This window comes from Nakamurella endophytica, from assembly GCF_014646215.1.
GTDB classification, from domain to species: Bacteria; Actinomycetota; Actinomycetes; order Mycobacteriales; family Nakamurellaceae; genus Nakamurella; species Nakamurella endophytica.
This window is the reverse complement of sequence record NZ_BMNA01000001.1, coordinates 563960-621630: the sequence shown is the minus strand read 5'-3', so window position 1 is coordinate 621630 and position 57671 is coordinate 563960. Positions and strand designations below refer to the sequence as shown.

The window sequence follows — 57671 nt, the reverse complement described above, 5'->3', positions numbered from 1 at the left end:
GGGACGCCGGGGCGTTGCCCGCCGGGGTGCTGCCCGCCGTCGCGGTGGTCCCCCGGGCCAGCAGCACCCAGGTGCGGGTGGCGGCGAACTGCACGTCCGTGTTGCCGGCGGTCCCGGTCGGGACGAACCCGCTCTGCACCTCGACCCGGACGACCTGGTCCGCGGGGGTCGGCGGGGTCACCGTGTACGCCAGCCGGCCGTCGGAGAACAGCTCGGACCGGGCCTCGGTGACCGTGCCGTCCGGCGCCCGGAACTGCACGTAGGCGGTCCACGGGGTGTTGCCGATCTGCGGGTCGACACTGATCGTGACGCTGTCGCCGGCCCGCAGGTCCAGCCGGGCGATGTCGTCGGGGTCCGGGTCGGGGCACGACACGGTCAGTGCGGACGTGTCGACCGCGCACCACAGCGTCGGGCCGATGTCGACCGCGACCCGGTTGCCGTAGAACGTGACGTCGGGTCGCGGTGCGGTGCAGCCGGCCAGGACGGCGCCGGCGGTCAGGACGGCCAGCGGCCCGGCGAGACGCCGCCACCGGCGGGCGGTGGCGGCGGGGGGAGCGGTCCTCACCGTCCCGATCCTGCCTTCCGCGGCCGGTTGCGCGACCGGCGGTCGCCGCCGCGGGTGGCCGGGCCGGCCGCCGGACCGGGGTCGGGCCGGTCACCGAACGGGTCCGCAGGCCCACCGAGCCCCGACGGGAGATCGTCCCCCCAGGCGGTGCCGTGCTCGCCGGTCGCGGGCGCCGCGGTCCCGGTGGGCAGCGGCCGGGTGGCCGGTGTCCGGCCCGTCCCGGTGCCGCCGCGGGACCGCCGGCGCAGCCGGGGACGGGGCAGCGCCAGCCGCGGCAGCATGCTGCGCCCGGACCGGACCAGTAGGCACTGCGCCGTGCCGACGGCGAGCAGCACGGTGACCACGCCGAAGCCGATCGAGTACACCGCGGACACGTGGCCGAACCAGACGCCGCCCACCAGCAGCCCGACGACGCCGCCGAACACCCAGCTCAGCTGCAGGATCGACTCGCTGCGGCCGAAGGCCGACGCCCGGCTGACCTCCGGGAGCTCGTGCTGGATCACCGAGTCCAGGCAGACCTTGGCGAGCGAGGACGCGGTCGACCCGACGAAGCCGACCACGGCGGCGGTGGCCAGCCCGGGCACGACGGCGGCGACCAGGGTGGCCAGCCCGGTCCCGGACAGGCAGATCAGGGCGAGCACCTCGGGCGCGGACAGGTTGAGCCGAGCGCCGAGGGCGTTGCCGACGAAGCCGCCGACACCGGCCGCGCCGCCGACGACGCCGAGCAGCAGCAGCTGGAAGAAGGCGCTGTTCTGCTGGTGGTCCGTCGGGTACTGGTTCTTCACCACGAACGCGATGAACAGCGCCAGGAAGCCGGTCTCGACGCGCACCATGCAGTTGGCCCACAGGGTGGCGCGGACGATCCGCGGGAACCCGCGGCCGCTGCTGCGCGGGGCGATGACGCCGCGCAGCGGCACCTCGCCCTCCGTCGATTCCACCCACGACGGGATGCGCAGGCACAGCACGCCGCCCGCCACCGCGCACAGCGCGCAGAACACCAGCGCGCCCGGGGACCCGGTGAGCTTGAGGATGCCCGCGGCGACCAGCCCGGCGGCGCCGCCGGCGACCAGCCCGAAGACGGTGAGCCGCGAGTTGGTCTTCACCAGGGTGATCTGCTCGGGCAGCACCCGGGGGGTGAGCGCGGCCTTCAGCACGCTGAACGCCTTGGACAGCACCAGGTTGCCCAGCGCCGCCGGGTAGATCACCCACGGGTTGAACGGCGTGAAGTTGAAGGCCATCAGCACCGCCAGCAGCGCCCGGCCGAAGCTGGACACCGCGAGCGCCAGCCGCCGGCCGCTCTGCATGCGGTCCAGCAGCGGCCCGATCAGCGGCGCCACCACGGCGAACGGCGCGACGGTGATCAGGAGGTAGGTCAGCACCTTGCCGGTCGAGCCGGTGTCGGCGAAGAAGATGGTGTTGGCCAGCGCGACGGTCAGGGCCGCGTCGACCGCGTAGTTGCCCATGACGGCGTAGGTCAGCGCGGTGAGCCCGGACTTGTCGGCGCCGTCCGCGGTGGCGGCGCGGTGGAACAGCTCGACGCCGCGCTGGGTCAACTCCCGGCTGCGGTAGGCGGCGACGCGGGTCACCGTCAGCTTTCGCGGCCCCTTGGCGCCGGGCCGCCGGCCCGGCCCGCTGCGCGGCGTGCCGCGGCCGCCGGTCGGCCCGGCGTCGTCCCCGTCCAGCGGTGCCCGGTACGGCGGCAGGTGCGCGCCTCGCGGCTGCGGCCGGCGGCGCGGGGTCGTGCGGTCGGCGGGGTCGTCGCGGCGCTCCCGCGGCAGCGCCGTGGTGGCGGCGTCCGCGCCGGCCGTCCAGTCCGACCGCGCGTCGACACGGCTCCCGGCGGGGCCGCTGGAGGTCGCCGGCCCGCCGGTCGCTATCGAGCCCGACCGGCCGGCGGCCGTGTACGGCAGCGCCCAGGGCGGCGGTGGCGGCACCGCCGGCCGACGCAGTGCGGTGGTGGCCCGGTCACCGTCGGGATCCGCGGCGGCCCAGCCCGGTGCGGCGGATCCGGCCGGTCCGCCGGAGGCGGGAGGAGGTACAGCGCCGGAGGCGGGAGGAGGTACAGCGCCGGAGGCGGGGGGAGGTACAGCGCCGGAGGCTGGGGGACGTACGGCGCCGGAGGCGGGGGCAGATCTGCCGCCGGAGGCGGCGGGACCGGAGTCGTGCGGTGCCGCGCCGTACCCGTCCCCGGAGGCCGCGCCGTACCGGCCGGGCTCCGTGCCGTGTCCGCGGGGTTCTGCGCCATATCCGCGGGGCTCCGCGCCATATCCGCGGAGGGCCGCGCCGTACCCGCCGCGAGGAGCTGCGCCGTACCCACCGGACATCGGGCGGTCGGAGCCGGTGCCGTCGTTGCCCCGCCTGCCGCGATGGTCGTCCGGGACCCGGTCCGGGCCGGCGGGCACGTCGCCGGGGCCGTCGTCGGGCACACCGCCGCGCGGGTCGTCCGGCCGGTGGGGACCGGCGGCGCCCGGGTTGCGACCGACCCCGCTCACGACGGTCATCCTGCCCCACCCGGCCCCCGTCGGTGGGCGTGTCCGCGGCGCGCCCGGGTGTCGGGCTCCCGGCGACTCCGGCAGGCCGCGCAGCGTCACGACCCGTCGTGACGGGCACGCCGCATGCGGCATCATGGCCGGGTGAGCGAGCCCGTGGCACCGTCCGTCAGCGACGCCCCGGAGGCCGCGACGTCCACCCTGTCCGGCGGCCCGGCCGTCGACGTCGCCGCGGAGGAGCCGGCCGCCTCGGCGGTGCCGGAGCTGGACGCGGCGGCGCTGGACCTGGCGCGGGCGGCCGCGGTCGGGGAGTCCGGCCATGCCGACCGGGTCGGGGAGCACCTGGAGACGGTCGGCGTCGACGGGGTCGCGGCGGAGGTGCGGTTCGCCGCGGCGGAACCGGGCTACGCCGGCTGGACCTGGTCCGTCGTGCTCGCGGTGACCGCCGGGGAGCCGCCCACCGTCAGCGAGGTGGTGCTGCTGCCGGGTGCCGGTGCGCTGCTGCCGCCGGCCTGGATCCCGTGGCACGACCGGATCCGCGCCGGCGACGTCGGCGCCGGGGACCTGCTCCCGACGGCACCCGACGACCCGCGGCTGGCCCCGGCCTACCTGGAGTCCGACGATCCCGCGGTCGAGGACGTCGCGCACGAGCTGGGCATCGGCCGGGTGCGGGTGCTCAGCCGGGAGGGCCGGACCGAGGCCGCGCAGCGGTGGCACGACGGCCCGTTCGGCCCCCGCGACGAGATCGCGCTGCAGGCGCCGGCCCACTGCCGCAGCTGCGCGTTCTACCTGCCGCTCGCCGGGTCGCTGGGTGTGCTGCTGGGCGCCTGCGGCAACGAGTACTCGCCGGCGGACGGCCGCGTCGTCGACTCCGGGTACGGCTGCGGGGCGCATTCCGAGGTCGTCGTCGAGCTGCCCGCCCACCCCACCGTCGCCGACTCGGTGCTGGACGAGCTGCGCCTCGAGGTGCACCACCGGCCGGCGCCGGACGCGGCGCACCAGGACGAGACGGCGGACGCGGCCGGGGACAGCACCGGCGATGCCGCCGGGCTCGAGGTCGCCGCGGACACCGCGACCCTGGTCGCGCAGGCGGAGGCCGCGCCGCCGGCCGGGGACCGTGCGGTGGCCGCGCCGCCGGTCGGGGAGTGGGAGGCTCCTGCCGCGGTGGTCGACGCGGAAGCGACCGACCCGGTCGCCGAGCCGGATCCCGGCGATACGGATCCCGTCGATCCGGCGCCCGCCGGGTCAGCTGCCACGGATGCGGCTCCGGCGGAGTCGGGCGGCACGGAGCTGGCGGACGCGCAGCCGGCGGACGCGGAGCCGGCGCTGCCGGGCGAGTCGGCGTCGGCTGCCGAGGACCGGGTCGACGTCGACGCCGCGGTGCCCTCCGTGCAGGAGACGCTGGCCGCGGTGCCGACCCGCGAGGACGAGGTCCTCGTGGAGAGCCTGGTGTCCGGTGCCGATCCTGCGCCGGCGGACGTGACGCTGCCGACGACCCTGCCGACGACCTTGCCGACGACCCTGCCGCCGACGGACCCGGCCGCGGACGCCGGCGCACCCGACCACGCACCCGACGAAGCCACGGTGGGTCCTACCGCGGCACAGAGCGCCGACGCGGATCCGAACGCCGGCGCGGATCCGGCGGGTCCGGGCGCCTCACCGGCCGACGCGGATCCCGCCGCCCCGCCGGCCGACGCGGATCGGTGACCGGGCCGGCGGACCGGTTCGGCCTCGCGGAGCTGCGGCGCGTCGTCCTCGACGCCTGGCAGGCGTCCCCGCGCCGCTTCCGCGAGGACGCCAACGCCGAGGAGGCGCTCTACCTCGGGGGCTACGCCGACCGCGTGCTGGTGGAACTGGTCGCCAACGCCGTCGACGCCGCCGCCGAGGCCGGTGTCCCGGCTCGCGTCCGCATCGAGCTGCGGCGCGGCCCCGCCGGCGTGCAGCTGCGGGTCGCGAACACCGGCGCGGCCCTGACCGCGGACGGTGTGGCGGCGCTGGCGTCGCTGCGGGCGTCCGCCAAGCGGGACAGCGTGGCGTCGGTGGGCCGGTTCGGTGTCGGTTTCACCGCCGTCGTCGGCGTCTCCGGGTCGGTCGAGGTGCTGTCCGCCGGCGGCGGCGTGCGGTTCGACGAGGACGCCGCCCGCGCCGCCTTGCACGGCCGGCACCCCGACCTGGACCGGGAGGTCCGGGCGCGGGACGGCCGGGTGCCGGTGCTGCGCCTGCCGTTCCCGTCGGCCGCTGCGCCCGGCGACCCGGTGCCGGCCGGGTACACCACGGAGGTCCGGCTGGTCCTGCGCCCGGACGCCGTGGCGGCCGTCGAGGCCGAGCTCGCCGCCGTCGACGAGGGCCTGTTCTGGGCGTTGCCGGGTCTCACCGAGGTCGTCGTCGTGCGGCCGGACGCGGCCGGACACCGGTGGGCGCTGGGCCCCGCCGACGAGCCCGCCGACGGCCCTGCCGCCGGTCGCTGGCCCGCGGCGGGGGCGGCCCAGGTCGACATCGTGGACGGGATCCCGGACGGAGCCGCGGGCAGGCCGGCCGGCGCGCCGTCCCGCCGGCGCCAGTTCCGCACGGTCACCGCGGTGGGCGAGCTGGACCCGGGCCTGCTGTCCGGGCGGCCCACCGAGGAGCGCGGCCGCACCGGCTGGCGCATCACCTGGGTGCTGCCGGTGCCGCCGCTGCCGCCCGGGTCCCCGGGGGCGAGCACCGGGACGATCGGCGCCCCGACGCCCACCGACGAACCGTTGACCTTCCCGGCCCGGCTGTACGGGTCGTTCCCGGTGGACGAGTCCCGCCGTCACCTGGCGCCGGGCGCGGTGCTGGACGTGCTGGTCGAGCGGGCCGCCGACGCCTACGTCGACCTGGTCCTGGCCGAACCGGCCGCCCGCCGGCCGGGGCTGGTGCCGGCGTCCGGCTTCCCGCGCGGCCCGGTCGATGCCGGGCTGCGGTCGGCGGTGCTGGACCGGCTGCGGCGCACCCCGTTCCTGCTCACCGCCGCCGGCACGCCGGTCGCGCCGGTGGACGCCGTGGTACTGGACGGCCTGGACCGGTCGCCGCGGGGCGGTGCGGACGCGAGCGGCCTGCTGGTCGCCGCCGTCCCCGGACTGCTGGCGCCGCCGGCCCGCGGTGATCTGTCGGCGCTGCGTGCGGTGGGGGTCCGCACCGTGCCGCTGGCCGAGGCGACGTCGGCGCTGGCGGCGCTGGACCGGCCGGCCGCCTTCTGGGCGCAGCTGTACGCCGCCCTCGGCGACGCGGACGCCGAGGACCTGGGCGACCTCCCGGTCCCGCTGCTCGGCGGTGGCCGCCGCTTCGGCGCCCGCGGCTGCCTGCTGCCCGGGGACCTCCCGGCGGAGCTGCTGCAGCGTGCCCACCGCGTCGCGCCGTCGTTGCCCGTGGTGGACCCGGCCGCGGCGCACCCGTTGCTGCAGCGGCTGGGCGCCGCGCCGGTCGACGCCGCCGGGCTGGCCGCGTCCCCGGCGCTCGTCGCCGCGTACCGGACCTTCCGGGACGAGCTCGAGGACGCGGACCCCGATCCCGACGAGGTCGAGCTCCTCGGCCGGCTTGCCCTCGACCTGGCCCGCGCCGGGGCCCCGGCCAGCCTGGGCGCGCTGGCGTCCGTCGTGCTCACCGCGGACGGCGAGCCGTGGCCCGCGGACGAGTTGTGCCTGCCCGGTTCCCGGTGGGCCGCGCTGCTGGAGCCGGACGACCGGCCACCGCCGCTGGACCCGCAGTGGCTGGCCGAACCCCCGGAGGTGCTGGCGGCGGTCGGCGTCCGGGACGGGGTGCGGGTGCGGACCGTGACCGAGCCGGACGACACCGTGCCGGACCTGGACCGGTGGTGGTCCGAGGTGGCCGGAGTGGGTCCGGTGCCGGCGGACGTGCCGGTGGTGGCCGACCTGGACCTGGTCGCGGACGACGCCTGGCCGGCCCTGCTGGAGCTGCTGGCCGGGGACCGGGCGGCGCGGGAGGCCCTGCTGCACCCACCGGCGCCCAGCTACACCGGGTGGTACCTGGCCCGGCACGCGGTGGTGGCCGGCGCACCGCTGCGGCACTGGCGCACGGCGGCGGCTGCGGAGCTGGCCGGGCTCTACGACGTGCTGCCGCTGGAGATCGATCCGCGGGTCGCCGCGGCCGCGGGCGTGCTCACCGGGCCTGCCGACGCCGCCCGGGACCCGGAGGAACTCCTGCGCCGGTACGCCGACCCGGACCGCCGGGTGCCCGCTGCCGTGGTCCCGGCGCTGACCGCGGAGGTGGCCCGGCTGCTCGCCGCCGACGCCGATCTGGAGCTCCCGGACCGGGCGCGGACGGTGACCGGAGAGGCCGTCGACGTCGACGACTGCCTGGTGCTCGACGCGCCCTGGTTGGCCGGGCTGCTGCCGGCCGGTGTGCTGGTGCCGAGCGGGGCGGACCCCGACGCCGTCGCCGCGGCACTGGACCTCGAGCCGGCGTCGCTGGCCGTGCCGGTCACGGTCCGGACCGCGGGCGCCGGGCCAACCGTCGGGGACACCCCCGGCGACGGACCGCAACCGGCAGACCCGGCCGCCATCGCAGCGGCCGGTGCCGCGGACCCCGCCGGCGGCGGAGCTGCGGCCGGTGCCGCGGACCCAGCCGGCGCCGCTGCTGCGGCCGCGGCCGCACTCGGCGTGCCCCCCGCGCTCGCCGCCCGGCTGCACGTGCACCCGGCGCTGGCCGTCGAGCCTGCCGGCGACGACGCGCTCGACCGCTGGCCGGAGCCGGACGGCCGGGCCGTCCCGGTGCGGTGGTGGGTCGCCGGCGGCGACGCCCTGGTCGACGGGTCACCGGCCGGGATCGGCCGCGCCGTGGCCTGGCTGGCCGGCCGCTGGCCGGACCGGGACGTCGCCGTCGCGGCCGCGACCGGCGATGGGACGGCACTGGCCGAGCGGGCCGTCGCCGGCTGACCTGCCGGACCGGGCTCGGCCGGGGGACCCGTCCGGATCGGGCCGACGGACCTCGGCCCGTCGGCGGCCCGTCCGGCCTAGAACTCCTCGTCCAGCGCCATCTGGTTGGCCGACCGCCGGCCACGCCGGGCGGCCCAGCGCTGCCAGGCGTAGATCGACAGGCCGATCAGGCCGAGCACCCAGCCGGCCAGGAACGTCCACAGCCAGAGCATCGCGTGGTGGCGGCGCAGCGGCTCGACGAAGAAGAGCAGCACCACGAACCCGACGAACCAGACCGCCGTGCCCGGAACCACGATGTGCCCCAGGTTCGACCGGGCCGGCGGCAGCGGCGGCAGCGCCCCGTCCGTCCCGGGACCGGTGGCGGCAGGTGGCGGCGCGCTGGACACCACGGCAGCCTAACGGCGCGCGGGGACGGCCCGCCGGCCCGGTTGTTGCTCGCGGTCACCCCGCTAACCTGGGCGGATGCCCGACATCGCGCCACTGGCGAACGAACTCCGCCTGTCGATCCACCGGCTGACGCGCCGCCTGCGGCAACAGCATCCCGAGCAGGAGATCACCCTCACCCAGCTGTCCGCGCTGGCCATCGTCTGGCGCGAGGGTCCGATGACCGCCGGCGACCTCGCCGCCCGCGAGCAGGTCCGCCCGCCGTCGATCACCCGCGTCGTGGACGGGCTGCAGGCCCTTGGCTTGGTGCAGCGCAAGGAGAACCCCGCGGACGGCCGCCAGGTGATGGTCGAGATCACCCCGGAGGGCGCTGCGAAGATGGAGGAGAACGTGCGCGCCCGGGAGGCCTGGCTGGCGCAGCAGCTGCTCACCCTGAGCGCCGAGGATCGCGAGATCCTCGGCCGCGCGGCCGTGCTGATGGACCAGTTGGCGGCGCGCTGACCGGCGTCGCGCCGCCCCGGCGCGCCGTGGTGGCCGACCCGGGCGACCCCCGGCTCGACGACTTCCGCGACCTGAGCCGGGCGGACCGGCGTCCGGACCGCCCCGGCGGGCGCGGGCTGGTGATCGCCGAGGGCACCGTCGTGGTGCGGCGGCTGCTCGACTCGGCCTACCCCGTGCGCGCCGTGCTGGGGGTCGGCCGCCGGCTGGACGAGCTGGCCGACGTCCTGGCCGGCCGGGACGTGCCGGTGTGGGAGGTCGATGCCGATCTGATGGCCCGCGTGGTCGGCTTCCACCTCAACCGCGGGGTGCTGGCCGCTGCCGACCGGGTCCCGTTCCCGGCGGTCGCGGAGCTGGCCGCGGGCGCGCGGTCGCTGGCGGTGCTCGAGGGCGTCGGCGACCACGAGAACCTGGGCGCCCTGTTCCGGAACGCCGCGGCCCTCGGGGCCGACGCGGTGGTACTGGGGCCCGGCTGCTCGGACCCGCTCTACCGGCGCAGCGTCCGGGTCTCGATGGGGTGGGTGCTCCGGGTGCCGTTCGCCCCGTGGGACGGCCCGGTCGCCGACCTGCTCGAGCTGCTGCGGGGGACCGGGTGGACGGTCGCCGCGCTCACCCCGGCGGCGTCCGCCCGGCCGCTGTCCGTGCTGGACCAGCGGCGACCGGACCGGGTCGCCGTCGTCCTCGGCGCCGAGGGCCCGGGCCTGACGGCCGCGGCGCTGGCCGCCGCCGACCTGCAGGTCCGGATCCCGATGACGCCGGGCGTCGACTCGCTCAACGTCGCGACGGCCGGAGCGGTCGCGTTCGCGGCCCTGTGGGCGCCCCGCGCGGCCGCCGGGGCGGGACCGGACGGTCCCGACGGCGCTGATGCACACTGACCCCATGAGTCACCCCGCCGCCCGTCCCGGCGCGCCGGCCGGTCCCCGACCGGGTGCCGGCGCCCCGGCCGCGGCGGGCGGCGACACGGCCGCCGTCACGGCGGCTGGCGACACGGCCGCCGCGGCGGCTGCGGGAACCGCCGACCCGTGGGCGACGGTGTCCCTCGGCGACCGGGACCCGGACGACGGGCCGTGGGACGTCGACGGCAGCGGGACCGAGCACGGCACCCACGGGATCGACGTCCGCGGCCGCTCCCCGGAGGATTGGGCCTGGGTCGAGGAGTGGCGGGCCGGCCGCGAGCCGGTGCCGTGGGCGCACGGCCTGACCCTGGCGTTCTTCGCGGCGTTGCTGGTGGCCTGCGCCCTCGTGGTGCTCTCGACCGGCCTGGCCGGGACGCCGTGGGTCGACCTGGCGGTCAACCTCGTCGTCGCGGCCGGTCTGGCTCCCGCGGTGTGGCTGTCCCGCGGGTTGCCCGTGCTGCGGTGGGTGGCCGCCGGGGTGGTGCTCGGCATCGTCCTGGGTTGGGTGGCGGCGCTGTTCAGCCAGCTCTGATCGCTGCCGCGAGCCCAGTGGCCGCCGTCAGACCAAGGAGTCCCGCCAGGCGTCGTGCAGCCGGGCGTAGGCGCCGGTGCCCCGGACGAGCTCGGCGGGCGAGCCGTCCTCGGTGACCCGGCCGTGGTCCATCACCAGCACCCGGTCCGCGATCGACACCGTCGACAGCCGGTGGGCGATGATCACCGCCGTGCGCCCGCGCAGCACCGTGCGCAGCGCCTGCTGCACCGCCCGCTCGGACGGGATGTCCAGCGACGCGGTCGCCTCGTCGAGGATCAGCACCGCCGGGTCCGCCAGGAACGCCCTGGCGAACGCGACGAGCTGCCGCTGCCCGGCGGACAGCCGGCCGCCGCGCTTGCGGACGTCGGTGTCGAAGCCGTCCGGCAGCTGCCGGATGAACGGGCCGGCGCCGATGGCGTCCGCGGCGTGCTCGATCTCCGCCCTGGTCGCCGACGGCCGGCCGAGCGCGATGTTGTCCGCCACCGAGCCGGAGAACAGGAACGACTCCTGCGTCACCATGACGACGGCCCGCCGCAGGTCGGCGCCGGCCAGCCTGTCCACGGCGATGCCGTCCAGCAGCACCCGCCCGGCCGTCGGGTCGTAGAACCGGGCCACCAGCTTGGCCAGCGTCGACTTGCCGGCACCGGTGGCGCCGACGACGGCGACCGTCTGGCCCGCCTGGATCTCCAGGTCCAACCGTGGCAACACCGGCACCGACGGGTGGTAGCCGAATTCCACCGCCTCGAAGGTCACCCGCCCGCGCAGTTCCGGCGCGGGCACCGGGTCGGTCGGCTCGGGAACCGACGGCACCTCCTCGAGCAGCCCGGACAGCTTCTCCAGCGCCGCCCCGGCCGACTGGTAGGCGTTGTAGAACATCGCCAGCTCGTCCAGCGGGTCGTACATCCGCCGCACGTACAGCAGGAACGCGGCGAGCACGCCGATCTCGACGCTGCCGTGGACGACCTGCACCGCCCCGACCACCATCACCGCGGCCAGGCTCAGGTTGCCGACCATCCGGACGCTGGGCGCATAGTGCGCGAGCACCACCAGCCCGTCACCGTTGGCCTCGCAGTTCTCGGCGTTGGAGCGGCGGAAGATCTCCAGGTTGCGCTGCTCGCGGCGGAACGAGAGCACCGCCCGCAGGCCGTTCATGGTCTCGGTGAACTGCACGATCAGCGCGGCGATGGCGGTCCGGGTGCGCCGGTAGATGGACCGGGACCGACGCTGGAACCACCGGGTGAGCAGCGCGATCGGCAGGAACGACGCCAGCGCGATCAACCCGAGCGGCAGGTCCAGCACCAGCAGGGTCACCGAGATGCCCAGCACCGTCAGCACCCCGGAGATGAGCCCGTCCAGGCCCTCCGAGGTCAGCTCGTTGAGGGTGTCCAGGTCACTGGTCATCCGGGAGATGACCCGGCCCGAGGTGTAGCGCTCGTGGAAGGACAGGCTCAGCGCCTGGCTGTGGTCGAACACCCGGCCGCGCAGGTCCAGCAGGACCGCCTGGGCCGCCCGCGCCGAGACGCGGACGAAGCCGGCCTTGGTGACCGCGTTCAACACCCCGGCGGCCAGGTACCCGATGGTCGACAGCACCAGCGGCCGGCCGTCGCCGCGGGCCAGCGCCGGCACGGCCGTGTCGATGGCGTAGGCGACGATCAGCGGGCCGGCCAGGAAGGCCAGCTCCGACACCACGACCAGGACCGCCGCCAGCACCACCCGGCGCCGCTGCGGGCGGAGCAACGACCGCAGCAGCCGCCGGCTGCGGGCCCGCATCCGCGCGCCGACCTCGCTGCCCAGACCGGAGAGCTCCGACTCGGACAGCTCCTCGGTGGCCACCCCCCGCCAGGTGTCCTCCGGGGCGGTGTCGACCGGCGCCGAGGCGCCGGGATCCGCGCCGCTCAGCGTCGTCACGCCCGGCCCCCGTCCACCCCTGCACCTGCACCTGCACGGGCACCGTCAGTGCCATCTGCGCCGCCGCGGGCGTCGGTGCGGTCTGCGCCGCCGCGGGCGTCGGTGGCCAGCAGGTCGCCGTAACCGGGCACCGTGGCGAGCAGCTCGGAGTGCGTGCCGACGGCGGCCACCCGGCCGTCCGCGAGCAGCGCGACCCGGTCGGCCAGCAGCACGGTCGACGCCCGGTGCGCGACGATCAGCGCCGTCGTGCCGTGCAGCACCGACCGCAGTGCCTTCTCGACCTGCGCCTCGGTGTGGATGTCCAGCGCGGACAGCGGGTCGTCCATCACCAGCACCGACGGCCGGCCCACCACCGCGCGGGCCAGCGCCAACCGCTGCCGCTGACCGCCGGAGAGCGACAGCCCCTGCTCGCCAATCCGGGTGTCCAGTCCCCACGGCAGGTCCTCGACGAAGTCGGCGTGGGCCACGCGCAGCGCCCGCCGGACCTCGTCGTCGTCGGCGTCGGGGTGCCCGAGCAGCACGTTCTCCCGGACCGAGGCGGAGAACAGCGTCGGCTCCTCGAAGGCCACGGCGACCCGGGACCGCAGGTCCGCCAGGTCCAGGTCGCGGACGTCGACGCCGTCGAGGACCACGGCACCGCCGGTGACGTCGTACAGCCGGTTGACCAGCGCGGTGAGCGCGGTCTTGCCGGACCCGGTGGCGCCGACGACCGCGACACTCTCGCCGGGATGCAGCTCCAGGTCCACCCCGCGCAGCACCTCGGCCGGCCGGCCCGGCCGGTCCTGCGCGTCCGGGAAGCCGAAGCGCACGTCGCGGAACTCCAGGTGGCCCTCGCGGCGCGCCGGGCGCACCGGCCGCTCCGGCGACGTGACGGTCACCGGCACGTCCATGACCTCGAAGTACCGGTCGGCCGCCGCGGCGGCGTCGTTGGTGACGGCCAGCAGCCAGCCGAGGGAGTCGATCGGCCAGCGCAGGCTCATCGCCGTGCCGAAGAACGCGACCAGCGTCCCCGCCGTCAGCGTGCCGTCGGCGACCTCCTGGATGCCCAGCAGCAGCACCACGCCCAGTGCGATCTCCGGCAGCGCGATGATCGTGGCCCAGAGCACCGAGATCACCCTGGCCTTAGTCAGCTCGGTGTCCCGCAGCCCCCGCGCCTGCGCGAGGAAGCTGCGGCCCAGGTCCCGGCTGCGGCCGAACGCCTTGAGGATCCGGATGCCCAGCACCGACTCCTCGACGGTGGTGGCCAGGTCGCCCACCTGGTCCTGCGAGCGGCGGGCGAGCACCTGGTAGCGGGTCTCGTACCGCAGGCACAGCACGATCAACGGCACCGCCAGCGCCGCGACGACGAGTCCGAGGCGCCAGGACAGCGACAGCAGGATGATCACGCCCACCACGAAGGTCGCGACGTTGACGACCAGAAAGACCAGCGCGAACCCGAGGAAGCGGCGGATCGTCGACAGGTCGGACACCGCCCGGGACAGCAGCTGCCCGGCCGGCCAGTGGTCGTGGAAGGCCACCGGCAGGCGCTGCAGGTGCGCGTAGAGCGCCTCCCGCATCCTGGCCTCGACCTGCATGCTGGGCCGCGCCGCCAGCAGCCGCCGCACCCAGAACAGCCCGGCCTCGCCGGCGCCGAGCAGCACCAGCACGACGGCCGGCCAGACCAGCCCGGACAGGTCGCGGTCGGTGATCGGGCCGTCGATGATCCACTGGATGGCCAGCGGGAAGGCCAGGCTGCACACCGTCGCGACGATCGCCGTCACCGTCGACCAGAGCAGCGCCGGCAGTGCCGGGCGGGCGTACGGGTACAGCCGCCGCAGCGACGCGACCGACGACCGCGCGCCGCGCGGGCCGGAGTCCGGGTCGGGGATGCCCAGCGCCGTCAGGCCGGCCGCGTGCTCCGCGGTGTCCCGGTCGGGACGGGCGTCGGCGTCGGCGGTGGTCGGGGTGCCGGGGTGGGACAGGGCTGCATCGGTGATCGGCATGACCGTTCGAGGCTACGTGGGGCCACCGACGGCCTCCCACCGAGTTTCCGCCCGCGGCCCCGCCGGCCGGCCCGTCGGGAGCGGTCCGCGGTGCCGCCCCGCCGGTGTGCGATCGCCGCCCGGCGGCGGGCCCTACCGTGTCCCCGTGCCGCCCACCCGCCTGCACCGCGTCGCCGTCCTGGTGCTGGAGGGCGCGAAGCCGCTGGACGTCGGGATCCCGGCGCAGGTCTTCACGACCCGGCCGAGCATGCCGTACGAAGTCCGGGTGTGCGGCCCGGCGCCGGGGCTGGTCACCGGCGGCGACGGGCTGTCCTACCACGTGGCCGACGGCCTGGACGCGTTGGAGTGGGCGGAGATCGTGTTCATCCCCGGCTACCGCCACCCGGACCGGGAGGATCCGCCCGCGACCGTGGTCCGGGCGCTGCGCGCCGCGCACGGCCGCGGCGCCCGGCTCGCGGCGATCTCCACCGGCGCGTTCGCGCTGGCCGCCACCGGTCTGCTCGACGGGCGGCGGGCCACCACCCACTGGCACTACACCCGGGCACTGGCGGCCCGGCACCCGGGGGTGCGGGTCGACGCCAACGTGCTGTTCGTCGACGAGGGCAGCGTGCTGACCTCCGCGGGCGCGGCGTCCGGGATCGACCTGTGCCTGCACGTGCTGCGCGGCGACCTCGGCGTCGCCGCCGCCAACCACGCGGCGCGCCGGCTGGTCGCCGCGCCGTACCGCAGCGGCGGCCAGGCCCAGTACGTGCCGCGCAGCGTGCCGGAACCGCTCGGCGAGCGGTTCGCCGCGACGCGGGAGTGGGCGCTGCACCGGCTCGGCGAGCCGCTGACGCTCGACCGGCTGGCCCGGCACGCGGCCGTGTCGCCGCGCACCTTCTCCCGGCGGTTCGTCGAGGACACCGGCCACACCCCGATGCAGTGGGTGCTCCGCGCCCGCATCGACGTGGCCCGCGAGCTGCTGGAACGGTCGCAGCGCAGCGTCGAGCAGATCGCGGCCGACGTGCACCTGGGCACCGGGGCCAACCTGCGGCTGCACTTCCAGCGGATCCTCGGGACGACGCCGAGCGAGTACCGGCGCACCTTCACCCGCGGCGAATGACGCCCGGCCGGGTGGCAGACGGTTGGCGCGATCCTTGCGGACGGTGGCGTCCGCGCCGCTGTCGGGCCGCCACCCGGCCGGCCAGCCTGGGTGGCGACCGAGAGGAGCCACTGTGACCCGCATTGCCATCAACGGCTTCGGCCGCATCGGCCGGAACGTGCTGCGCGCGCTGCTGGAGCGCGACAGCGACCTGGAGATCGTCGCCGTCAACGACCTCGCCGCACCGGCGACCCTGCGCCGGCTGCTGGCCTACGACACCACGGCCGGCCGGCTGGGCCGCCCGGTGTCCGTGGACGGGGACGCCCTCGTCGTGGACGGCCGGCGAGTGCAGGTGCTGGCCGAGCCCGACCCGGCCCGGTTGCCGTGGGGACCGCTGGACGTCGACGTCGTCCTGGAGTCGACCGGCCGCTGGACCTCCGCCACCGCCGCCCGCGCGCACCTGGCGGCCGGCGCGGGGAAGGTCCTGGTAGGTGCGCCGTCCGAGGGGGCCGACGTCACGCTGGCGTTCGGCGTCAACACCGGCGCCTACGACCCGGCCCGGCACACCGTCGTCTCGAACGCCTCGTGCACCACCAACGCGCTGGCCCCGCTGGCCGCGGTGCTGCACGGCCTGGCCGGCATCGAGCACGGCTTCATGACCACGGTGCACGCCTACACCCAGGAGCAGAACCTGCAGGACGGCCCGCACCGCGACGCCCGCCGGGCACGGGCCGCCGCCGTCAACATCGTGCCGACCACGACCGGGGCCGCCAAGGCCATCGGCCTGGTCCTGCCGGAGCTGGACGGCCGGCTCTCCGGCGACTCCATCCGGGTACCCGTCCCGGTCGGGTCGCTGGTGGAGCTGAACGCCACGGTCGAGCGGGAGGTCGATCGGGACGACGTCCTGGCCGCCTACCGCGCGGCGGCGGCCGGACCGCTGGCCGGGATGCTGGAGTACTCCGAGGAGGCGTTGGTGTCCTCGGACATCACCGGCAACCCGGCGTCCTCGATCTTCGACTCGGCGCTGACCCGGGTGGACGGCCGGCACGTCAAGGTGGTCGCCTGGTACGACAACGAATGGGGCTTCTCGCACCGCGTCGTCGACACGCTGGAACTGCTGGCCGCGGCCTGAACTCCTCGACCGGTCAGGGACGCCGCGGCTCCGGCACCGCGGAGCCGCGGCGCGCCCTGGCGTGCTTCATGGCGTACATGGCCTCGTCCGCGGCGGCCAGCGCCTCGGCGGGGGAGCGGCCGCCGCCGCAGCGCGAGACGCCGACCGAGGCGCGCACCGCCACCGTGACCTCGGGCGCCACCTCGACCTCCGCGCGCAGGCAGCGGCGCAGCGCCGCTGCCAGGTCGAAGTGTCCCGTGCCGGTGTCGGGGCCGCCGATGCCCGCGGCGTCGGGTGCGGGGTCCGGCCCGTGCCCGGACCGGACCGGACCCGTGACCACGAACTCGTCACCCGCCCACCGGGAGACCTCGCAGCCCGCGGGCAGTCCGGCGGTCAGGAAGCCGGCGACCGCCACCAGCAGCCGGTCCCCGGCGAGGTGACCGAGGGTGTCGTTGACCAGCTTCAATCCGTCCAGGTCGACCATGGCGACGTCGACCACCCGCCCGGAGCGCGCGACGTCCTGCAGGTGCCGGCTCATACCGGCCCGGTTGGTCAGCCCGGTCAGGGTGTCGTGGGTGGCGGCGTGGCGCAGCCGCTCGACCACCCGCTCGTGCGCCGCGACGTCCTCGACGCACATCAGCACCAGCCGGCGCCCGTCGCGGTCGACGGTGGACGTGGTGGTGCGGCACCGCAGGGTGCGGCCGCTGCGGTGCACCATCCGCCGGTCGGCGATCGAGCCGCTCGGCGACGGGACGGAGCTGCTGCGGGGCGCGGGGACCTCCGCCCGGTGCTCGCGGACGGCCGGGTGCCGGGCTCCGGCCAGCACGGCGGCGGGCACCGGATCCGGCTGCGGCACCGCGGTGCCGGGCTCGTCGAACGGGTCGGCCGGGTCGGCGGGGTCCGCGACATCGGCGGGGTGGGAGCCGTCCGCGGACGCCAGGACGAGATCCGACATGTCGAGGTCGAGCACCTCGGAAAGGCTGTAGCCGAGCAGCCGGGCGAAGGCGGCGTTGGCGTGCCGGACCCGCCCGCCCTCGTCGTGGACCACCACAGCCATCGGCGAGGCGTCGAGCAGGTCGAGGACAGCGTCGGCGACGGACAGCGCCATCATCACGTCCTCCGTCACCCTCTCGGCCCGGCCCCCATTGTGCCGGGAACCGCCTGGCGGCGGGCCGCGAGCACACCAAAGAGGGGCGAACGTCAGCCCTTCAGGGCAGACCGCACCGCGGCGTCGGTGGCTGCGACGCCCGCCGGCCCGAGGATCAGGCTGTAGTGGTTGGTGGCGGCCACCCGGGTCACCCGCCGTGTCCGGCCGTCGGCACCGTCGGCACCGTCGGCACCGTCGGCACCGTCGGCACCGTCGGCACCGTCGGCACCGTCGGCACCGTCGGCACCGTCGGCACCGTCGGCACCGTCGGCACCGACAGTGCTGTCCGGGACGAACGGTTCGGGCTGGTCGAGCATGCCTCGCTCGGCGAGCAGCACGGTGACCGGTGGCGCGACGCCCTGCCCCGAGTCGGCCCACGACCGGCTCGGCGACCAGGTCAGCACGTCCCGGCCGTCGGCGAGCACCGCGTCCCGGACGCAGCTGGACCGGACGGCGCCGTCCCCGGCGGGGACCAGATCGTGCAGCAGGTGGGCCCGGACCGCCGCCGCGGTCGGGCCGTGCAGCAGCGGGCCGACGGCCGGGTGGCCGGCCCAGAACGCCAGGCAGTCCTCCGGCGTCGGGAACGTCATGGACAGCCGGTCGAGGGCCGGGCCGATCGCCGCCCCGAGCTGCGCCTCGATGTCCGTGCCCGGTGGCGCGGGCAGGGCAACCCCACCGTCGAGCAACACCACGGCCCGGAACAGCTCGGGGTGGCGGGCCGCCGCTGCGGCGGCGACGAAGGCGCCCATGGAGTGCCCGACGAGTACCACCGGCGCCCCGCCGGACCCGGCGGCCACCGACGCCACGGCGACGATGTCGGCCGCATGCGCCGCCAGGCCGGCCGGTCCGGCGACCGCCGCGGAGCAGCCCCGGCCACGCAGGTCCGGTGCGAGCACCCGGGCGGTGCCGTGCAGCGAGTCGGCCAGAGAGGCGAACGCCAGGCCGTTGGACGTGATCCCGTGCAGGGCGAGCACGGTGGCCGGGCCGGCGCCCAGCTCGTGGACCGCCAGCGCGCCGCCCTCGACGGGGACCCCGAGCACGGCCGAGCGGTCAGCGTCCCTGGCGGGTGCCCAGCAGGACGTCCTCCCAGGACGGCATCGGCGGGCGGGTGGCGCGGCGGCCGACGCCTCGCGCGGAGTCGGTGCCGGTGCGGACCACCTGCTCGGCGCGGGCGGGCAGAACGCCGGCACGCTCGTCGGTCACGGTGTCCTCGACCAGCCGCTCGGCCTCCCTCGCCGCCGGTCCCGCGGCCGATCCCGTCGCGGCACCCGCCGGTGCGGCGGGCGGCGCCGACACGGTGGGCTCCGTCGGGTCGAGCAGCGAGCCGGCGACCGCGGCGCCCGGCGCCGGTGCGGCCGGACGGGTCGGCTCGCGCACCGGCCGCGGGGCGCGGACCGACGGGTCCACGATCTCGGCGGCGGTCTCGTCCCGGGCGGTCAGCGTGCCGCCGGCCGGCCCGGGGTGGAACGTCCAGCGGGCGCGGTTCTGGCTGCGGCCCGCGTGCCAGGTGAGCACCAGGACCCAGCTGTCGCCGTCCCGGTAGGCGTCCCACTCGACGCCCTCGTCCTGGCCGCGGGCGGCGAGCGTGGCGCCGACCAGCTGCTCGACCGTCTGCTTGGCCGTCACGCCGTCCGTGCTGGGGTGCGCCCCGCGGCCGCGGTCGGCCATGGTGGCCCGCTCCAGCAGCACCGGGTGCGCGAAGCTCTCGATCCGCCGCACCGACGTCTTCGCCAGCGCCGCGACCTCCTCCAGGGTGGCGCCGGCGCGGATGCGGGCCTGTACCTCGCGCGGGCGCAACTGCGGCTCGCCGTCCGACTCCTGCTGTCCGAACCGGCCGGCGTCGCCACGGGCCGCGGCGCGCAGCCGGTCGTTGCAGGGCAGCGTGAACCGCTCCCCGTCGGCGGTGTCCTCGCAGACGACCGTCGCTCCGCCGTCGGTCAGTCCCACGATCCGCAGTGCGCGCACGGCCCGTCCCCTCTGCAACTGGATGTCGCGCCACGCTAACGCGGCGGCGGCACCGTCCCCGGACGGCGCGCCGAGGCAGCCGCGGGCTTGCGGCGCAACGACTTTCCGGTTGTGACGGATGTGACCGGTGTGACTGACGTTGATCATCGGCACGGCCCGGCCGGGCGGTGCCGAACCGTCAGAGCCGCCCGACGACGTGGTCGATGCAGGCCACCAGGGCGGACACGTCGGCCGGCTCCACCGCGGGGAACATGCCGACACGCAACTGGTTGCGGCCCAGCTTGCGGTACGGCTCGGTGTCCACGATGCCGTTCGCCCGCAGCACCTTGGCGACGTCCGCGGCGGTCACCTCGGGGACGAAGTCCACCGTCCCGACGACCTGCGAGCGCAGCTCCGGCCGGGCCACGAACGGCGTGGCGTACTCGGCGCCGCCGGCCCACTCGTACAGGCGCCCCGAGGAGTCGGCGGTGCGCCGCACCGCCCAGTCGAGGCCGCCCTGTCCGTTGATCCAGTCGATCTGGTCGGCCAGCAGGAACAGGGTCGCCACCGCAGGGGTGTTCAGCGTCTGGTCCTTGGTCGAGTTGTCCAGCGCCGTCGCGACGGACAGGAACTCCGGGATCCACCGGTCCGTGGCGGCGATCTCGGCGATCCGCTGCTGGGCGGCCGGTGAGACCAGGGCGATCCACAGGCCGCCGTCGGAGGCGAACACCTTCTGCGGGGCGAAGTAGTAGACGTCGGCCTGCGTCACGTCCACCGGCAGCCCGCCGGCGCCGGACGTGGCGTCCACCAGCACCAGCTGGTCCTCGGTGGCGCCGGCCGGCCGCAGCACCGGCACGGCCACGCCGGTCGACGTCTCGTTGTGCGCCCAGGCGTAGACGTCGACGTCCGGGTCCGCCACCGGGTCGGGCGCGTCGCCGGCATCGGCACGCAGCACGGACGGGTCCTCGAGGAACGGCGCGCCCTTGGTGACGGTCGCGAACTTCGCGGAGAACTCGCCGAAGGAAAGGTGCTGCGAGCGACGGCGCACCAGGCCGAGCGCGGCGGCGTCCCAGAACGCCGTCGACCCGCCGTTGCCGAGGACGACCTGCCAGCCCTCGGGCAGCCCGAACAGCTGCGTCAGTCCCTCCCGGACGCGCCGGACCAGCGTCTTGACCGGAGCCTGGCGGTGCGAGGTGCCCATCACCGACGCGCCGTCGCCGGCCAGCGCGGCGAGCGCCTCCGGCCGTACCTTCGAGGGCCCGCAGCCGAACCGCCCGTCGCGGGGCTTGAGGTCCTCGGGCAGGACGATGCTGGTCAGGTCGGCCATCGGTGGTCCTCCTGGGTCCGTGCGGACGGTGTCCGCGGGTCGGTCCGGCGCCGGGCCATCCTGTCACCCGCGGGCGTCCGTCCGGCTCCGGCCCGCACCCGCGGCTCCGGGGTCGGCAGCCCTGCCGGTGTCCGGCACCGGCTCAGACAGCGGCGACCAGCCGATGTCCGGTGCCGGGCTCAGACGCCGGCGACCAGGCCGGCGTAGCCGTCGACGTCCTCGGGGCGCCGGGGCCCGGGCCCGTCGTAGACCGCGGACGGGCGGACGATCCGGCCGAGTCGCTTCTGCTCGAGCACGTGGGCGCTCCACCCGGCGGTCCTCGCGCAGGTGAACATGGCCGGCATCATCGCCGCCGGGACGCCGGCGAAGTCCAGGATCACCGCCGCCCAGAACTCGACGTTCGTCTCGATCGGGTGGTCCGGCCGGCGGGTGCGCAGCTCGGTGAGCGCCGCCTGCTCGAGCGCCGCCGCGGCCTCGTACCGCGGCGCGCCCAGCTCGGCGCAGACCCGGCGCAGCGTGCGGGCCCGCGGGTCCTCGGCGCGGTACACCCGGTGGCCGAAGCCCATCAGCTTCTCCCGCCGGTCGAGGATGCCCTTGACCAGGCCCACGGGGTCGCCGGTGGCCTCGACCTGCGTGATCATCGGCAGCACCCGCGCCGGGGCGCCGCCGTGCAGGGGCCCGGACATCGACCCGATGGCGCCGGCGAAGCACGCGGGGACGTCGGCACCGGTGGAGGCGACCACCCGGGCGGTGAACGTGCTGGCGTTCATCCCGTGCTCGGCGGCGCTGACCCAGTAGGCCTCGATGGCCCGCACCTGCTCGGGGGACGGCTCACCGAGCCAGGCGGTCAGGAAGCGTTCCACCGACGACGGGCGGGACTCGACCAGGGACGCCGGCACCTCGGGCAGGTCGCCCCGTGCCGAGCGGGCGGCGTAGGACAGCACGGCGGACGTCGTGCGTGCCAGCTGCTCGCGCGCCTGGTCGTCGGTGATGTCCAGCAGCGGACGGAAGCCCGCGGTGGCCGCCAGCAGCGGGATCCCCGCCTGCACGTCGACCCGGACGTCCCCCGAGCGGACCGGCGAGGGTTCGAGCTCGACCGGGAGGGCGGCGCCGAAGGCGTCGTCCACCAGCAGCGCCCAGACGTCGTCGAAACCGACCCGCCCGACCAGGTCCTCGATGTCGACGCCGCGGTACCGCAGCGACCCACCGTCCTTGTCCGGTTCGGCGATCGCGGTGTGGAAGGCGACCACGCCCTCCAGTCCGGGGACGAACCCGCGCGGTGCGGCCGCCCCTGCTGCCTGCTGTGCCGGTTGGGTCACAATCCCTCCCCGTCGAGGACCGATCCGCGAACGGCCGTTCACCGGCCCGCGTCCCCCGACTGTGCCCCGGTCGCCCGACAGGGGCCAGCGGGTGCTCCGGTGTTCTTGGTCACCGCGGGCGGAGGCGTACCGTGCGACGGGCGGTCGACGGGGTACGCGCACGGCACGGGGACGGTGGGACACGGTGAGCGGCGAGGACCAATCGGGACCCGGCTCACCCCGGACGCCGGACGGCACCGAACCGGTGGGGGCGCCGGCGGGCGGGCCGGCGGAGGCCGACCGCGGCGGCCGCCCCGACCTGGCCGCCATGCGGCAGAACTACACCCTGGCCGAGCTGGACGAGACCGCCGTCGCTGCCGACTGGTGGACGCAGTTCGACCGCTGGATGGGCGACGCCGTCCGGGCCGAGCTGCTCGAGCCGAACGCGATGGTGCTGTCGACCGCGTCCGCCGACGGCATGCCGTCCGGCCGGACGGTGCTGGCCAAGGCGGTCGACCGCGACGGCGTCGTCTTCTACACCAACTACACCTCCGCCAAGAGCCACGACCTGACCGAGAACCCGTACGCGGCGGTCACCTTCCCGTGGTACGCGCTACAGCGGCAGATCCACCTGCGCGGGCCGGTGCACCGGGTGGATCCCGCCACGACGGAGGCGTACTGGGTCACCCGGCCCCGCGGGTCCCAGCTCGGCGCCTGGGCGAGCCCGCAGTCGGCCGTGGTGTCGGGACGCGCCGAGCTCGAGGCGCTGCTGCGCCGGGCCCACGACCGGTTCGACGTCTCCGGCGGACCGCTCGGCGCGTCGGCCCCCGACGGCGACCCGGCGGTGACGCAGGACTCGATCCCGGTGCCGCCGCACTGGGGCGGGTGGCGGCTGGTGCCGCAGACCGTCGAGTTCTGGCAGGGCCGCAGTTCCCGGTTGCACGACCGCATCCGGTACCGGCGGACGCCGGACGGGTGGCAGGTCGAGCGGCTCGCCCCGTGACGGGACCCTCGAGGGCCGGCGGCGACCGGGCGGACGGGGTGCAGCCCGGCTCCGGTGCGCCGCTCGTCCCCACCGAACTCGCCCCTGCCGGGGTCGCCGGCGGACCGACCGAACCCGTCGCCGGGCCCGCCGCCGACGGTGCTCCCACGGACGCGGCCGCGCCCCCCGGCGCGGTGGGGACGGCGGTGCCCGACCGGCCGCGGGGCCGGGTGCGCTCCGTCCTGCCGGACGTGCGGCCGTTGCGCGTGCCGGCGTTTCGCCGGATGTTCCTCTCGCAGATCGGCACGGTGGTCGGTTCGCAGCTGACCAGCGTGGCGGTGCAGCAGCAGATCTTCGACCTGACGGGCAGTTCCGGCTGGGTGGGTGTGGCCTCGCTGGTGGCGCTGGTCCCGCTGGTGGTGTTCGGCCTGCTGGGCGGCGCGGTGGCGGACAGCTACGACCGCCGCCGGCTGTTGATGATCACCTCGACCGGTATCGCGGTGACCAGCCTGGGGTTGTGGGTGGCGGCCCTGGCGGGCCCCGGGTCGGTGTGGGTGGTGATGGTGCTGCTGGCCGCGCAGCAGGGCTGTTTCGCGGTCAACCAGCCGACCCGCAGCGCGGTGCTGCCCCGGATTTTGCCGCCGGAGCTGGTGCCGTCGGCCAACGCGCTGTCCATGACGGTGTTCTCGGTGGGCGTCATCGCGGGCCCGTTGCTGGTCGGCGTGCTGATCCCGGTCATCGGTCTGTCGTGGCTGTACTTCCTCGACGCGGTGACGCTGGTCGGCGTGCTGTACGCGGTGGTCCGATTGCCCCCGATCCCGCCGGCCGGTGCCGGCCGGGGGCGGGCCAGGGTCCTCGACGGCCTGACCTACCTGCGCGCCCGGCCGCTGCTGCTGATGACCTTCGTCGTGGACATCATCGCCATGGTCTTCGGCATGCCCAGGGCGCTGTTCCCGCAGATGGCGGAGGAGACCTTCGGCGGGCCGCCGGGTGGCGGCACCGCGTTGGGCGTGCTCAACGCTGCGCTGGCGCTGGGCGCCCTGCTCGGCGGGCTGACCAGCGGCTGGGTCCACCGGGTGCACCGCCAGGGGGTGGCCATCCTGGTCGCCATCGTCACCTGGGGGGTGGCGATGGCACTCTTCGGCACCACGTCGCTGCTGTGGTTGGCCGTGGTCTACCTGGCGGTCGGCGGCTGGGCCGATCTGGTGTCCTCGGTGTACCGCTCGTCGCTGCTGCAGGTGGCCGCCACCGACGCCATGCGCGGGCGGCTGCAGGGCGTGTTCACCGTCGTGGTGGCCGGTGGCCCGCGGGTGGCCGACTTCGTGCACGGCCTGGCCGCGTCCGCGACGTCGACGGAGGCGGCCGTCGTCGGCGGCGGCGTGCTCTGCGTGCTGCTGACCCTGGTGGCCGGCTGGTGGGGACGCTCGCTGCGGGACTACGACGCCCGCACTGCCGTCCGCGTCGCCGACCAGGACTGACCTCGGACGCCGAAGAGCGGTGCAGCCGGGTGGCTGCACCGCTCTTCGGTGGTATGTCGGCCGACGTGGCCGGCGACCGGGCTGTGCCCGGCCGGCGGGTCAGCGGTCGGTCGTGGTGGTGCCGGTCGTCCCGGAGGTGCCGGTCGGGTCCTCGAACTCGATCTGCTCCTTGCGGACGTCCGCGCTCACCTGCTGGTTGTCGGTGACGGTCTCGGTGCCGAGGCGGACGCGCTCGACCGGGACGGTCTCCTTGGAGACGACGGGGCGCTCCTCGGTCAGGACGACCTCGTGCTCCTCCTCGGTCAGGTCGCCGCCGGCGAGCGCTGCCTCGCGGTTGGCCTCGGTGATCGGCTCGCGCTCGACCCGGACCTCCTCGCGGGTGACCGGGACGGTGACCGACTGCTGCTCGGTCACGATGTACTTGCGGAGCCGGGCGCGGCCGGTCTGCACCCGCTCGGTGCCGACGTGCAGCTGCTCCTCGGACCGGGTCATCGCATCGTCGGTGTTCGGGCCGGACACGTCCTGGCCGGCGCCGGTGAAGCCGCTGGCGCCGGCGGTCGTCTCGTAGCCGGTCGCCGCCGCCGTGCCGGTGCTCTCGTACCCGGCCGTGCCGGTGCTCTCGTACCCAGCCGTGCCGCTGGTCGCCGCCGTGCCGCCCGTGGCGTACCCGGCGGTCGAAGTGGTGCCGACGCCGTAGTACTCGTAGAGCCGGTCCTCGTCCTGCTCGGACAGCGGCTCGTCCTCGGCGAAGTTCGGTGCGCCCTTGACCTTGTCCTGGTCGTAGGGCACCACGACGCGGTTGCCCTCGATGCTGGCGTCATCCAGCGGCACGAAGGACTGGTTGCCACCGAACCAGCCGGTCTTGACCGTCACCCAGGTCGGCTGGCCGGTCTCGTTGTCCACGAAGACCTGGCCGACCTTGCCGAGCTCGTCGCCGCCGGCGCCGACGACGACTCCGTCGTCGAGCAGTCGCGCAGCCTGGTCGCTCTCGGGGTTCATGCGCACTCCTCCTGGGTAGTGGCGTCCGTCCACTGCGGGGACGGATCGATGGAACGTGTGTCCGGCGGCCGGCGCGTCCGCCGGCGGGTCGTGCGGATCGGGTCGTGCTCCTCCTCGACGCTGTCGACACCGCCGGGTCGGGCCTCGCCGACCTCCGCCGCCGCGGCGGTCGCCCGCCGCGTCCTACACCGGCGTGGGTTCCCCCGACGCCGGGTCCTACACGTGCCGGATCGGGTCCGAGAACCTGATCCGGCACAGCGGTCCCGCATCCGTCCCCGATGCTGCCGGGGATCTCTGCGGTGCCGCGGTGGGACACCCGTGTGCCCGCTGTGCGACCGGGACGGCCGCGGTGGACGAGCTCGGTGGTGCACCCGCCCGCTCATGGTGACCGCTGGGATACGTCGTAAACCCTACCCCTAATGTGGCGCGCGTCACGTCGCAGGGCTGGGTTCAGCGGGTGCGACGGGTGACCTCGAGCCGGTCCAGCAGGGCCTCCAGGGACTCGTCGAAGACCTCGGCCGAGTGGTCCTGGGACAGCTCCGGCTCCAGGGCCTGCAGCCGCGGGTAGGAGCTGAGGTCCGTCCTGCGCGGAGTGTCCGGCGGGTTCTGCTCCACCGGGCTGATCTCGGCGCCCCGCGCCGACACCTCGAGCAGCAGGTGGCCCAGCAGGAAGCTGCTGAACGCCCGGTAGGACTCCACCGCAGCCCAGTCGGAGAACCCGGACCGCTGCAGCTGCTCCAGGAAGGACTCCATCCACCGCAGGCTGCGCAGCGGCGGCCGGACCCAGGGGGCGGCCGGCGGCCGGGTCGCGACGACCGGGAACACCAGCGGGTGCGCCAGGGCCAGCCGGCGGACACCGTGGGCGAGCCGCTGCAGGTACTCCTGCCAGACGTCGGCCTCCATGTGCACGTCCGGATCGCCGTACAGGTCGTCGACGAGCAGCTCGACGATGCCGTCGAGCAGGTCCTCCCGGCCGGTGACGTAGCGGTACAGGGCCATGGCCTCGACGCCGAGCCGGGCGCCGAGCCGGCGCATGGTCAGCGCCGCGAGGCCCTCCTCGTCGATCAGGCCCACCGCGTTGACCAGGACCAGACGGCGGGACAAGGGCTCCCGGCTGCGCTGCACGGCGGCGTCGGTGACCGGCGACGCCGCCCTGCCCAGACCCTCGGGGGAGTCCGGGTCCGGGGTCGCGTCCTCGTCGGGGACGGTCCCCAGCGGTTCGCTCATGTCGCCTCCCTCGCCTCGTCCGGCCTGGAGCGGGGCCGCGCGCGGCCGCCTCCCTGTCTACTCCTGCACCGTGCCGGGCGGTGGGCCGCACCGCCCGGCACCCCGGTGCCCGGCCGCCGGCTCCCGGTGCGCCGGGGAGCGGCCGGCCGGGATGGGGCAGGATCGGTCCCTGTGCTCCGCAGCCGGCCCGCCGGCTCGCCACCGAGGAGGTCGTCGGATGCTGTTCCCACCCACGCACACACCGGAGGACTGGGCGCCGTACCAGCGCCTGGACGACGCGGTCCGGGCCTACGTCCGCGACGCCGACGCCGCCCTCGAGGCGCTGTACGGGGTCGTCGACCCCAAGGACGTCCGGGTCTTCACCTGCGAGCGGGTGGCGACACCGCAGGAGTGGGGGGAGTCGCTGTGGCAGGAGGTCGCGGTCAGCGACGGGCACCGGCTGATCCTCTGGCACGGTGACGACGAGGCCGACGAGGAGAACCCGCAGGGCTTGATGTTCTCGTCGTCGGTGCGCACCATCCCGCTCACCGCCATCGTCGACCAGGGGCTGCGGCACCGGTTCCGCGCGGAGCCCGACGGCTCAAGGTCCATGCACGCCGTGCTGCTCTACCTGTCCACGCAGACGCCGGAGCGCTCGATGACCGAGCTGACCGAGGCCAACGAGACCCGCAGCGTGCAGTACGTGGAGACCTACCGGTTCTCCAAGTCGGTCACCGACGGCGGGCTGGCGCAGATGCAGCGCCTGCTGCAGTTCGGTCGCGCGCTGTCCGGCTTCACCCGCGGGGTGCAGGGGTGACCGCCGGCCGGCCGGCGAGCGGCCAGCAGTACGTCATCACCCGGGACCGGCTGCGCGCGCAGGTCGGGCAGGTGGCGGCCGTGCTGCGCGGCTTCTGGGTCGGGGACCGGGCGTGCACGGAGACGTGGCCGGACGACCTGGTGTCGCCGATGGGCTGCGGGATGGTGCTGGTGCCGTGGCCGAACCGGGTGGCCGGCGGACGGTGGGAGCACGACGGGCGGGACCAGCAGCTCGACCTGACCGACCCCACCAAGGGCAACGCCACCCACGGCCTGCTGCGGAACACCGCCTACACGGTCACCGCGCACACCGAGTCGTCGGTGACGCTGGCGGCGACGGTCTACCCGCAGCACGGCTGGCCGTTCGTGCTCGACACCTCGGTCACCTACGCCCTCACCGACGACGGCCTGCAGGTGACGCACCGGCTGCACAACCCGGGCGACACCGCGCTGCCGTTCGGCGTCGGCGCGCACCCGTACCTGCGGGTGGGCGACGTGCCCGCGGCCGACCTGGTGATCACCGTCGACGCCCGGACCAGGGCGGTGCCGGACGCGCGGATGATCCCGCGCGGCTTCGAGCCGGTCGAGGGTTCGGAGGTGGACCTGCGCGGCGGGGTCCGGGCGGGCGACGTGCGGCTGGACACCGCCTATTCCGACCTGACCGTCGAGGACGGCAGGGTGCGCCACCGGCTGTCGGCGCCGGACGGCACGGCGCTGGTCCTCTGGGCGGACGAGGTGTTCCGCTGGGTGCAGGTGTACACGCCGGACAACTTCCCCGGACCGGGGCTGCCGGACCAGCGGGTCGCGGTGGCCATGGAGCCGATGACCTGCCCGGCCGATGCCCTGAACAACCACCGCGACCTGCTGTGGCTGGAGCCGGGTGGGTCCTGGTCCGGGTCGTGGGGTCTGCAGCCGGTCGGCCTCTAGGCAGCCGGCCGGCCACGAGCCCCGCGTCCGGGTCGTCCGGCCGCTACGTCCGCTGCTCCCAGCGGTGCAGCGACTCGGCCCGCTCGGCGGCGTGGTCGACGATCGGCGCCGGGTACCCGTCCGGGAGCCCGCCCGGCAGGTCCCACGGCCGGTGCACGGCCTTGCCGGGGACGCCGGCCAGCTCGGGCACGTAGCGGCGCACGTAGTCGCCGTCGGGGTCGAACCGCTCACCCTGGCCGATCGGGTTGAAGATCCGGTAGTAGGGCTGCGCCTGCGAGCCGGACCCGGCCACCCACTGCCACCCGTGGGTGTTGGAGGCCACGTCCCCGTCGACCAGGTGCTGCATGAAGTGCCGGGCGCCGATCTGCCAGGCCAGGTGCAGGTCCTTGATCAGGAACGAGGCGACGCCCATCCGCACCCGGTTGTGGATCCAGCCCTCGGCCAGCAGCTGGCGCATCCCGGCGTCGATGTACGGGAATCCCGTCCGGCCGTCCTTCCACGCCTGCAGGTAGCGGTCGACGGTCGGCCCGGAATCCCACTGCAGCCGGTCGATCACCGGGTCCAGGGAGACCCGCGGGGAGTCGGGGTGGTGCAGCAGGACGTCGGCGTAGAACTCCCGGAACCCGAGCTCGCGGCGGTAGGCCTCGGCTCCGGCGGAGCGGTGCCTGGCCAGGTCGGCCAGCATCGTCCTGGGGTGGATGCAGCCCCACTTCAGGTACGGCGACATGCGGCTGGTGCGGTTCAGGTCCGGCCGGTTGCGGTCCTCCCCGTACCCGGCCACCCCGCTGACGTAGTGCTGCCAGCGCTCCAGCGCGGCGGCCTCGCCCGGCTGCGGGAGCTCCGTCGACGCGGGCACCGGCGCCGCCAGGGAGTCGATGCGGTACCGGCGGCCGGCGTGAACGTCGCCCGGATCGACGAAGGCCACTCCCGCCGCGCTCGTTGCCGGGGCGCGCCAGCCGTGCTGCAACCAGACGCGGTGGAACGGGGCGAACACCGAGTACGGCGTGCCGTCGGGTTTGCGGACGCGGCCGGGCGCCACCGCGTACGCCGAGCCGGTGCGGACGAACTCGATCTGCTGCTCGGCCAGCGCCTGCTCGACGGCCTGGTCCCGCCGGCGGCCGTAGGGGCCGAAGTCGGCGGCGGCGTGCACCGCGGCGGCGCCGACGGCGGCCGCCACCCGCGGCACCACCGTCTCCGGCCGGCCGTGCAGCACCAGCAGCCGGCCGCCCATCCGCTCGTCGAGCGCCGCCAGGGAGCCGGCCAGGAATGCCCGGCGCGGCGCCCCGGACGGCTGCAGCAGCGCGTCGTCCGCGACGAACAGGCCGACGACGCCCGGCGCGCCCTGGGCGGCGGCGCACAGCGCCGGCTGGTCGTCCAGCCGCAGGTCGCGGCGGAACCAGAAGACCGTCGGGGAGGCGGGGTGGCTCATGCCTCCACCCTGCCCCGGACCACCGACAGCCACACCTGGCAGCGGTCCGGCGCCGGCTCAGCCCCGGCCGGGCGGCTGCTGCCGGGCAGGTCGTCCGGTGCCGGTCCGGCGCCGGCCGGGCGGCCGCTGCCGCTGCGCCCCGCGGCGGCTCAGCGCTCGCCCACCGGCACGAAGGCGCGCTCGCCGTGCCCGGTGTACACCTGGCGCGGCCGGCCGATCTTCGTGGCCGGGTCGTTGATCATCTCCCGCCACTGGGCGATCCAGCCGGGCAGCCGGCCGAGGGCGAACAGCACGGTGAACATCCGGCTCGGGAAGCCCATCGCCTTGTAGATCAGACCGGTGTAGAAGTCGACGTTCGGGTACAGCTTGCGCTCGATGAAGTAGTCGTCCGACAGGGCGACCTCCTCGAGCTGCTTGGCCAGGTCGAGGAGCTGGTCGTCGCCCCCGAGGTCGGCCAGGATGCTGTCCGCGGTGCGCTTGACGATCGCCGCGCGCGGGTCGTAGTTCTTGTAGACCCGGTGACCGAAGCCCATCAGCTTGACGCCGGGCTCCTTGTCCTTGACCCGCCGGACGAACGTCGCGATGTCGCCGCCGCTGTCCCGGATGCCGCCGAGCATCTGCAGCACCGCCTCGTTGGCCCCGCCGTGCAGCGGCCCGAACAGCGCGTTGATGCCGGCGGCGACCGAGACGAACAGGTTGGCGTGGGCCGAGCCGACGAGCCGCACCGTGGACGTCGAGCAGTTCTGCTCGTGGTCGGCGTGCAGGATCAGCAGCAGGTCGAGCGCCTTGACCAGCTTGGGGTCGATCTCGTAGGGCTCGACCGGGAAGCCGAACGACATCCGCAGGAAGTTCTCGACCAGGCCGAGCGAGTTGTCCGGGTACAGCAGGGGCTGCCCCATGGTCTTGCGGTGCGAGTACGCCGCGATCGTCGGCAGCTTGGCCAGCAGCCGGACCGTGGACAGCTCCACCTGCTCGGCGACGAACGGGTCGAGCGAGTCCTGGTAGAAGGTCGACAGCGCCGAGACGGCGCTGGAGAGCACCGGCATCGGGTGGGCGTCGCGCGGAAAGCCGTCGAAGAACCGCTTGAGGTCCTCGTGCAGCAGGGTGTGCCGGCTGATCCGCGACACCCAGGCGTCCAGCTGCTCCGCGGTCGGCAGCTCGCCGTAGATGAGCAGGTAGCTGACCTCGAGGAACGACGACGACTCCGCGAGCTGCTCGATCGGGTAGCCGCGGTACCGCAGGATCCCGGCGTCGCCGTCGATGTAGGTGATCGCCGACGTGGTCGAGCCGGTGTTGGTGTACCCCGGGTCCAGGGTCACCATCCCGGTGGTCGACAGCAGCTTGGAGATGTTGAGGCCGGAGGCTCCTTCGGTCGCCGGCACCACCGGCAGCTCCAGCTGGCTGCCGTCGTAGCTGATCGTGCCCGTGGGGCGGGTCGCCGCCGGGGACTCGGACATGGGAAGACCGCCTTTGCGCCTGGTGCCGGGGTGCCCAGCGGATCTCCGCCGTGGATCGGCGCTGTCCGCGAGGCGTGGCTGCAATCTACTGGTCGGACGGCGGCCGGACGACGGCGCTCCCCGCCCGCCGCCCCGGCCACGGGCGTGGCGGCGGCGCGGGGAGGTCGGCGGATGTCACGCTGGAGGGACCCACCGCCTTTACCTGCCGTTGACCTCTCACCTGCTGGGGTCGGTGAGCGGCGGCGTCCGGCCGGCCGCGGGCCCGGAGCAGCAGGAGGACGATGAGACCCCGACAGATCGCCGTCCTGGTGGCGGTGCTGATCCTCACCGCGGTCACCGGTGTGCTGGTGGCCCGCGGGGGTCCCGTCACCGGCGCCGCCGAGGTCACCGTGACCGAGCACACCACGGTGCCCGGGGTGGCGGGTCCGGCGCGGCCGTCGGGTCGGGCCACCTCGTCCGGCACCGGCCCGTCCAAGACGGCGTCGGCGGGTGCTGCCGGGTCGGCGTCGTCCCAGGGGTCCCCCGTGCCCGCGGCCGGCGCCACCGCGGGCGGCCAGGGCACGGCCTCCGCGGGTGCCCGGCCCGCCTCCAACGTCCCGATGCGCAAGCTGCGGCCCGGCGAGAAGCCGCCGCAGTTCGTGATCTTCTCGTTCGACGGCGCCGGGTCGCACACCAAGTGGCAGGAGTTCCTGGCCACCGCCGAGACCGTCGACGCCCGCTTCACCGGCTTCCTGACCGGCCTGTACCTGCTCGCCGACGACAACCGGGAGCGCTACACCGGTCCCGGGCACGCGCCGGGCAAGTCGTCGGTCGGGTTCGGCGGCACGCCGCAGGAGGTCGCCACCCTGGTCGGCGACCTCAACACCGCCTACGCCACCGGCCACGAGATCGGCACGCACTACAACGGGCACTTCTGCTCCGGGGCAGAACCGAGCGCCGACGCGTGGTCGACCGCGGACTGGAACAGCGAGCTGGACCAGTTCTTCGGTTTCCTGACCCGGTACCGGCAGAACAACCCGGGCGTGGCGCTGCCGACGCTGACCGTGCCGACGTCCAGCATCAAGGGCGGGCGCACGCAGTGCCTGGAGGGCACGTGGGACCAGCTGGTCCCCGCCTGGAAGCGGCACGGGTTGACCTACGACAGCTCGGTGAACGCGCCGGCCGCGGGCGTCTCCTGGCCGGTGCGGACCGACGGCATCTGGGAGTTCGCGATGCCGTACGTCTACTCGCCCGGGTTCGGCGGGATGGTCGTGAACATGGACTACAACATGTGGGTCAAGTTCAACGGCGGCCGCACCCAGCCCGGCACCGAGAAACAGCTGCGCGACAAGGTGTACCGGACCTACACCTACCTGTACGAGCAGACGTTCGCCGGCAACCGGGCGCCCCTGCTGGTGGCCAACCACTTCAACAACTGGAACGGCAACGCCTTCAACCCGGCCGTGCGCAGCTTCATGCAGGACTACTGCGGCCGGCCGGAGACGGTCTGCGCCACCTACCAGGACGTCATCGCGTGGATGGAGCTGCAGGACCCGGCCGTCCTGGAGCGCCTGCAGGACCAGGCGCCGGTGGCCGGCAGCGCGCCCTGACCGGCTCGCTCTCTGGCCGGCTGGCGCCCTGACCGGCTGGCGCCCTGACCCGCTGCCGCCCTGACCCGCTGCCTCCCTGACCGGCAGCCTCCCTGACCGGCAGCCGTCCTGACCGGCAGCGCGCATCGACCGGCGTCCCCGGTCCGGTTTCGGTGGCGCCGGCGGACGCTTGCGTTGGGCGTCGACACCGGTTTCCCTGCCGGCGTGTCCGGCTCGCGGCTGTACGCGGCGGCCCCTTCGCAGGCATGCTCGACCGCGTGTCGGCACGGACGGACCCCCAGCGGCGGTGGTGGGCGTGACCCGGTTCGCCGCGGTCGACCTCGGAGCGTCGAGCGGCCGGGTGATGGCCGCGGCCGTCGACCCGCACCGGCTCGAGCTCACCGAGCTGCACCGCTTCCGCAACGGTGCGGTGCCGCTCGGCGGCAAGTTCTACTGGGACGCGCTGGGCCTGTGGCTGGACGTGCTGCACGGTCTGTCGCTGGCCGGGGACGTGCACAGCGTCGGGATCGACACCTGGGGCGTGGACTACGGCCTGCTCGACGCCCGCGGCGACCTCTTGGCGAACCCCCGGCACTACCGCGACGGCCGCACGATCGGGCTGCCCGAGGAGCTGGACCACGAGGTGCCGCCGGCCGACCTGTACCGGCGCACCGGGCTGCAGCGGATGGCGATCAACACGGTCTACCAGCTGCGCGCCGAGCGCTCGGCGCTGCTGCCGCAGGCGTCCGGGCTGCTGCTGATGCCGGACCTGTTCGGCTACTGGCTCACCGGCGTGCGCACCACGGAGCTGACCATCGCCTCGACCACCAACCTGCTCGACCCGGTGCGCCGGGACTGGGACCGGGGACTGCTGGAGCTGGCCGGGGTCTCGGCGGACCTGCTCGGCCCGCTCCGGGAGCCCGGCACCGACGTCGCCCCGATCACCGCGGAGGTGGCGGCGGCCACCGGGTTGTCGCCCGACGTGCGCTGGACCGCCGTCGGTTCGCACGACACCGCCTCGGCCGTCGTCGGGGTGCCCGCCGAGGGCGAGGACTTCGCGTACATCGCCTGCGGCACCTGGGGTCTGGCCGGCATCGAGCTCTCGGCGCCGGTGCTCACCGAGGACAGCCGGGCCGCCAACTTCACCAACGAGGCCGGCGTCGACGGCACGGTCCGCTACCTGCGCAACGTCATGGGGTTGTGGGTGCTGTCCGAGTGCCTGCGCGAGTGGCGCGACCGCGGTCGGCCGGCCGAGCTAGCCCCGCTGCTGGAGGCCGCGGCCGCGGTGCCGCCGGGTGGTCCGGTGTTCGACGTGGACGACCTGTCCCTGCTGCCGCCGGGGCCCATGCAGCAGCGGATCGCCCGGCTGTGCGGCGAGGCCGGGCAGCCGGTTCCGGCGTCGGCGCCGGAGGTGGTGCGCAGCGTGCTGGACAGCCTGGCGACGGCCTTCGCCCGGGCGGTCCGGGACGCCGCCCGGCTGTCCGGCCGTACCGTGTCGGTCGTGCACCTCGTCGGCGGCGGAGCCCGCAACAGCCTGCTGTGCCAGCTCACCGCGGACGCCGCCGGACTGCCGGTGGTGGCCGGGCCGGTCGAGGCCACCGCGCTGGGCAACGTGCTGGTGCAGGCCAGGGCGCAGGGCGTGCTGACCGGGTCGCTGGCCGACCTGCGGGCGCTGGTCCGGGGCACCCAGGAGCTGCGGACCTTCCAGCCGCGCAGCGCGACCGAGGCGGCCCGGTGAGGATCGCGCTCATCGCCACGTGCATCGCCGACGCGCTGTTCCCGGACGTCGACCGGTCGGTCGTGCGGCTGCTGGAGCGGCTCGGGCACCGGGTGGTGTTCCCGACCGAGCAGGTCTGCTGCGGCCAGATGCACGTCAACACCGGCTATCTGGCCGAGGCGCTGCCGGTGGTGCGCCAGCACGTCGAGACGTTCGAGCGCGCCGAGTTCGACGTCGCGGTGGCGCCGTCCGGGTCGTGCGTGGGGTCGGTGCGGCACCAGCAGGCGATGGTGGCCCGGCGGTCCGGCGACGAGTCGCTGGCCGGCCGTGCGGAGGAGCTGGCCGGGCGGACGTACGAGCTGTCCGAGCTGCTGGTGGACGTGCTCGGGGTGATCGACGTCGGGGCCTACTACCCGCACCGGGTGACCTACCACCCGACGTGCCACTCGCTGCGCATGCTGCGGGTGGGCGACAAGCCGCTGCAGCTGCTGCGCGCCGTCGAGGGCATCGATCTGGTCGAGCTGCCGGACGCGCAGTCCTGCTGCGGTTTCGGCGGCACCTTCGCCCTGAAGAACTCCGACGTCTCGACGGCCATGCTGGCGGACAAGATGTCGCGGGTGCTGTCGACCTCGGCGGAGGTCTGCACGGCGGGCGACTCGTCCTGCCTGCTGCACATCGGCGGCGGGCTGACCCGGCTGCGCACCGGGGTCCGGACGGTGCACCTGGCGCAGATCCTGGCGTCCACGCGCGACGAGGTGGCGGGGAGTGTGACGGTGTGACGACGTTCCTGGGGGTCCCGACCCGGCGGCTCGCCGGTCCGGACGACGAGGACCCGCTACGCGGCAGCCGGCCCTTCCCGGCCGCGGCCGCCGATGCGGTCCGCGACCCGGTGCTGCGTCGCAACCTGCGCCGGGCGACGACGACGATCCGCGCCAAGCGGGAGCACGTGGTCTCCGAGGTGGCGGACTGGGAGGACCTGCGGGACACCGGGTCCGCGGTCAAGGCGGACGTCATGGCGCGGCTGCCCGAGCTGCTGGAGCAGCTCGAATCGGCGGTGACCGCGCGCGGCGGCGTGGTGCACTGGGCCGCCGACGCCGCCGAGGCCAACGCCATCGTCACCGACCTGATCCGGCGGACCGGCGCCGACGAGGTCATCAAGGTCAAGTCGATGGCCACCCAGGAGATCGGGCTCAACGAGCACCTGGCCGAGCAGGGCATCGCCGCCATCGAGACCGACCTGGCCGAGCTGATCGTGCAGCTGGCCGGCGACAAGCCGTCGCACATCCTGGTTCCGGCGATCCACCGGGGCCGGGCCGAGATCCGGCAGATCTTCCTGGAGCGGATGGCCGACGTCCCGCCCGCGCTGACCGACGAGCCGCGGGTTCTGGCCATGGCGGCGCGGGAACACCTGCGGCGCAAGTTCCTCTCGGCCAAGGTCGCCGTGTCCGGGGCCAACTTCGCGATCGCCGAGACCGGCACGCTGGCGGTGGTGGAGTCCGAGGGCAACGGCCGGATGTGCCTGACGCTGCCCGAGACCCTGATCACCGTCATGGGTATCGAGAAGCTGCTGCCCTCCTTCGGCGACCTGGAGGTGTTCCTGCAGCTGCTGCCGCGATCGTCCACCGGCGAGCGGATGAACCCGTACACCTCGCTGTGGACGGGCGTGACACCCGGCGACGGGCCGCAGGAGTTCCACCTGGTGCTGCTGGACAACGGGCGGACCAACGCCCTGGCCGACAGCCTGGGCCGGACCGCCCTGCACTGCATCCGGTGCTCGGCGTGCCTGAACGTCTGCCCGGTCTACGAGCGCGCCGGCGGGCACGCGTACGGGTCCGTGTATCCGGGCCCGATCGGAGCGGTGCTGACCCCGCAGCTGACCGGGCTGACCGGCGGGCACGACGTCAACGCCACCCTGCCGTACGCCTCGACGCTGTGCGGCGCCTGCTTCGACGCCTGCCCGGTCAAGATCGACATCCCCAGCATGCTGGTCGAGTTGCGCGGCCGGGCGGTGGATGCCGGACGGGGTGGTGTGCCGGACGGCTGGGCCGCCGCGATGAAGGCCGCGTCGTGGGTGATGTCGGGCGAGCGGCGCTGGTCGGTGGCCGAGACCGCCTCCCGTGCGGGGCGTCTGGTCGCCGGGCGGCGCGGCCGGATCTCCCGGCTGCCGTTCCCGCTGTCCCGGTGGACGCGCAGCCGCGACCTGCCGGCGCCCCCGGCGGAGACGTTCCGGCAGTGGTGGGCCCGGACCCGCGGCGACGACGACGCCGGCCCGGACGCCGGGAACCCGCCGATCGCCGGGACCCCGGCGCCGCGCCCGGCCGCCGACGGCGGGGACCGGCCGTGAGCACCCGGGAGGAGATGCTGGGCCGGATCCGCGCCGCGGTCGCCGCCGGTGCGCCGCTGGCCGGCGGCTGTGTCCCGCTGGAGGGGGACGGTCCGGACCTGGCGGTCGACGGCGTGCCGCGCCGCTACCGCCGCACCGGCGACCAGCCGCCCGGCTCGCCCGCCGTGCTCGACGTGCTGGTGGACCGGCTCGAGGACTACCGGGCCACCGTGCACCGGTGCGCCGCCGCGGACGTCGCCCGGGCGGTGCGCACCGCGCTGGGCGACGCCCGGTCGGTCGTCGTCCCGCCCGGACTGCCGGACGGCACGGTGGACACCGCCGCACCCGATGCGCCGGAGGTGGTGGTGGACGGCCGACCGGAGCCGCTGTCCGCCGTCGCGCTGGACCGGATCGACGCGGTGGTCACCGCAGCCCGGGTGGCCTGCGCGGTGACCGGGACGATCGTCCTGGACGGCGAGCCGGACCAGGGCCGGCGGGTGATCACGCTGATCCCGGACCGGCACGTGGTGGTGCTGCGGGCCGAGCAGGTGGTGCAGACCTGGCCGGAGACCGTGGCCCTGCTGGAGCCCACCCGGCCGCTGACCATGATCTCCGGCCCGTCCGCCACCAGCGACATCGAGCTGTCCCGGGTCGAGGGCGTGCACGGCCCGCGGAACCTGCAGGTGGTGATCGTCGACCCGGCGTGACGGGCGGTCGGGCAGCCCCCCGGGTTCGTCGGCCGGCCCCGCCCCGACCGCCGGTCAGCCGGCCGCCGGCTCTCGCCGGTCGGCGTTGGCGTGGATCGCGTCCCGGAGCCACCGGGCCAGGCCCGGCGCGACGGACTCGTACGTGCGGGTGAACCGTTCGTCCTGCAGGTACATGTCGCCCAGCCCGCGATGCATGGCGTACGAGCAGTCGTAGAACCGGCCGATCTGCGCGCGGTGCTCCTCGGCCAGGTCCGTCGCCGCCTCGCTGTCCGGGCCGACGCCGTCCGCCAGCGCCTGCGCCATCCGCCGGTTCAGGTCGTCGCCCGAGCGCTTGACCTCGATCCAGTCCGCCTTGGTGAAGCCGCTCACCGCCTGCTGCGACTGCCGCCAGGCCTCGGTGTCGCCCCACCGCTGTCCGGCCTCGGTCTCGTAGTCGGCCGAGTAGTTCGGCCCGAACAGCTCGAACCGCTCCTGCGGGGTCAGGTGGACGCCCATGACGTGTGCCTCCAGTTCCTTGTCGACGGTGGCGACCATCCGTTCCAGGCGGGCGATCCGGTCCGCCAGCAGCTCGCGCTGCCGGCGGAGGTGGGCACGGGTGTCCGTGCCCGGGTCGTCCAGGATGGTCGCGATCTCCTCCAGCGGGAACCCGAGCTCGCGGTAGAACAGGATGTGCCGCAGCCGGTCCAGCTGCGCCTCCGTGTACACGCGGTATCCGGTGCCACTGCGGTCGGCCGGCGGGAGCAGGCCGATGCGGCCGTAGTGGTGCAGCGTGCGGACCGACACGCCCGCCAGCTGCGCCACCTGGCCGACCGTCCAGCCCATGCCGCCCCCTCTCGAGTCCTACCAGGGAGATCCCCGGGCCGTCGGCCCGGGCATCGACCACGGTGCAGCCTGACGTCACGTCAGGGTCAAGGCGATTCTCACCGGATCCGGGCGCGTCGGGCGAGCTCCCGTCCGGCGACGGCGGACGGCCGTGCGGCCCGACCCGCGTGGGGCCGGGCCGCAGGAACCTCCCGGACGTCAGCTCGCAGGCTTCGTCAGGTCGTAGACGGTCACCGAGCCGACCGTGGTGGCCGTGTAGTGCTGCTGCACCCAGGCGGTGATCTGCGCACCGACGGAAGTGCCGCCCTGCCCGCCCATCCCGCCGCCCCGGCCGCCGCCGGCGACGAAATAGGTGATCTGCCCGCTCGCCACGTACTGCTGGAACTGGGCCAGCGTCGGCGAGTCGTCGCTGCCGCTCCAGCCCCCGATGGCCATGACCGCGGTGTCGGTCGACAGGATGTAGCCCGCGGCCGACTGGTCGCCGATCACCGCGGCCGACCACCGGGTGGTGGTGGCGTCGAGCAGCGTGACGAGCTCGCCGTCGGTCGACCCGCCCCTGCCGAACCCGCCGGTGCGTCCGGACGGTGCGGTGCCGGTACTGCCCGTGCTCCCGGTGTCGGTGCCGTCGGGTGCGGTCGCCCCGGCCGGCGGCGTGCCGGTCGGCCGGGCGCCGACGCCGCCCATCCGGCCGCCCACCCCGCTGCCGTAGCCGGCCGGCCCGGACGTCGGGACGGAGCCGGTGTGCGGTTGGGCCGCCGTGGCGACGGTGAAGGACGCGGTGGCGCCCAGCGCCGCGATGGACCCGACGAGCAGCCCGACCACCGCCCAGCGCTGCAGCCGGTGGACGGACGCGCCGAGCAGCGCGGCGCCGGCCATCCCGCCGACGAGCACCACCCAGCGCAACCATGGCAGCCATCCGGCGGCATCCCGACCCAGCAGGTAGAACGACCACGCCGCGGTGGCGGCGATCATCAGCGCCAGGGCGCCGCGGGCCAGGTGTGCGGCCCGACCGTGCCAGAGCTCGCGGCCGGCGACCGCGACGGTCGCCGCGATGCCCGGGGCCAGCGCGACCGCGTAGTAGGGGTGCACGGTGCCCTGCATGAACGACAGCACCAGCGCGGTGACCACGACCCAGCCGCCCCAGATCAGCAACGCCGCCCGGATGCGGTCGGTGCGCGACGCCCGGCGGGTGAACCAGACACCGGCCACCAGCGCGACCAGTGCCGCCGGCAGCAGCCAGGAGATCTCCGTGCCGAAGGCTGTTCCGAACATCCGGGTGATGCCCGTGGCGCCGCCGAAACCGACGTTCTGGCCACCGCCGAAGCCGCCGCCCCCGCCTCCGCCGCCGTTGCCGGACCCGCCGAGGATGCGGCCGAGGCCGTTGTAGCCGATGGCCAGCTCCCACAGCGAGTTGTCGGTGGAGCCGCCGATGTACGGGCGGGAGTCCGCCGGCCACACCGCGACCAGCGCGACGAACCAGCCGGCCGAGACCACCAGGGCGCCGGCAGCAGCGACCAGGTGCAGCAGCCGCCGGCCCAGCCGCGGCCGGCCGGCGACCAGGTACGCGAGACCGAAGCCTGGCGGAACCAGCAGGCCCTGCAGCATCTTGGTCAGGAAGGCGAACCCGAGGGCGGTGCCGGCCAGGACGAGCCAGCGCAGCGCGGTGGTGGCGCCGGGACGGCGCCGGGACGGAGCGCCCTCGACGGCCCGCACGACGCAGTACGCCGCGACCGTCATGAGCAGCACCAGCAGGGCGTCGGGATTGTCGAAGCGGAACATCAGGGCGGCCACCGGGGTGAGGGCGACCAGTGCACCGGCCACCAGCCCGGCAGCGTGCCCGGACCACCGGCGCACGGCCGCGTGGAGCACCGCGACGGTGCCGACGCCCATCAGGGCCTGCGGCAGCAGCAGCGAGAACGACGAGAACCCGAGGATCCGGGCGGACAGCACCATGAGCCACAGCGAGGCCGGCGGCTTGTCGACGGTGATCGAGTTGCCGGCGTCCAGCGACCCGAACAGCCAGGCCTTCCAGGACTCGGTGCCCGACTTGACCGCCGCGGCGTAGAAGTCGTTGGCGTAGCCGGAGGCGGACAGGTCGACCAGGTAGAGGGCGGCCGTGGCGACCAGCAGCAGCCACAGGGCGGGACGTGCCCAGCGGGGGTCCTCCGGGCGGCCCAGCGCCAGCCGGGACCACCGGCGTCGCGGCGGAGCCGGTGACGGGTCGGCGGCCGGCGGGCGGGCGGCCGCCGGGGGAGCGACGAGCGGGGCGTCGAGCGCGGGCGCAGCGGGCATGGGTTCGATCCTTCGCGCGGCGGGGGAGCCGGCGACGGTTCGCGCCGGCGGTTCCCACGCTCCGGGCCCGGGCTGTGTCGCCCCGCGCGCTGCGCTGTGCGCCCGTTGTGAGCGCTGCGGGTCGCCCGCCGGGGCGGGTCAGCGCTTGCGCCGACCCGACCGTCCGGTCGCCGGGGTGTCGCCCTCACCGCGCGGTGCCGTGGCGGTGCTGGCGGTGCTGGCGGTGCTGGCGGTGCTGGCGGTGCTGGCGGTGCTGGCGGTGCTGCCCGTGCTGCCCGTGCTGCCCGTGCTGCCCGTGCTGCCCACCGTCGCGCCGACCGGTCGGGAGCCGTGCGGCGTCCGCTCCAGTGCGCGCTCGACCCGGTCCTTGCTGTCCGCGGGCGAGGTCTCCCGGCCGGCCAGATACTTCACGGCCGCGTTGGCGCAGGCGCTGATCGGGACGGCCAGCAGCGCCCCCGGGATGCCGGCGATGATCACGCCGGACGCGATGGCCAGCGCGACGGCGAGCGGGTGGATGTGCACAGCGCGCCCCATCAGCACCGGCTGCAGCACGTGGGCCTCCAGCTGCTGCACGGCGATGACGACGGCCAGCACGATGATCGCCTTGACCAGTCCGACGGTGACCAGCGCCACCAGCACGGCCACCACGCCCGAGACCAGCGCGCCGACGATGGGGATGAACGAGGACAGGAACACGAACGCGGTCAGCGGCACGGCCAGCGGCACGCCCAGGACGACCAGGCCCAGCCCGATGCCGATCGCATCGACGAACGCGACCAGCACCGTGGCCCGCACATACCCGCCGAGCGTCCACCAGGCGCGCTCGGCCGCCCCGTGGATCCGGGTGCGGGCCCGGCGTGGCGTCAGCCGGACGAGCCAGTCCCAGATGTGCTTCCCGTCGCGCAGGAAGAAGAACAGGATGAACAGGGTCAGCACCAGGCCGGTGAGCACTCGGCCCACGGCTCCGGCCGTGGTCAGCGCCCCCGAGGTGAGCGCCGACCGGTTCTCGGTCACCGCGTTCTTGATGGTGGTGACGTAGTTGTCGAGCTGTGACTGGGACAGATGCAGCGGCCCCGTCACCAGCCACCGCTGGACGGTGTCGAGACCGCTGCCGACCCGCGTCGCCAGGTCGGACGAGCCGGCCACGAACTGCTCGATGACCAGCGTGATGATGCCGGCGACGATCAGCAGCCCGCCGACGAACACCACGACGGTGGCCAGGGTGTTGTTCCAGTTGTGCCGGACCAGCAGTCGCTTGACGGGGTTGAGCAGGGCGCACAGCAGCAGCGCGATGGTGATCGGGATGGTGATCTCGGACAGGTAGCCCAGCGCCCAGTACAGCGCCGCGGCCGCGGCGACGACCACCAGGAAGCGCCATGACCAGGCCCCGGCGATGCGCATGCCGGTGGTGACGGTGTCGTCCTGCGGGCCGGTCGCGGCGTGCGGGGCCTTCGCCGTGACACCGTCCGCGGCCCGGCCCGTGGCATCCGTGGTCGCCGGGACCGCGGGCCAGGTGTCCGGGGTGCGTCGCGTGGAGTCGGCCATGCGGGGGCCTTTCGGTGTCGGGCCGGCGTCCCCAGGCGTGGGGTCGCCGTCTGTCAGCCCCCCCGGTACCCACCGCGGCCCGGATGTACCACGGCACGGCGTCGACCCGTCACCGCGGCACCGCGCCGCGGCCCCGTCCGGGTGGCCCGCCCACCGGCGGCGCGTGCGTGACGACCTGCGGCTGCCCGGCGTGACCGCCCGCCTCGCCGCGCGGCGGGTCCGGACCGGGTGCGGACCGGTCCCGGTCCGGGTGCGGGACGGTCCGGACCGGCCGCGCGAGCTCAGCGCGTCGGGCGGGTGCCGCGGGTGCCGCGGCGGAACATCCAGCCCCGCATGAGCAGGAACCGCACCAGGGTGGCCGCGAGGTTCGCCAGCACCAGGACCGTGAGCTGCGTGGTGCGGTCCGCGCCGGGCGCGGTGGCCCGCAGCACGGCCAGCGCGCCACTGGTGATGGCCAGCCCGAGCAGGAAGATGCCCAGGCCCTGCGCCTGGTGCCGTGCCGCTCCGGTCCGCTCCCGGACGCCGAACGTCCAGCGCCGGTTGGCGGCCGTGTTGCCCACCGCGGTGGCGGCCAGCGCCAGGACGTTGGCGGCCTGGGCGCCGACGACGGGATGCAGCAGCAGGAACAGCACGAGGTACGCCAGCGTCGACGCCACGCCGATGGCGCCGAAGCGCGCCAGCTGGCGCGTCATCCCGGGCGGCACGCCGGGCGTCGCCGGCTCCAGGGCGCCCCTACCCAGCTGTGCCGAGACCTGCGCCAGCGGCAGCGCACCGGTGGCGAGCGCCCGGCCGACCCGCCAGACACCCTTGAGGTCGGCGACGGCGGTCGCGACGATGTCGACCCGCGAGTCCGGGTCGTCGACCCAGTCCACCGGCACCTCGGCGATCCGCAGGCCGGCGCGTTCGGCCAGCACCAGCAGCTCGGTGTCGAAGAACCAGCCGTCGTCCTGCACCAGCGGCAGCAGCTGCCGGGCCACGTCCGAGCGGACCGCCTTGAACCCGCACTGGGCGTCGGTGAACCGCGCCGCCAGGGTGCGACGCAGGATCTGGTTGTAGCAGCGGGAGATGAACTCGCGCTTGGGCCCGCGCACCACGCGCGAACCGCGGGCCAGGCGCGACCCGATGGCGACGTCCGAATGGCCGGACAGCAGCGGCGCGATGAGCGGCAGCACGGCGGCCAGGTCGGTGGACAGGTCGACGTCCATGTAGGCGAGCACCGCGGCGTCGGAGTCGGTCCAGGCCGCCTTGAGGGCGCGGCCCCGGCCCTTCTGCGTCAGGTGCAGGGCCCGCACCTGGCGCAACTCGCCGGCCAGCTGATCGGCGATGGCCGCCGTGCCGTCGGTCGAGGCGTTGTCGGCCACGGTGATCCGGAAGCTGTACGGGAGCGTGCCGGACAGGTAGCGGTGCAGCCTGCGCACGGCAGGGGCCAGGTCGACCTCCTCGTTGTACACCGGGACGACGACGTCCACCGACAGCACCGGGGTGGCGAGGTCCGTGCGGTCGGCGCCGGCCGGCAGGGCGGCGGCGGGGTCGTGGGGCGCGGGGCCGGCGTCGGGCAGCAGGTCGATCGTCATGTCCACGACGGTCGGCCGCAGCGCTGTGCCGCCTCGCGGCCCGGACTGTGGCCGTGCTGTGGCTTCGGATCAGCCGGCGCGGCCGGCGGTGCCCGATCAGCCGGCGCGGCCGGCGTCCTGCCGCGCGGCCGCGGGCACCGTCGCGGCCTCCGTCGCGCCGGATGCGATGTCCGGCAACCAGACCCGGGCCTGGGTCCGACCGGGCCGGCTCTCGACGGAGACCGCGCCGCCGTGCGCGGCGATCACCGCGGCCACGATGGCCAGCCCGAGCCCCGTCGACCCCGCCGCCCTGGAGCGGGACGAGTCGCCGCGGACGAACCGGTTGAAGATCTCCGGCTGCAGCTCGGCCGGGATGCCGGGACCGTCGTCGGTGACGGTGAGCAGCACGCCGTCCGGCACGGCCCGCAGCCCGGTGACCACCGTGGTGCCGGGCGGGGTGTGCGTGCGCGCGTTGGCCAGCAGGTTGGCCAGCACCTGGTGCAGCCGCGCGCCGTCACCGACGACAGTGACCGGCTCGTCGGGCAGATCGAGCTGCCAGCGGTGGTCGGGACCGGCGACCCGGGCGTCGGAGACCCGGTCGACGACCAGCATGGTCAGGTCGACCTCCTCGCCGGCCAGCGGCCGGCCGGAGTCCAGCCGGGCCAGCAGCAAGAGGTCCTCGACGAGCGTCGTCATCCGGGCCGACTCGGACTCGACGCGGCGCAGGGCGTGCGCCACGGCACCGGGGTCGTGCTCGCCGCGGCGGGCGAGTTCGGCATACCCCCGGATCGCCGCGAGCGGCGTGCGGAGCTCGTGCGAGGCGTCGGCGACGAACTGCCGGACCCGGGTCTCCGAGGCGTGCCGGGACTCCAGCGCGCTGGAGACGTGGCCGAGCATCTGGTTCAACGCGGCGCCGACCTGGCCGATCTCGGTCCGCCGGTCGGTGTCCCGCTCCGGGACCCGCACCGACAGGTCGACCTCGCCGCGGGCCAGCTGCAGCGTCGACACCTGCCGCGCGGTCGCGGCCACCCGCTCGAGCGGGCGGACCGACCGGCGGACGATCCAGAACACGGCGCCGCCGCCGGCGAGCAGCGCGCCGCCCATCACCGCCGCCATGATGACCGCCAGTCGTACCTGGGTGTCGGAGACCTCGGACAGCGACAGGGCGCTGACCAGCGTCTCGTCACCCGCCGCCCGGGCGACGACCCGGAAGCTGCCGAAGTCGCCGAGGTCGACCGTCTGCGGGGGGGAGCCGATCCGGATCCCGACGAGCGGGGCGGCCTGCGCGGCGGTCAGCACGGAGCAGGTGCCGAAGCTCCTGCGCAGCACCGCTCCGGTCACCTCGCCGTCCTGGACGACCGCGAAGATGCTGTCGTCCGGCTGCCGGCCGTACGGGCCGGCCTGGGTGGTGCACTCCGGTGCCGGCAGGGCCGTGGCCGACGGCGACGTCCTGGGCGGTGCGCCGTCGTCGCCGGGTCCGCGCCGCTGCACGGTCGAGTTGAGCCGGGTGTCCACCTGCTGCACCAGGTACTTGCTCAGGAACACCTCGGTGACCACGCCGACGACGGCGCAGACCGCGATGATCAGGGCGACGAAGCCGGCGATCAGCTTGGTGCGCAGCGTCCACGGCCGGCGCTGCGGCGGCGGCGCGCCCTGCTCCGGACCGGTCCCGGTGACGCCGGCGGGATCCGTCGGGGCGGCCGGGTCGGGGCCTCGTCCCGCCTGGTCCCGTCCCGGGTCCGGCGGCCCGACCGGCACGACCGGCACGACCGGCACGACCGGCACCGCCCGGCGCGGCCCCCCCGCGGGATCCGCCGTGTCAGGTCGCGGGTTTGAGGACATAGCCGAAGCCGCGCATCGTGTGGATCATCGGCGGTCGGCCCGCGTCGATCTTCTTGCGCAGGTAGGAGATGTACAGCTCGACGATGTTGGCCTGGCCGCCGAAGTCGTAGTTCCACACGCGGTCCAGGATCTGCGCCTTGGACAGCACGCGCTTGGCGTTGCGCATCAGGAAGCGCAGCAGCTCGAACTCGGTGGCGGTGAGCGGGATCAGCGTGCCGCCCCGGTGCACCTCGCGGCTGTCCTCGTCCAGGCTCAGGTCGCCGACCGTCAGCAGCGAGCTGTCCGAGGTCAGCGCCACGTGCGAGCGGCGCAGCAGCGCCCGCAGCCGCAGCACCAGTTCCTCGATGGAGAACGGCTTGGTGACGTAGTCGTCGCCGCCGGCGGTGAGCCCGGCGATGCGGTCCTCGACCGCGTCCTTGGCGGTGAGGAACAGCACCGGGGTGCGCTCGAACTCGTTGCGCAGCCGGCGCAGCACCTCGAGGCCGTCCATGTCGGGGAGCATGACGTCGAGCACGACGAGGTCCGGCCGCAGCTCCCGGGCCGCGGTGACCGCCGCCGCGCCGTCCCCGGCCGTGCGCACCTCCCAGCCCTCGTAGCGCAGCGCCAGCGCGAGCAGCTCGGCCAGGGTCTGCTCGTCGTCGACGACGAGCACCTTGATCGGGCGGCCCTCCGGCCCGCGGAGCAGTTCCCGGTTCGGGTCGACCTGCGGTTGGAAGCCGGCGAAGGGCGCGCTCGTGGTCACGGGCAGATCCTGAGCGCCCGCTGTGTGCCGTGCCAAGGACCGGGCTGTGCGGAAGCTGTGCCTGGTGGGGGACCGGCCGTGCACATCGGGCGCCGTCCGCGGTCACAGCGGTGGTACAGGTGCCGCCGCCACTGTCGGCCTTGCGCTCGGCGACGTCCCGCCACCGGCGCGGCTCCGGCCACCTCGTCTCCCCTCGCGGCGGGGTGGCCGGACGCCCGCACCGGAGCCGGCGGCTGTCGCCGCGGCGCCCGTACTGCACACCGACGGTTCCCCGATCCCGGCGGCTCATCCGCCGACGGTCCGCCCCACCGAAAGGGTCCTGCACATGTCCGACCATTCGCCCGACGACCGGTCCACCGCTGCACCCGACGACCCCGGCCCCGTCTGGGGCGTCCCCCCGCGCCCGCCGGTGGCGCCCGCGGTCGGTGGCGCTGCCGTCCCCGGATCCGATCCCCCCGCCGGCGCCCCGGGAGCCGCGGGTGGGTCGGTGCCACCGGACGCGTGGCCAGGTGCCGGTGCGCCGGCGGGCTGGACGGACCCGGCGACCTCGGCGACGGGTCGGCGCCGGATGTCCGCCACCGCCAAGACCTTGACCGCCGTCGGCGTGGCCGCCGTGGTGGCCGTCGGCGGCACCGTCGCGATCTCCGCGGCGAGCGCGTCCACCGGTTCCGCGCAGACGCAGGCGGCAGGCGGGCCAGGTGGCTTCGGCGGGCCTGGTGGCGGCGGGCTCGGCGGGTACGGCTCCGCGCCCGACGGCGCCTCGGACACCGGGGCCGTCGGTCGCGGCGCGGCCGGTCGGGGCGGCGCCATGGCATTGCTGGCCGGCGCGCTGCACGGGGACGTCGTGGTGTCGTCCGGGTCCTCGACGGTCACCGAGCGGCTGCAGCGCGGTGCGGTGACCGCTGTCGGATCCGGCTCGCTGACCGTGAGGAGCACCGACGGGTACGTCTCGACGTACGCGGTGCCGAACGGGGTCGACGTCTCGGGCGTCAGCACCGGCACGTCGGTGCTGGTCCTGGGCACGGTGCAGGGCTCGACGGTGACCCTGACGGCGGTGTTCACCGCCGACGGCTCCGGGACCGGCGCAGTCGGCGGTCGCCCACTGCCGGGCGGCGAACTGCCGGGCGGCCAATTGCCCGGCAGTCGTGGCAGTGGTGGCGGTGACGGCAGCGGCGGGGCCGGCTCCGGCGGAGAGCAGGGCGGCACGGGGTCCGCGCCGGCCACCGCCTGACCCCGGCTCGCTCCGGGCGGCCCGGGTACCCACCCGGTGTCCCGGTCGTGGTGCCGGCCCGGGCCGCGGCGCTACGCGGTGGCCAGCGCGTCCAGCTGGGCGAGGTCTCCCTCCGACAGCCGGACGCCGGCCGCCGCGACGTTCTCCCGCAGGTGCGCGACGCTCGACGTGCCCGGGATGGTCAGGATCGCCGGCGAGCGCGCCAGCAGCCAGGCCAGTGCCAGCTGCATGGTCGTCAGTCCGGCCTCGCCGGCGAGAGCGCTGAACCGGTCCGCCTGGAGCGGGGCGAAGCCGCCGAGCGGAAAGAAGGGGACGAAGGCCAGGCCGTCCGCGGTGCACCGGTCGACCAGCGGGTCGTCGCCGCGGTCGACGACGTTGTAGGCGTTCTGCACGCACACCACCGGACCGAGCGACCGGGCCTCGGCCAGCGGGCCGGGGCCGACGTTGCTGACCCCGATGTGCCGGACGAGTCCCTGCTGCTGCAGGTCCAGCAGCACGGTGAACGGCTCGGCGAGCGACCCTTCGGTGAACAGGGCCCCGCCGGGGCCGGACATGCGCAGGTTCACCACGTCCATCGCCTGCACGCCGAGGTGGTCGATGTTCTCGTGGATCGCGCCGGTCAGCTCCTGCCGGGACATCGCCGGCGGCCAGCCGCCGTCCGGGGTGCGGCGGGCGCCGACCTTGGTGACGAGCACCAGGTCGTCGGGGTACGGGTGCAGCGCCTCGCGGATCAGCGCGTTGACCGTGTAGGGGCCGTAGTAGTCGCTGGTGTCGATGTGGTTGACGCCCAGCTCGACCGCCGTGCGCAGGACGGCGACGGCCTCGTCGTGGTCCCGCGGCGGTCCCATGATGTTCGGGCCGGACAGCCGCATCGCACCGTAGCCCATGCGGTTCACGGTCCGGTCGCCGAGCCGGAACGTGCCGGCGGCGGCGGCCGACCCGGTGGTGGCGTCTGCGGTCATGTCCGGACCTCCTGCAGTGTCGGGGTCGTCGCTGGTGGTCGGGTGCGGCTGCCAGGCACTGCCGGTGGCCCGCCTGCCCCGCCAGGCTAGCCGGGCGGGACGGTGGGCCGTCCGGGGCCGCTGTCGTCGCGGGCCGTCCGGCCGTGGTCCGGGTCGGCCTCCTCGCCGACCCGGAGCAGCCCCTCGCGGACCATGGCGGCGTAGCCGTCGTCGGGGAGCATCGGCAGCGCCGCGAGGCCGGCCGCGACGTGCCGGAGCGCGGCCGGGACGTCGCCGGTCCTGAAGTAGCCGTCGGCGACGTTCAGGTGCAGCGAGGGCAGCAGGGCGGCCGCGGATCCGGCCAGTCCCGCGGCCGCGGCGCCGTCGTCGTCGACGAGGGACCCCGCCGCGAGTGCGCGCAGGTCCCACTGCAGGGCCAGGCGCGGGTCGTCCTGCACGTCGGCCAACGCGTGCGCGACGGCGCACCGGCGCAGCGGGTCTCCGGCCACGCCGCCGATCCGCTGCCAGAGCCCGTCGAGCAGCCGCGCTGCAGACGCGCGGTCGCCGCGGGCGCCGATGCCGGCGGCCGCCGCGACGTCCGACAGCACCGGGTCGGGATCGTCGGCCGTCACAGGGCGACGAGCATCTTCCCGGTGTTCGCGCCTCCGAGCATGTCCAGGAACGCCTCGACCGCCCGGGGCAGGCCGCGGACGACGGTCTCGTCCGCCACGAGCCGGCCGTCGGTCAACCATCCGCCGATCTCCGCGGCGGCGCGGGCGGCGGAGGACTGGTGCTGCACCACGAGGAAACCGCGCAGCGTGACGCCCTTGCCGATGATCGCGGACAGGTTGCGTGGGGCGGCCGGCGGCTCGGTCGCGTTGTACGACGAGACGGCCCCGCAGACGGCGGCCCGGCCGAACTCCCGGAACGCGTCGATGGCCGCCTCGAGGTGGTCGCCGCCGACGTTGTCGAAGTAGACGTCGATGCCGTCCGGGGCCACCTGGCGCAGCTGGTCGCGCACCGGGGCGGCGTGGTAGTTGAAGGCGGCGTCGAACCCGTACCGCTCGACCAGCACGTCGACCTTGTGGTCGCTGCCCGCCGAGCCGATGACCTTGCCGGCGCCGCGCAGCCGGGCGATCTGGCCGGCCAGCGAACCGACCGCGCCGGCGGCGCCGGAGACGAACACGACGTCGCCGGTGCGCATGCCGGCCACCTCGACCAGGCCGGCCCAGGCAGTCAGGCCCACCATGCCGAGCGGACCCAGGTGCACCGAGTCGCGCAGCCCGGCCGGCGTCACCACCGGCCGGAACAGCCGGGCCGGCCCCTGGGCGACGTCCCGCCACCCGCGGTCGTGCAGCACGGTGGTGCCCTCCGGGAGGCGGTCGTCCCGCGACGCGACGACCCGGCCCACCGCTCCGCCGGTCATCACCTCGCCGAGTGCGTACGGCGGGGCGTAGGACCGGGCGTCGTTCATCCGGCCCCGCATGTAGGGGTCCACCGACAGGAAGGCATTGCGGACGCGGACCTCGCCGTCCGGCAGCTCGGGGACGTCCACCTCGGCGAGGTGGAAGTCCTCCGGCCGGGGGACGCCCACGGGGCGGCGGACCAGCTGCCAGCCCCGGGCGACGGCGGGCTCGGTCATGCACAGACTCCTGTCCGCTCATGGTCGAACGGTCGGTACGCGGGCGACGCCGGTGTCACGCTGCCACACGGGCGACGGCCGCCGCCCGCCGGTCCCGCTCTGGCGGGCGGGTGGCGGCCCGCGGACGGCAGCTGGAGCGGGCAGGTCGCGGGCGGCGGACGCCCGCCGCCACGCAGTGCATCCGATCCCCGCCGGCGTCCGTGACCGCGCCTCAGCCCTGCGCGACGAGGAAGAACTCCCGTCCGGCCGCCAGCGTCGGCGGCAGGGTGAAGGTGCCCCGCGCCGGCATGGACCGGCCGAAGTGCACCGCCTCCCCGTGCGAGGCCCCGCGCCCGAGCACCGCGTGGAACAGACCCTGCGCCCGCAGGACGCCGAACTCCGTGCCGCCGACCAGGTACCGCACGGTGGCGGCCACACCGGTGGTCCGGGCGCGGGCGACCCAGGCGGCGAGGTCCCGGCCCGGTGCCCGACCGAGCAGGAACCGGGAGACCAGCGACACCCACGCTCCGGGCGACCCCGCCCGGGTCAGCGCCTCCCGCGAACCGCACACCTGTGTGTAGAGGTCCGCCAGGGTGCCGCCACGGTTCAACCGCACCGTCCGCACCGATCTCTCGCCCGCGGTCGGCGGCCGCTGGAGGCAGGCCCGGTAGGCCGCGGTGACCAGGTTCGTCGTCCGCTCCGGCGCGGTCGCCAGTCGTCCGGCGATGGTCGAGGTGCGGATGGCGTTCGTGGTCAGCTGCCGGCGGTACGTCGCCAGTGCCGCCGGGTTCGGATCCCGGCGCAGGATGCCTCGGTACAACCGGTACACGACCGACGTCGCCTGGCGGTCGGACATGGCGGGGACCACGGCGGCGCCGACCCGGATGTCGATGTACGGGTGCTGCGCCGGGTCCAGCCACCGCAGGATGCCGGCAAGGGTGCCCTGGTCGATGGACACGCACCCGGCTGTCGAGGTTCCGGTGTTCACGTGCAGGAAGAACGCCGAGCCGGCGCCCGGTGTCCTGGCCAGGTTGTAGCCGATGTTGACGGCGTAGTTGTAGGCCGATCCGGAGTAGTACAGGTTCTCGCTGGCGCCCCCGGGAGAGGTGTCCCGGCGTACGTGCAGGTTGTAGGTCGGCGATGCGGGGTTCTCGTCCCACCAGTCCAGCGGATCCGTGCGGAAGTAGTCCATCCGGGTCCCGGGATCCGGGAGTCGTCCGAAGGCGACGGTCAGTGGGAAGACCCCGCCCGGGGTGAGTTCGGACCCTTCGCTGGCCCGCCCGATGCCTGCCCCGCCGACCCGGGCGGCAACCGGCCCGAAGCGCCGGGTCCAGGTGCCGTCCCCGTTCCGCTGCCACGCCGACAGCGTCGCGTACGACGAACCCGCGGCCGCCGCGTTGACGGTGACGAGTTGGGACGAGGCGGCGGGCGCCGGGCTCGGCACGGCTGCCGGGAGGGCGTGCGGACCGGCGGCGACGCGCGCCGCCGGCGTCGGGGGCAACTCGGCCGCCGCCGCCCCGGCCGGTGGCGCGACGACCGTCAGCCCGGCGGTCACCGCCAGGAGCAGCACCAGGCAGCGCAGTGTTCGACCGGTCGGACGGTGCATGGCAGGGACCTCTCTGGCCGCGGCGGACGTCCGTCCATACCAACGGCCGCCGGGTCCGGAGGCAAGGACCTGGCCGCGCGGAGGCCCGGGATTCGCCCGAGCGGGCGCGGCCGACCCCGGACGGCCACCGGCACCTGGGTGACGAAACGGGCCCACCGGACACCGGCGGTGTGTTGGGATGCCCGTCATGTTCGGGATGGTGCACGCCTGTCGGAACACGCTCGACGACGAGCTGCTGCGCACCTGGCAGGCGCATCTGTGCGGCCTGTGCCTGACGCTGCGCGACCGTTCCGGCCAGCTGTCCCGCGCCGTGACCAACACCGACGCCGTCCTGGTCTCGGTGCTCGTCGAGGCGCAGATCCCTGGGCCGGCCCGCCGCGTCACGGCGGGACCGTGTGCTCTGCGGGGCATGCAGCGCGCCGCGGTCGTCGCCCCGGACGACGCGGCCAGCCGGCTGGCCGCCACCACATCGTTGACCCTCGCCGCTGCCAAGGCGGCGGACGTCGTCGCGGAGCAGCGGCTGGGCCTGGCGGCGGCGGCTCCGTGGCGGTACCGCGCGGCGGACCGGCTCGCCGGCCCGCTGCGGCGCAAGGCGCTCGCCGACACCGACATGGCCGACGTCCTGCGCGCGGTCGACATGCTGGAGGACCTGGCCAACCAGGGCGCTGTCGAGCGGGCGGTCGAGCCCGGCGACGCCCTCGCCACGGTCACCCGATCCGCCGCCGAAGCCGCGGGCCGGGTGTTCTCCGCCGCCGCGACCGTGGCCGGTGTGCCCGCCAACGCCGAGCCTCTCGAGCAGGCCGGGCGGGCCTTCGGGGAGCTGGCCCACCTGCTCGACGCCGTCACGGACCTGGACCGCGATCGCACGGCCGGCGACTGGAACCCCGTGCTCGCCACCGGCGTCGGGCTGGATGTCGTTCGACGCCGGTGCTTCCACCTCGCCCGGCGCATCCGGGCCGAGCTCGCCCGGGTGCAGCTCGAGGACGACCGGCTGGTCCGTGCCCTGCTGGTCGACTCCGTCCACGCGGCCGTGCACCGGGCCTTTCCGGACCCTTCCGAGCGGACCGCGGCGTGCCCCGTCCGGCCGACCGACACCGCCCCGCCGGAGACGCCCGCCGACCCGGGCGCGCCCGGGACAGGCCCCGACGCCGCACCGGACACCGACCCGGACGCCGCGCCGCCTGCGGATCCCGACGCACCCGGACCGGTGACGATCCCGGGCCCCGGTGACCCCGGCTACCGCTCGCCGCGGAGCTTCGTCGCGCGCATCCTGCCCTGGATCGGGGTCTACTGCACCGGCTACGCCTGCTGCGCGTCGCACGTGAACCCGTGCACCGATCGCCGGCACGACGCGGGTTGCAGCGGCTGCAGCGGGTGCGACGACTGCAGCGGGTGCGGCGACTGCTGCAACTGCTGCGATTGCTGCGACGGGTGCGACTGCAACTGCTGAGTCGCCGACAGCCGCGGACGGGCCGCCCCGCGCCGGTGTCGGCCCGGACGTCCGGGGAACCTGCCTCGTGGCGCGCGCGCCACCGGCCGGGCGGATCCCCGGCCGGATCCCGGAGAGGAGCGGACCGATGGCGGACGACGAGTTCCACAAGGGCGACAAGGTGACGTGGAGCAGCCACGGCAGCACCGTCGAGGGCACGGTGAAGAAGGAGATCACCAAGGACACCGAGGAGGCGGGCCGCACCGTGCGGGCAGACAAGGACCATCCGCAGTACCTGGTGGAGAGCGACAAGTCGGGTCGGGACGCGGTGCACCAGCCGGGTGCGCTCGACAAGAAGTGAGTCGGCCGCGTCGTGGCAGCGACGTCTCTTGATCGACTCGAACATGTGTTCGAGCTTAGCGCGATGCCGGCGGCGACGGAAGCTCTGCCGTCGGCGCTGTCCGGGTCCGTGACGCGGACGGAGCGCCGAGACCTCGACGCCGGCGGGACACCGCGACCGCAGCGAGCCGCCGGGCACCGCCCGGGGAGCCACCGCCGCTGCTGGACCGGCTGACGACTCACCGAATCGGTCTCGTGAGGGCCGTCGTGCCGCGGGGACCGCCGCGTCAGGCCTTGCGTCGCGTGCGCAGGTAGTCGGCGACGACCTCGGCGCCCAGACCGTCCAGGTCCGGGACGACCACCCTGCCGCCGCAACGGCGGGCCAGGCGGTCCATGAAGATCGCCAGCCGCGGGTCGTCGCCGAGGACGAAGAAGCTGATCGACGCCCGCCGGGCGGACAGCCGGTCGAGCTCGGACACGGTGGCCCGCAACGTCTCCGGCTCGGGCGGGTAGTGGAACTCCGGCGTGCCGTCCGGTTCCAGGTGTGCCGTCGGCTCGCCGTCGGTGACCACCAGGACGACCGGCTCCGCGTCGGGGTGTCGCCGGAGGTGCTCGCCGGCCAGCAGCAGGGCGTGGTGCAGGTTGGTGCCCTGGACGTAGGCGCCCTCCAGTCCCACCAGTTCGGCCAGCTCGACCTTCTCCGCGTGCCGGCCGAACGTGATGAGCTGCAGCGCATCTCCGCGAAATCGGGTCGAGATGAGCTGATGCAGGGCCAGTGCCGTCCGCTTCATCGGCACCCAGCGGCCGTCCTGCACCATCGACCACGACGTGTCGACGCACAGCGCCACCACGGCCCGGGTCCGCTGCTCCGTCTCCACGACCTCCACGTCCGACACGTCGAGACGATGGGTGTCGCCGCCGGCGCGGCGCAGCTGCGCGTTGAGCAGGGTCCGCGGGACGCTCCAGGACTCGGTGTCGCCGAAGGCCCACGGGCGGGTGGCGCCCGTCGGGTCGCCGGCGGCGCCCGAGCGCCGGGTGTCGCGCTCGCCGGTCCGGGCGGCCACCCGGTCCGCCACGTCGCGCAGCGCCGACTCGCCCAGCCGCCGCAGCGCGCGGGGCGACAGCCGGAGCGACCCGTCCTCCCCGCGCTCCAGGAAACCCCGGTCCCGCAGCTGCCGCTCGAGCTCCGCGAGCTGCCGCGCGTCGATCCGCGCCTGCGGTCCCAGCTCGGCCTCCAGCGCGTCCAGGTCGATGTCGTCCAGCCGGGCACCGGGATGGGACTGGGCGAGCTGCTCGGACAACGCGTCCAGCCGGCCCAGCTGCTCGAGGGCGCGGGTGCCCTCGCCGAGTCCCATCGGGTTGTCGCCGCTGAACCGGGACGAGCCGTCCCAGTCCTCGCCCGGGCGCAGTCCGCGCAGGTGGCCGTCCAGCTGCGAGAGCGCCTGCGACAGCCGCGGATCACCGAACGCCTGCTGCGAGAGCTCCATCAGCTCGGCGCGCTGTTCGGGCGTCATCGACGCCATCATCCGTTGCGCCGCGGCCGACCGGGCGGCCAGCACATCGACGAGTTCGTCGACACCGCCGGGGTTCTCGGGGAAGAATTGGCCGTGCTGGCGCATGAACTGCGCGAACTGCTCCGGTGTGTCGGTGCCCTCGGCGTGGTCGGAGAGCAGCTGGTTGAGGTCGTCGAGCATCTCGCGGATGCGCGCGACGTCCTCCGGGGTCGCCTGCTGCATGGCCTGCTTCATGCCCGCGAAGCGCTGGTCGAGCATCTCGCGGCCGAGCAGGTCCCGGATCTGCTCGAAAGCCTGCCGGGCGTCGGACGACTGCCAGTCGTACGACCCGAGTTCCCGCACCGCGCCGCCGGTGTCGGACGGGAGCGCGTCCAGCTGCAGCTCCCGGAACCGGGCGTCGTCGGAGTCCTGCCGGGCGAGCACGTCGCGTTCGGCGTCCAGCGCCTGGGCGAGCAGCTCGCGGACCTCGCGCAGCGTCCCGTCCAGCCGGTTGTCCTTCTGCAGCCGGCGGCGCTGCTGCCACACCCGGCGGCTCAGTTCGTCGAGCCCGGTCCGGCCGGGCATGCCGCGGCGCAACAGCTCTCGCAACGCCTGCTGCGGCGAGCTGCCCTCCATCACGTCCTGGCCGATCCGGTCCAGGGCGGTGCGCAGGTCGACCGGTGGTGCCAGCGGGTCCGGGCCTCCGGTGTACGGCCCGTACGAGTAGCCGTACCGGCGCGGGCGGGACCGGCGCGGGGCCGGCGCGGGACCCCGGTCCGGGGACTCGGACTCAGCCATAGCTGACCGTGTCGGTGTCCGAGTCCGGCTCCTTGGTGATCTTCCGGGTGAGGAACAGCAGCTCCAGGGCCAGTTCCGCGGCGGCGGCCATCGGCCCCGGGTCCTCGGTGCCCGCCGCGCCGAGGCGCTGGCCGATCGCGGCCAGCTCGCGGACCTTGGGCAGGGCCTGCACCACGGCGTCCGCGGTGACCCGGTCCCCGGTGCGCAGCGGGTGCCGCGTCACCGCCTCGGCCAGCGGGCCGAGGTCGATGCCGCGCAGCCGGCCCCGTGCCGTCTCTGCCGTGGCGCGGCGCAGCAGGTGCTCGAGGACCTCGTCCTCGCGGCCCTCCTCGCCGGCCGCGAACTCGAGCTTGCCGCGGAGCACGCCGATCACCGACTCCAGATCGACAGGCCGTGCCGTCGGCCGGCTCTCGCCGGTCAGTGCCGCCCGCCGGAGCGCGGCGGCGGCGACCGTCTCCGCGGCCGCGATCGAGAACCGCGCCGAGACTCCCGAGCCCTGGTCCACCGCCGACGACTCGCGCAACAGCCGGGTGAACCGGGCGAGGACCTCGAGCAGGTGGTCGGGCACCGCGGCGGCCAGCGAGGCCTCCTGCCGGATGACCGCCACCTCGTCGTCGAGGGCGAGCGGGTAGTGCGTGCGCACCTCGGCGCCGAACCGGTCCTTGAGCGGGGTGATGATCCGGCCGCGGTTGGTGTAGTCCTCGGGGTTCGCGGACGCGACCAGCAGCAGGTCCAGCGGCAGCCGCAGGGTGTAGCCCCGCACCTGGATGTCGCGCTCCTCCATGACGTTCAGCAGCGCGACCTGGATCCGCTCGGCCAGGTCGGGCAGCTCGTTGATGGCCACGATGCCGCGGTGCGCCCGCGGTACCAGCCCGAAGTGGATGGTCTCCGGATCGCCCAGCGACCGCCCCTCGGCGACCTTGGTCGGGTCGACGTCGCCGATCAGGTCGGCGACGGCGGTGTCCGGCGTGGCGAGCTTCTCGGTGTACCGCTCGCTGCGGTGCCGCCACGCCACCGGCAGGTCGTCGCCCAGCTCCGCGGCGCGCCGCACGGACTGCGGGGTGATCGGCTCGTAGGGGTGCTCACCGAGCTCCGAGCCGGCGATGACCGGTGTCCACTCGTCGAGCAGGCCCACCAGGCCGCGGAGCAACCGGGTCTTGCCCTGGCCGCGCTCGCCGAGCAGCACCACGTCGTGCCCGGCGATCAGCGCGCGCTCGAGCTGGGGGAGCACCGTCGACTCGAAGCCGACGATGCCGGGCCAGGGATCCGTACCGGACCGCAGGGCGGCGAGGAGGTTGTCCCGCAGTTCGACCTTGACGGGACGCGACTGGTGGCCGGACGCACGGAGCGCGCCGACCGTGGTGGGGAGATCACCAGGGATCGTCTGCTGCACGCCTTCCCACGCTACGCGCGGGCTCCGGCCGCCGGTCCGGTCGTGACCACCTACGGCTGTCGGTACCGGCGCCTACGGTGGGCCCCATGTCAGCAGCGGGATCGACGCAGGACGGCTCGACGGCGGGCGGGACGGGCCGCGTCGTGGTGATCGGCTCGGGATTCGGCGGCTACTTCGCCGCCCGCCGGCTGCGCCGCCAGGGCCTGGACGTCACGGTGCTGTCCGCGACCGACGGCATGGTCTACGCGCCGCTGCTGCCGGACGTCGCGGTCGGCGCGGTCGATCCCAGGTCGGCCGTCGTCCCGCTCACCGGCACCCTCGGCCGTGCCCGGATCGT

46 protein-coding genes (2 of these 46 running past the window's edge) are annotated in these 57671 nt (G+C 75.3%); 20 read left to right on the top strand and 26 right to left on the bottom strand.

Features of this window, described 5'->3' with window-relative positions; genetic code table 11:
- Nucleotides 1-565: the 5' portion of a DUF2771 family protein gene (locus tag IEY37_RS02690; RefSeq protein ID WP_188939912.1), read on the bottom strand. The gene continues 5 nt to the left of window position 1, outside the view; 565 of the gene's 570 nt are visible here — the first part of the coding sequence; the start codon lies at nt 563-565; its stop codon lies off the left edge, out of view.
- The gene (locus tag IEY37_RS02685; protein WP_188939911.1) at nt 562-2499 is read right to left on the bottom strand and encodes an MFS transporter; all 1938 of its coding nucleotides are present in this window, start codon (nt 2497-2499) and stop codon (nt 562-564) included. Before IEY37_RS02685 ends, IEY37_RS02690 begins: the two co-directional genes overlap by 4 nt.
- A gap of 699 nt (nt 2500-3198) precedes the next feature.
- Between IEY37_RS02685 and IEY37_RS02680 the strand changes: the two genes are divergently transcribed.
- Together IEY37_RS02680 and IEY37_RS02675 are read left to right on the top strand one after the other, a co-directional pair.
- On the top strand, nt 3199-4761 hold the full coding sequence (locus IEY37_RS02680; RefSeq protein ID WP_188939910.1) for a DUF3027 domain-containing protein: 1563 nt from the start codon (nt 3199-3201) through the stop codon (nt 4759-4761).
- Nucleotides 4758-7970 carry a sacsin N-terminal ATP-binding-like domain-containing protein gene (locus tag IEY37_RS02675; RefSeq protein ID WP_188939909.1) on the top strand — a complete coding sequence of 1071 codons (3213 nt, stop codon included), beginning with the start codon at nt 4758-4760 and terminating at the stop codon, nt 7968-7970. The genes IEY37_RS02680 and IEY37_RS02675 overlap by 4 nt, the downstream gene beginning before the upstream one ends.
- Nucleotides 7971-8047: 77 nt before the next feature.
- On the opposite strand, the gene IEY37_RS02670 is transcribed toward IEY37_RS02675, so the two are convergent.
- Complete coding sequence (locus IEY37_RS02670; RefSeq protein ID WP_229673640.1) at nt 8048-8356, bottom strand: DUF2530 domain-containing protein; 309 nt, start codon at nt 8354-8356, stop codon at nt 8048-8050.
- A 76-nt stretch (nt 8357-8432) separates the two neighbouring features.
- Here IEY37_RS02670 and IEY37_RS02665 point away from each other — a divergent pair, with 76 nt between their 5' ends.
- The 3 genes from IEY37_RS02665 to IEY37_RS02655 are packed head-to-tail and all read left to right on the top strand — an operon-like array spanning nt 8433 to nt 10280.
- Nucleotides 8433-8855, top strand: a complete 423-nt coding sequence (locus tag IEY37_RS02665) for a MarR family winged helix-turn-helix transcriptional regulator (protein WP_188939908.1) — start codon at nt 8433-8435, stop codon at nt 8853-8855.
- 29 nt (nt 8856-8884) lie between these two features.
- Nucleotides 8885-9727: a TrmH family RNA methyltransferase gene (locus IEY37_RS02660; protein WP_188940177.1), complete on the top strand. Its 843-nt coding sequence runs from the start codon at nt 8885-8887 to the stop codon at nt 9725-9727.
- A gap of 4 nt (nt 9728-9731) precedes the next feature.
- Complete coding sequence (locus tag IEY37_RS02655) at nt 9732-10280, top strand: DUF2537 domain-containing protein (RefSeq protein ID WP_188939907.1); 549 nt, start codon at nt 9732-9734, stop codon at nt 10278-10280.
- A 27-nt stretch (nt 10281-10307) separates the two neighbouring features.
- Here IEY37_RS02655 and IEY37_RS02650 read toward each other — a convergent pair whose 3' ends face one another.
- Both IEY37_RS02650 and IEY37_RS02645 read right to left on the bottom strand, forming a co-directional pair.
- Nucleotides 10308-12188 carry an ABC transporter ATP-binding protein gene (locus IEY37_RS02650; protein WP_229673636.1) on the bottom strand — a complete coding sequence of 627 codons (1881 nt, stop codon included), beginning with the start codon at nt 12186-12188 and terminating at the stop codon, nt 10308-10310.
- Nucleotides 12185-14170: an ABC transporter ATP-binding protein gene (locus tag IEY37_RS02645; RefSeq protein WP_188939906.1), complete on the bottom strand. Its 1986-nt coding sequence runs from the start codon at nt 14168-14170 to the stop codon at nt 12185-12187. Before IEY37_RS02645 ends, IEY37_RS02650 begins: the two co-directional genes overlap by 4 nt.
- Nucleotides 14171-14315: 145 nt before the next feature.
- On the opposite strand from IEY37_RS02645, the gene IEY37_RS02640 reads away from it, so the two are divergent.
- Entirely contained in the window at nt 14316-15272 is a 957-nt protein-coding gene (locus tag IEY37_RS02640; protein WP_188939905.1) for a GlxA family transcriptional regulator, read from the top strand.
- Nucleotides 15273-15384: 112 nt separating this feature from the next.
- Complete coding sequence (gene gap / locus IEY37_RS02635) at nt 15385-16383, top strand: type I glyceraldehyde-3-phosphate dehydrogenase (protein WP_188939904.1); 999 nt, start codon at nt 15385-15387, stop codon at nt 16381-16383.
- Between the two features lie 13 nt (nt 16384-16396).
- Here gap and IEY37_RS02630 read toward each other — a convergent pair whose 3' ends face one another.
- From IEY37_RS02630 to IEY37_RS02610, 5 genes are all read right to left on the bottom strand, one after another.
- Nucleotides 16397-17473 (bottom strand): sensor domain-containing diguanylate cyclase, encoded by a 1077-nt coding sequence (locus tag IEY37_RS02630; protein WP_188939903.1) that lies wholly within the window; start codon nt 17471-17473, stop codon nt 16397-16399.
- Nucleotides 17474-17562: 89 nt separating this feature from the next.
- Nucleotides 17563-18549: an alpha/beta hydrolase gene (locus IEY37_RS02625; RefSeq protein WP_229673634.1), complete on the bottom strand. Its 987-nt coding sequence runs from the start codon at nt 18547-18549 to the stop codon at nt 17563-17565.
- 10 nt (nt 18550-18559) lie between these two features.
- Nucleotides 18560-19474: a septation protein SepH gene (sepH, locus tag IEY37_RS02620; protein ID WP_188939902.1), complete on the bottom strand. Its 915-nt coding sequence runs from the start codon at nt 19472-19474 to the stop codon at nt 18560-18562.
- Between the two features lie 178 nt (nt 19475-19652).
- Nucleotides 19653-20780: a phosphoserine transaminase gene (serC, locus tag IEY37_RS02615; RefSeq protein ID WP_188939901.1), complete on the bottom strand. Its 1128-nt coding sequence runs from the start codon at nt 20778-20780 to the stop codon at nt 19653-19655.
- 179 nt (nt 20781-20959) lie between these two features.
- On the bottom strand, nt 20960-22099 hold the full coding sequence (locus IEY37_RS02610) for a citrate synthase 2 (RefSeq protein WP_229673631.1): 1140 nt from the start codon (nt 22097-22099) through the stop codon (nt 20960-20962).
- Between the two features lie 307 nt (nt 22100-22406).
- On the opposite strand from IEY37_RS02610, the gene pdxH reads away from it, so the two are divergent.
- Entirely contained in the window at nt 22407-23081 is a 675-nt protein-coding gene (gene pdxH / locus IEY37_RS02605) for a pyridoxamine 5'-phosphate oxidase (RefSeq protein WP_188940174.1), read from the top strand.
- Nucleotides 23082-23266: 185 nt separating this feature from the next.
- A complete protein-coding gene (locus tag IEY37_RS02600) occupies nt 23267-24538 on the top strand; it encodes an MFS transporter (RefSeq protein WP_373298244.1) in 1272 nt (423 codons plus the stop codon).
- 99 nt (nt 24539-24637) lie between these two features.
- On the opposite strand, the gene IEY37_RS02595 is transcribed toward IEY37_RS02600, so the two are convergent.
- Nucleotides 24638-25537: a DUF2382 domain-containing protein gene (locus IEY37_RS02595; protein WP_188939900.1), complete on the bottom strand. Its 900-nt coding sequence runs from the start codon at nt 25535-25537 to the stop codon at nt 24638-24640.
- A 450-nt stretch (nt 25538-25987) separates the two neighbouring features.
- The gene (locus tag IEY37_RS02590) at nt 25988-26764 is read right to left on the bottom strand and encodes a TetR/AcrR family transcriptional regulator (RefSeq protein ID WP_188939899.1); all 777 of its coding nucleotides are present in this window, start codon (nt 26762-26764) and stop codon (nt 25988-25990) included.
- A 217-nt stretch (nt 26765-26981) separates the two neighbouring features.
- On the opposite strand from IEY37_RS02590, the gene IEY37_RS02585 reads away from it, so the two are divergent.
- Together IEY37_RS02585 and IEY37_RS02580 are read left to right on the top strand one after the other, a co-directional pair.
- Nucleotides 26982-27560 (top strand): hypothetical protein, encoded by a 579-nt coding sequence (locus IEY37_RS02585; RefSeq protein ID WP_188939898.1) that lies wholly within the window; start codon nt 26982-26984, stop codon nt 27558-27560.
- A complete protein-coding gene (locus IEY37_RS02580; protein WP_188939897.1) occupies nt 27557-28486 on the top strand; it encodes an aldose 1-epimerase family protein in 930 nt (309 codons plus the stop codon). The genes IEY37_RS02585 and IEY37_RS02580 overlap by 4 nt, the downstream gene beginning before the upstream one ends.
- 43 nt (nt 28487-28529) lie before the next feature.
- On the opposite strand, the gene IEY37_RS02575 is transcribed toward IEY37_RS02580, so the two are convergent.
- Together IEY37_RS02575 and IEY37_RS02570 are read right to left on the bottom strand one after the other, a co-directional pair.
- Entirely contained in the window at nt 28530-29915 is a 1386-nt protein-coding gene (locus IEY37_RS02575) for a cryptochrome/photolyase family protein (RefSeq protein WP_188939896.1), read from the bottom strand.
- A gap of 149 nt (nt 29916-30064) precedes the next feature.
- Nucleotides 30065-31372 (bottom strand): citrate synthase, encoded by a 1308-nt coding sequence (locus tag IEY37_RS02570; RefSeq protein WP_188939895.1) that lies wholly within the window; start codon nt 31370-31372, stop codon nt 30065-30067.
- A gap of 281 nt (nt 31373-31653) precedes the next feature.
- Between IEY37_RS02570 and IEY37_RS02565 the strand changes: the two genes are divergently transcribed.
- From IEY37_RS02565 to IEY37_RS02545, 5 genes are all read left to right on the top strand, one after another.
- Nucleotides 31654-32961 carry a polysaccharide deacetylase family protein gene (locus IEY37_RS02565; protein ID WP_188939894.1) on the top strand — a complete coding sequence of 436 codons (1308 nt, stop codon included), beginning with the start codon at nt 31654-31656 and terminating at the stop codon, nt 32959-32961.
- 295 nt (nt 32962-33256) lie between these two features.
- Nucleotides 33257-34678: a rhamnulokinase gene (locus IEY37_RS02560; protein WP_229673625.1), complete on the top strand. Its 1422-nt coding sequence runs from the start codon at nt 33257-33259 to the stop codon at nt 34676-34678.
- Nucleotides 34675-35436 carry a (Fe-S)-binding protein gene (locus tag IEY37_RS02555; RefSeq protein ID WP_188939893.1) on the top strand — a complete coding sequence of 254 codons (762 nt, stop codon included), beginning with the start codon at nt 34675-34677 and terminating at the stop codon, nt 35434-35436. The genes IEY37_RS02560 and IEY37_RS02555 overlap by 4 nt, the downstream gene beginning before the upstream one ends.
- Entirely contained in the window at nt 35433-37001 is a 1569-nt protein-coding gene (locus IEY37_RS02550) for a LutB/LldF family L-lactate oxidation iron-sulfur protein (RefSeq protein ID WP_188939892.1), read from the top strand. The genes IEY37_RS02555 and IEY37_RS02550 overlap by 4 nt, the downstream gene beginning before the upstream one ends.
- Entirely contained in the window at nt 36998-37687 is a 690-nt protein-coding gene (locus IEY37_RS02545; protein ID WP_229673623.1) for a LutC/YkgG family protein, read from the top strand. The genes IEY37_RS02550 and IEY37_RS02545 overlap by 4 nt, the downstream gene beginning before the upstream one ends.
- A gap of 54 nt (nt 37688-37741) precedes the next feature.
- Here the strand turns inward: IEY37_RS02545 and IEY37_RS02540 are convergent, their stop codons facing one another.
- From IEY37_RS02540 to IEY37_RS02515, 6 genes are all read right to left on the bottom strand, one after another.
- Nucleotides 37742-38509 carry a MerR family transcriptional regulator gene (locus IEY37_RS02540; RefSeq protein ID WP_188939891.1) on the bottom strand — a complete coding sequence of 256 codons (768 nt, stop codon included), beginning with the start codon at nt 38507-38509 and terminating at the stop codon, nt 37742-37744.
- Between the two features lie 198 nt (nt 38510-38707).
- Nucleotides 38708-40801, bottom strand: a complete 2094-nt coding sequence (locus IEY37_RS22440; protein WP_188939890.1) for a glycosyltransferase family 39 protein — start codon at nt 40799-40801, stop codon at nt 38708-38710.
- A 138-nt stretch (nt 40802-40939) separates the two neighbouring features.
- Complete coding sequence (locus IEY37_RS02530; RefSeq protein WP_229673621.1) at nt 40940-42346, bottom strand: AI-2E family transporter; 1407 nt, start codon at nt 42344-42346, stop codon at nt 40940-40942.
- A 281-nt stretch (nt 42347-42627) separates the two neighbouring features.
- Entirely contained in the window at nt 42628-43920 is a 1293-nt protein-coding gene (locus IEY37_RS02525) for a bifunctional glycosyltransferase family 2/GtrA family protein (protein ID WP_188939889.1), read from the bottom strand.
- A gap of 96 nt (nt 43921-44016) precedes the next feature.
- Nucleotides 44017-45486 (bottom strand): sensor histidine kinase, encoded by a 1470-nt coding sequence (locus IEY37_RS02520; protein WP_373298243.1) that lies wholly within the window; start codon nt 45484-45486, stop codon nt 44017-44019.
- Between the two features lie 232 nt (nt 45487-45718).
- Nucleotides 45719-46426, bottom strand: coding sequence for a response regulator transcription factor (locus IEY37_RS02515; RefSeq protein WP_188940169.1), 708 nt, complete (start codon nt 46424-46426; stop codon nt 45719-45721).
- Between the two features lie 625 nt (nt 46427-47051).
- On the opposite strand from IEY37_RS02515, the gene IEY37_RS02510 reads away from it, so the two are divergent.
- The gene (locus IEY37_RS02510; protein ID WP_188939888.1) at nt 47052-47714 is read left to right on the top strand and encodes a hypothetical protein; all 663 of its coding nucleotides are present in this window, start codon (nt 47052-47054) and stop codon (nt 47712-47714) included.
- Nucleotides 47715-47785: 71 nt separating this feature from the next.
- Here the strand turns inward: IEY37_RS02510 and IEY37_RS02505 are convergent, their stop codons facing one another.
- From IEY37_RS02505 to IEY37_RS02490, 4 genes are all read right to left on the bottom strand, one after another.
- Complete coding sequence (locus IEY37_RS02505; RefSeq protein ID WP_188939887.1) at nt 47786-48676, bottom strand: oxidoreductase; 891 nt, start codon at nt 48674-48676, stop codon at nt 47786-47788.
- An 86-nt stretch (nt 48677-48762) separates the two neighbouring features.
- On the bottom strand, nt 48763-49287 hold the full coding sequence (locus tag IEY37_RS02500) for a hypothetical protein (protein WP_188939886.1): 525 nt from the start codon (nt 49285-49287) through the stop codon (nt 48763-48765).
- A complete protein-coding gene (locus IEY37_RS02495) occupies nt 49284-50297 on the bottom strand; it encodes an NADP-dependent oxidoreductase (protein ID WP_188939885.1) in 1014 nt (337 codons plus the stop codon). Before IEY37_RS02495 ends, IEY37_RS02500 begins: the two co-directional genes overlap by 4 nt.
- A 211-nt stretch (nt 50298-50508) precedes the next feature.
- Nucleotides 50509-51882 (bottom strand): L,D-transpeptidase family protein, encoded by a 1374-nt coding sequence (locus tag IEY37_RS02490; RefSeq protein ID WP_188939884.1) that lies wholly within the window; start codon nt 51880-51882, stop codon nt 50509-50511.
- A gap of 178 nt (nt 51883-52060) precedes the next feature.
- On the opposite strand from IEY37_RS02490, the gene IEY37_RS02485 reads away from it, so the two are divergent.
- Complete coding sequence (locus IEY37_RS02485) at nt 52061-53332, top strand: DUF5685 family protein (RefSeq protein ID WP_229673617.1); 1272 nt, start codon at nt 52061-52063, stop codon at nt 53330-53332.
- 127 nt (nt 53333-53459) lie between these two features.
- Nucleotides 53460-53672, top strand: coding sequence for a hypervirulence associated TUDOR domain-containing protein (locus IEY37_RS02480; protein ID WP_188939883.1), 213 nt, complete (start codon nt 53460-53462; stop codon nt 53670-53672).
- A 265-nt stretch (nt 53673-53937) separates the two neighbouring features.
- Here IEY37_RS02480 and IEY37_RS02475 read toward each other — a convergent pair whose 3' ends face one another.
- Nucleotides 53938-55941 (bottom strand): vWA domain-containing protein, encoded by a 2004-nt coding sequence (locus tag IEY37_RS02475; RefSeq protein WP_229673615.1) that lies wholly within the window; start codon nt 55939-55941, stop codon nt 53938-53940.
- Nucleotides 55934-57334, bottom strand: a complete 1401-nt coding sequence (locus tag IEY37_RS02470) for a sigma 54-interacting transcriptional regulator (RefSeq protein WP_188939882.1) — start codon at nt 57332-57334, stop codon at nt 55934-55936. Before IEY37_RS02470 ends, IEY37_RS02475 begins: the two co-directional genes overlap by 8 nt.
- 86 nt (nt 57335-57420) lie before the next feature.
- Here IEY37_RS02470 and IEY37_RS02465 point away from each other — a divergent pair, with 86 nt between their 5' ends.
- Nucleotides 57421-57671, top strand: partial view of an NAD(P)/FAD-dependent oxidoreductase gene (locus IEY37_RS02465; RefSeq protein ID WP_188939881.1) — the 5' end (the start) only. It continues 1093 nt past the right edge of the window; 251 of the gene's 1344 nt are visible here — the first part of the coding sequence; its start codon is at nt 57421-57423; the stop codon falls past the right edge of the window.

Coding starts and splice junctions, on each gene's coding strand:
- IEY37_RS22440 (WP_188939890.1), bottom strand. CDS start 40,801: ATGCCCGCTGCGCCCGCGCTCGACGCCCCGCTCGTCGCTCCCCCGGCG.
- IEY37_RS02590 (WP_188939899.1), bottom strand. CDS start 26,764: ATGAGCGAACCGCTGGGGACCGTCCCCGACGAGGACGCGACCCCGGAC.
- IEY37_RS02575 (WP_188939896.1), bottom strand. CDS start 29,915: ATGAGCCACCCCGCCTCCCCGACGGTCTTCTGGTTCCGCCGCGACCTG.
- IEY37_RS02480 (WP_188939883.1), top strand. CDS start 53,460: ATGGCGGACGACGAGTTCCACAAGGGCGACAAGGTGACGTGGAGCAGC.
- IEY37_RS02490 (WP_188939884.1), bottom strand. CDS start 51,882: ATGCACCGTCCGACCGGTCGAACACTGCGCTGCCTGGTGCTGCTCCTG.
- IEY37_RS02665 (WP_188939908.1), top strand. CDS start 8,433: ATGCCCGACATCGCGCCACTGGCGAACGAACTCCGCCTGTCGATCCAC.
- IEY37_RS02570 (WP_188939895.1), bottom strand. CDS start 31,372: ATGTCCGAGTCCCCGGCGGCGACCCGCCCCACGGGCACGATCAGCTAC.
- IEY37_RS02510 (WP_188939888.1), top strand. CDS start 47,052: ATGTCCGCCACCGCCAAGACCTTGACCGCCGTCGGCGTGGCCGCCGTG.
- serC (WP_188939901.1), bottom strand. CDS start 20,780: ATGGCCGACCTGACCAGCATCGTCCTGCCCGAGGACCTCAAGCCCCGC.
- IEY37_RS02530 (WP_229673621.1), bottom strand. CDS start 42,346: ATGGCCGACTCCACGCGACGCACCCCGGACACCTGGCCCGCGGTCCCG.
- IEY37_RS02485 (WP_229673617.1), top strand. CDS start 52,061: ATGCCCGTCATGTTCGGGATGGTGCACGCCTGTCGGAACACGCTCGAC.
- IEY37_RS02565 (WP_188939894.1), top strand. CDS start 31,654: ATGAGACCCCGACAGATCGCCGTCCTGGTGGCGGTGCTGATCCTCACC.
- IEY37_RS02525 (WP_188939889.1), bottom strand. CDS start 43,920: ATGACGATCGACCTGCTGCCCGACGCCGGCCCCGCGCCCCACGACCCC.
- IEY37_RS02505 (WP_188939887.1), bottom strand. CDS start 48,676: ATGACCGCAGACGCCACCACCGGGTCGGCCGCCGCCGCCGGCACGTTC.
- IEY37_RS02630 (WP_188939903.1), bottom strand. CDS start 17,473: ATGATGGCGCTGTCCGTCGCCGACGCTGTCCTCGACCTGCTCGACGCC.
- IEY37_RS02595 (WP_188939900.1), bottom strand. CDS start 25,537: ATGAACCCCGAGAGCGACCAGGCTGCGCGACTGCTCGACGACGGAGTC.
- IEY37_RS02645 (WP_188939906.1), bottom strand. CDS start 14,170: ATGCCGATCACCGATGCAGCCCTGTCCCACCCCGGCACCCCGACCACC.
- IEY37_RS02585 (WP_188939898.1), top strand. CDS start 26,982: ATGCTGTTCCCACCCACGCACACACCGGAGGACTGGGCGCCGTACCAG.
- IEY37_RS02655 (WP_188939907.1), top strand. CDS start 9,732: ATGAGTCACCCCGCCGCCCGTCCCGGCGCGCCGGCCGGTCCCCGACCG.
- IEY37_RS02495 (WP_188939885.1), bottom strand. CDS start 50,297: ATGACCGAGCCCGCCGTCGCCCGGGGCTGGCAGCTGGTCCGCCGCCCC.
- IEY37_RS02540 (WP_188939891.1), bottom strand. CDS start 38,509: ATGGGCTGGACGGTCGGCCAGGTGGCGCAGCTGGCGGGCGTGTCGGTC.
- pdxH (WP_188940174.1), top strand. CDS start 22,407: ATGCGGCAGAACTACACCCTGGCCGAGCTGGACGAGACCGCCGTCGCT.
- IEY37_RS02475 (WP_229673615.1), bottom strand. CDS start 55,941: ATGGCTGAGTCCGAGTCCCCGGACCGGGGTCCCGCGCCGGCCCCGCGC.